A 57,671-nucleotide genomic window follows, 5' to 3' on the forward strand; every position below is an offset into this window, starting at 1 on the left:
TGCTTCGTGACACCCATAAGTACCGGCGCTCGATGTGTGAGTACCTGGAACGTCAGGCCACCTCACCGCCGCACGACAAGCCCGCCCCGTAGGCGTCGGTCATAGCCGTGATGTCGTCGTTGGAGACGTAGGCGGCCCGGACCCGGTCCGGGGCCGGTGAGCCCTCCACACGGACGTAGCCCACGCCGGGCAAGGCCGGGTCGATCAGGTGGGCGTTCGCGCCCCGGTCCCGGGCGCCTTCCCCGAGGATCATGTCGACCTGGGACGCCTCGTCCAGCCGAAGCGCGACCTTGTCCGGGAAGAGGTTGGGCAGGTTCACGTCCTCCTTGCGCGGGTCCTGCGACGCGGCCAGCACAGCGAAGCCGACCGAGCGGCCCCGTGAGGCCAGGGTGGCGATGTTCGTGTCCCTCGGGGCCGAGCGCCGCGCCGCCTCCCCGAACCTCTGCCCCCGGCGATCGTGTACACCGGCAGCGTCGGCAGCGGGTTGTCCGAGGGAGCAGGAGGGCGGGTCGAAGCGTCCGCGCCCGCGTCCCGCGGGAGCCACCCCGGCCAGGACGGCGACGTGCCGCCGAGGCATCGGCCTCGACGGCACGTACGCGGTGCGTTACGCCCAACGCCGTGAATCCTGTTCGCACGCCGTGGGAAACGCCGCGATCGTCCTGTTGGCGCACCCGGGGCCCAGGGCCCCTCCCAGCCCGGGTGCGGGGGCCGGGGCCGGGGCCGGGACCGGGACGTTCCTAGCGGATGTTGACGTCCACGCAGGAGTAGAAGGCGTTGCTGGTGTCGGCGACGTTCCACCTGGCCAGGATCGTGTGCCTACCGTTGTAGCCGGACAGGTCCACCGTGTGCTGCACGGTCGACGGCGGGCGGGCGCCGTTGTCGTTGAAGTTGGCGACGCGCTGACCGCCGATGAAGTACTCCCAGTTGGCGGTGGAGTGCATGGCGGTGAGAGTCCAGGTGAAGGTCAGGGAGGTACCGACCTGGGTGACGTGCCAGCCGTGGTCGTCATCGTCGAGCTCGGAGAAGCGGGAGTTGCCGCCGGAGCAGCTCATCAGGCCCTTGGGGCCCTCGACGCTCTGCGGCTCCCACTGAATGCCGCCGCACTGGACCATGACCGCGGCGCACTGCGCCTGGCGGCTCATGGGCGCGGAGACGTAGCCGTGGGCACTGGCGACGCCCGCGGGCATCAGGGTGAACGTCAGCGCGGTGGCGGCGGCGACGGCCGCGAGGGAGCGGATTCTGCTGCGGATCTTCATGGGGGAAGCCCTTCTTTCGGGTCACGATCCCGGATGGGGGTCGTAGCGGGGTGACCCGGACCGTTTCCGGTCCAGGCGGGCGGAGGCCGTCCACCAGGGTTCGGATATTCCTCCTGCGGACGTCGGACGGCATTGTCCGGAAACTCCGGGCGTCCCCGGATTTTCCTTCCACCTGTTGCCGAAGACGGTAAGGACACCATCACTACACGTCAAGACTCCTGTTACGCAGGGGGACCGGGTGCCACCCATACCAGGTGGAGCGCCCAGTCACCCGCCTCTGGAAACTGGTACTGCCGCCACTCCGGCGCCCTTTGGGCCGCGAACTGGAAAGATACCTTACAGAAGAGGTCGCGGTCTATCCGTAAAACCTTGTAGACCAATTCCGCCGACCGAAGGCGAACGGACCGTACCTGCCCCGGAGATATATTTTTCTTCCCCGACGCTCCGGAGGGCTCCGCACCGGAGGAACCGTGGCCGCGGTACTAGGCTCGCGGGCATGTCCCCTGCCTTCCTCCCCGGACTGGAGCTGTCCCGGACCCTGTACACGGACGCGGTCGCACCGCTGCTCGCCTCGGGTCCCCGACCGGTTCCGCACACGGCCGCGCTGCTCGGCCCGGGCTCCGAGGTACTCGGCTTCGACACCGAGCGCTCCACCGACCACGGGTGGGGACCCCGCCTGCAACTCTTCGTGGCCGACCCCGGCAGGCGTGAGCGGGTACTGGACGTACTCGCCGACGGGCTGCCCGACCAGGTACTCGGATGGCCGACCCGGTTCGCGCCCGGAGACGGGCCTCCCGGGACGTGGCTGCCCGACGCCGAGGCGCCCGACGGCCGCCACCGGGTGGAGGTCCTCGACCCCGGCGACTGGTTCCGGGGTCAGCTTGGCTTCGATCCGCGCGCCGGTGTGGCCACCGCCGACTGGCTCGCCACCCCCGCCCAGCGGATCGCCGAGGTGGTCGGCGGCGACGTCTTCCACGACGGAGACGGCGAACTCACCCGGGTCCGGGAACGCCTGGCCTGGTACCCGGACGACGTGTGGCGGTACGTGCTGGCCTGCCAGTGGCAGCGCGTGTCCCAGGAGGAGCCCTTCCCTGGACGCTGCGCGGAGGTCGGCGACCTCCTGGGCGCCCGGGTGGTCGCCGCCCGGCTGGTGCGCGACCTCATGCGCCTGGCCCTGCTGCTGGCCCGCCGCTATCCGCCCTACTCCAAGTGGCTGGGCAGCGCGTTCTCCCGCCTTCCCGAGGCGGCGGCACTCACCCCGCCGCTGTCCCGCGGACTGGAGGCGGACGCCGGGGCCCTCGCCGAGGCGTGTTCCCTGCTCGCCGCGTGGCAGAACCGGACCGGCCTCGCCGCTCCCCTGGACACCGGTCTCCGTCCGTTCCACGACCGCCCCTGGCCGGTGCTGGACGCGGCCAGGTTCACCCGCGCCCTGCTGAACCGGATCGGGGACCCCGAGTTGGCGGGACGGCCCCCGGTGGGCGCGGTCGACCAGTTCGTCGACAACACCGACGCCCTGACCCGGCCAGAGGTGTTCCGTTCCCTGGGCCCGTGAACCACGCACGCGGAGCACGCGGCGGACCGCCGGCCCGGGGCGGAGGTTCCCGAGGCGCTCCCCGGTGCCCCCGGCGCCGGCCCCTCGAACGAGCGTGCCCCCGGACGCGGGCTGAGCGGGTGCCGTACGATCCCAGGCATGGACCGATCGTCCGACGACTCACCGCTGCGGCGGATCAACGCGGAGTCCTGCGTCCTCGGCGGTGCCGGATACGCCGTCCTGCTCCAGATCGCCCACCCCAGCGTCGCTCGGGGGGTGCACGACCACAGTGACTTCTCCGCCCGGCCGTTCAACCGCCTGCTCGGCACGCTCTACTTCGTGTACGGAACGGTTTACGGCACCGAGGAGGAGCGGGAGCGCCTGCACGCCGTCATGCGCGCGATACACCGCAAGGTGACCGGCCCGGGGTACCGCGCGCTCGACCACGACCTGCTGCTGTGGGTGGCCGCCACCCTGTACGAGACCAGCTCGCGCCTGTACACGATGGTGTTCGGCGAACTCGGCGAGGAGGAGCGCGCCCGGTACCTGCGTGAGGCCTCGGCGTTCGCCACCGCCCTGGGCCTGCCCGAGGAGGAGTGGCCCGCGACCCCGGCGGAGTTCGACGCCTACTGGGACACGGCCGTGGGCGGCCTGCGCGTGAACGAGGAGGCGCGCGGTATCACCGAGCAGCTGTTCCACCCGAAGTCCCCGCCCCTGCGGCCGCTGATGAAGGTGCAGCTGGTCCTCACCGGCGGCCTCCTCCCGCCGGACCTGCGCGAGCGGTTCGGCATCCCCTGGTCCGACGCCCGACAGCGCAGGTTCGACCGGATCGTGCGGGTGGCCCGGGCGGTGTACCCGCACCTCCCCCGGCCCGTTCGCGTGCTTCCCGCCACCCTGTGCCTGTGGTCCATGCGGCGCGGACGGCTGGGACCGCGCTGGCTGGGGCCGCCCCGGTCGAGGTCGCGCGGTCCGGGGAGATCCGTCAGCTGAGGCCCGTTGACGCGGGCATGTCCTGTAGGGCCTTCCTGGCCCGTTCCGCCTCGGCCAGCCCCAGATCGGTGAAGACCTCCTCCGCCTCCCGCAGGAGTTCCCGGGACCGGTCCGCCGTCATGGTCGGAGCGGGAAGCCGGCCGAGGGCGAGCGCGGCGCGGGCGAGCATGTAGCGCTCGCTGCGCTCGGACGCGATGGCGTGGGCCCTCGCCAGCTCGGCCGCGGCATCCTCGTAGTGGCCCGCGGCGGCGTGGGTGATCCCCAGGTCGGTGCGGATCTCGGCGTCGCCGCTGCGTTGTCCCGACCTCTCCGCCAGTGCCAGGGCCTTGGTGTGGGACTCGACCGCCTCTTCCCAGCATCCTGCGGCCCGATAGGCGATGCCCAGGGTGTTGTGCACGTAGACCTGGTTGCCCACCAGGCGGAGGCGAAGGGACAGTTCCAACGCCTCGTTCAGGTCCCGGAAGGCGAGCTCCAGTTCGCCCAGCCCTGCACGGGCCTCGCCCATAACGCGTTTGGCCTGGGCCCTCGCCTCGTCCTGGTCCTCCTCCGTGGCCTTCGCCACGGCCTGTTCGGCGCAGTGCAACGCCTCGGTGTTCTCCCCGAGCGCCTGTTTCACCACGGCGAGGCCGCCCCACTGCAGCGCCTCCAGACGGATATCCCCCAGTTGGACCGCGTAGTCGAGCACGCCCTGAATGGCCTCCGCCGCGTCCACGAGGCGTCCGACGCGTTCGTAGACCATGCCCAGATTCGCCAGCACCCGCACCAATCCCCTACTGTCACCGATCGAGTCCAGCAGGTCACGCGCCTCAAGGAGCAGGTCCAGCGACTCGTCGAACCGTCCCGAAAGGCAGTGGGCGATACCCAGGCCGATGAGGGTCACCGCGCGTCCGCGCCGGTTCCCCTGCTTGTCACTGATCTGCAGCGCACGCTGATGGGAGCTGATCAGCAGGCCCATCTGTCCGTGGAGGGCGTAGAAGCGCCACACCGCGTCGGCCATGCGCCAGGCGTACTCGCCGTTGTCATGCGAGGCGAAGTACTCGATCGTCTCCGCAAGGTTCTCCTGGTGCAGGCCGAACCAGTTCTCCGCGTCCTCCCGGCTGGACAACTCCGTACGGTAACCAGGACGCACCTCGACGTCCTCGTGTCCTCGTGGCCCCAGGAGATCGGCGGCGTGCTGGGCTGTCGCCATGTACTGCTCAGCCAGGCGAAGCCTGGCCGCATCCGCCTCCTCCGCGGACAGGACCATGGCCGCGCGGTCCCGGGAGAAGGCGCCGATCAGGTCGTGCAGGCGGTACACGTCGCCCTGGGGCTCCTCCAGCAGGCAGACCCCGACCAACTCCTGGAGGAGGTCATCGGCGTCCTCCACCGTCATGTCCAGGAGGGCGGCCGCTCCACCGAGGTCGATGGTGCTGCCGATCATCAGGCCCAGAAGGAGGAAGGCTCGGCGCTGGTCCCGCTTGAGGCTCTGAAAGGACAGGTCGATGGCGGACTCGACGCTCTGCCCCTCGACCTGGAGTTCGCGGAACTTGCGGTTCTGCTCGCCGAGCCGCCGGGCTACGTGCACGAATGACCACTTGGGGCGGCTGAGCATGCGCCCCGCGACCACACGTAGCGCCAAGGGGAGGCCACCACAGATCCGGACGATCTCCCGCGCCTGGTCGGGTTCGCGTCGTACGCGCTCCTCACCCAGGACCCGGCTGAGGAGTTCCAGGGAGGACCGCTCGTCGAAGACCCCGAGGGAGAGGAAGCGGGCACCGCTGAGTCCGGAGAGCTCGTTGCGCGTGGTGATCAGGGTCATCGACCCCGGGGAGGACAGCAGGAGCGGGCTGACCTGGGCGTAGCTGGCCGCGTTGTCGAGGACGAGCAGTGCCCTGCGTCCCATGAGGGTGGCGCGCCACAGCGCCGACCGCTCGTCCAACGACTCAGGCACGGCCTCGGGCTCGATCCCGACCGCGCGCAGCAGGGCGCCGAGCGCCGACGCGGCGTCGAGCGGTTCCCTGTCCGTGGTGTAGCCGTACAGGTCGATGAACAGCTGGCCGTCGGGGTAGCACTTGGCCGACTCGTAGCCGAAACGGACCGCGGTGGTCGTCTTGCCCTCACCACCACTACCCGTGATGACGCAGACCTGGGCGCGCTCCTCGCCGGAGCGGGCCACCTCGTCCAACTGCCGCAGGGACTCCTCTCGGCCGGTGAAGTCGGGAAGGTCCCTGGGCAGGTCGTTGCGCACCACGAAACGCGTGCCCGGCTCTCCTTCGGGCGGGTCCTCCGCCACCTCCTCGGAAGGATCCTCCTGGAGGATACGGGTGTGCAGGGCGACCAGTTCCGGTCCTGGATCGACGCCCAACTCGTCCGCGAGCCTGGTCCGCAGTTCCTCGTAGACGGAGAGGGCCCTGGCGCGCTCGTTGTCGCGCCACAGGGCCGTGATGAGCAGATGGTGCAGGCGTTCCCGGAACAGCTCCTCGCTGACCATGGGGGTCAGCCGGGAGACGACGGCGGAGTACCTCCCCAGCTCCAGGGCGCAGGTGGCCCAGGCGATGACCGAGGACCAGTACTCCTCCTTCAGGGGGACGACCACGGAGTGGTCCAGGTACTCCGAACCGACACCGGAGAAGGGGACACCGCGCCAGCACTCCAGTGCTCTGTCCAGCAGATCGACCGACGCTTCGGGCTCGGCTGAGGCGGCTCTGTCCCTGAGCTTCCGGAAGCGGTGCAGGTCGACGGAGCCGGGATCGACGTCGAGGGTGTAGCCACCGGAGGTCGTGGTGATCGTGTCGGGGAGGGTGCGGCGCAGGTGGGAGATCTGGACCTGGATGACGGACCGCGCGGTGCGTGGCGGGTCGTCGTTCCACAGATAGCCGATGATCTGGTCGATGGTGACTTCGCGGCCCAGGTGCACCAGCAGCGCTCCCAGCACGCAGCACTGGCGCGGACCGCCGACCGGGACGGGTCGACCGTCGGACCAGACGGTGATGGGGCCAAGCACGCCGAATTCCACAAACAGCAACCCTAGCAAGGGTCATTGGCATGAAAAGGGAATACGAACATGCCAACGACTCCGAGTACCCTCCTCCACTCAGGCACTCGGAGTGACCGTTGGACTACCCCAAAAAGGAATTACTCCTCCTGGGCGGGCTTCTCCTCGGCGGGAGCGCCCTCCTCGGGCTTCTCCTCGGCGGGAGCGCTCTTGCTCGGGTCGGGCTCTTGGAAGGGACTGATCTTCGCCTCGGGGGCCACGTCCGCGACGATCGCCTCGAACTCCTCGTCCACGGTCAGCATCTTCGGCACTCGAACTCCTCGTCTCACAGCACTCGCGTAGAGCCGCAACGTCGCCCTACGTCGTCTACGAAGCATCAACGGAACCCGCCCTCCGGCGGACTGGCCACCCGTGGCGGGTTCCGCCTCAAAGCACACCACGGGTGGCGTGTGTCCAACGAACGTCGCACTGGTCGGCGCCGCGAGCCGTCCTCTCGCGGCACTGGTCGCGTCGAACGTGTTCCACACTAGAGAGATCCTCTTCCACTCCGCTTTCAGTCTTCTTTCAGCGCTGAAACCGGCGTAGCGGCAGTGGTTCCGGGAGTCGTGCCATCATTGCCCCTCCAGGAAAGCGATGGCCAGTGATTGGCCGGTTGCGGACAGTGAGAGGCATTCCGCACCCGCCGTGACACCACCCGAGCAGGTGGCGGGGACGCTTATCCGCGAAGGCCCCGACGAGGAGGGACATCCCGGTTACGGCCAAAACGTGCACGTTTCTCCTCACTTCCGTGAAATGGGCTGCGCGCACCGTGTCCATTCGCCTGTATGCCCGCGGCGCACTTTTGGGAACCGCGGTCCACAGGTGGCATTCCCGACTCTTTCGGGAAGCATTTCCGAACAGGACGCCAGGGAAGTGCGCGCACAGACTGCACAGTGGTCAGATCGCCGAGGTCCGGGGCGACGCGATCACGGTGGGGGCGCCGACCCGCGCCTTGGAGAAGGCGGGCGGCGTCGTGCCGCCGGTGCGGCCGCACGGCGAGGGCCGGTGGCGCCGTGCGAGGACGAGCACGTACACCGGAAGGAGGGCTGCGGAAGTGCGCGGGCGGGCCGTAGGTTCTAGGGAGTAGCCGGGCGGACGACGCCGGCGGTCTCGGAGGGCGCGGAGTTGGAGGACGTGATGCTGGACGGCGACGGAAACGGCTGGGTGAGCCTGCCGGACGGGTCCCGCAGGTGGGGGCTCTACGGCGCGGCCGGTCTGCTGCTGTACGCCACCGACATGACCGGCACCGGACACGTGCTGCTCCAGCACCGGGCCGGGTGGACCCACATGGGCGGTACCTGGGGCATCCCCGGTGGTGCCCGGAACCGGGACGAGACACCCCTGGAGGCCGCGGTGCGCGAGTTCCGGGAGGAGGTCTCGGGGGACCTGGCCGAGTACACGCTGCTGGGCGTACACGAGCAGGACCTGACCGTGTGGCGCTACGACACGTTCCTCGCGCGGCTGCCGGAGCTGGCGCCGTTCCGGCCGGGCAACTCCGAGAGCCGGGAGGTGCGCTGGGTTCCGGTGGACTCGGCCGAGTCGCTTCCGCTGCTGCCCGCGTTCCGTAGGGCCTGGCCGCACCTGTGCGCGGACCTGGCCGCCGCCACCGCGGAGAGGACGGGCGGTACGGGCGCCTCCGGTTGAACGCGGGGGCCTTCCCGAACGCCCCACGCGACCGGCGGGCGGCACCGGCGGGGCACCTTCGGGCAAGCCCCCGCGAGGGGGCTGCGGGCGCGTGTGCGGCGCGAATGCCCGAACCGGGTCCCCGGAGGGGAACCCGGTGGCCCCTCCCGAACGTTACCCGGGTACTGAGCGCAAATAGGGGGAATGTCAGGGGTGGGCCCTGATGTACTCGGAGCCCCGGCCTTGCATGCTTGAGAAGACGGCCCGGCGAAGAGCGGTCGTCACGCTATTCGACTGGAGCAGTGGACATGACGCTGGAGCGCGGTAACGCATTCACTCCCGTCGCCTCGGCGACGATGATCTGGCCCTGGGCCACCTCGGTGCTGGGCGGTGCGGCAGGCGGGGCCCTCTTCTTCCTCCTCAACCTTGGCTCCGGCCTCGGTGCCATCGTCTCCGGACTGACCGCCGCGGTGATCTTCTTCTCCCTGGTCGGTGGCGTGGGCGGCGTGATGGGCAAGAAATCCGACCGCCGGGGCAGGCGCTACGCGGCCGCCTATCCGTTCCGCTACGCGGCCGTACCCGCAGGAATCGGCGGTGCGGGCTACGCACTCGTCAGCATCTTCACGGGCTCGATCATCGGTGGCATCTTCGGTGGACTGTTCGTCGCGGCGGCGATCTGGATCACCGTGGGGCTCATCGCGATGGTAGTCGGGGACAAGAACGCCTAGGCTCGGTGTTTTCCGCATGAGGCGGGAGCCAGACACTCACCTACGGGAGACAACCGGGCGCCGATGACTGAATCTGCTCGTCAGAAGATGGTCGAGCGGGTCCGCGGGCTCCTCCGCATGGCGGAGGACCCCGCGGTTACTGATGCCGAGAGCCAGGCGTTCACCGCCAAGGCCGCCGAGCTGATGACCCGCCACGCGATCGCGGAGGCCGAGGCCCGCGCCGAGAGGGGCGAGGAGCCGGATGCGATCAGCCGTATGGACTACACCGTGCCGGGACTGGGTGGACACGGCAAGGCCCGGGTGCGGGCCCTGGCCGACATCGCCGCCGCCTACGGCTGCCAGTCCGCGGTACGGGGCAACACCTCGGAGAACACCGAGCGCGTCATCATCCTGGTGGGAACGGTGAACGCGCTGGAGGCGCTGCGGATACTGCTGCCGTCGATCGCCATGCAGATGGAGGCGTCGGCGAAGTTCATGAGCTCGTCGCACGTGTCCGATATCCGGGAGCTGCGCAACTACACGCGTTCGGAACTGGAGACCGAGCGCAAGCGCTACTACCGGTCGTTCGTGCGTGCCTACGGACGTGCGGTGGCCGAGCGCATCCGCGATTTCCGGGCGCGGTTGCAGGAGATGGCCTCACCCGAGGGATCCGGGGACTCGGCGGAGGACGCGGATTCCGCGCGCGGCGCGGACCTGGTGTTGCAGGACGACGTGCACCGGGTGAACGAGGAGTTCCAGAAACAGTTTCCGCAGCTGCGCAAGCACCGCCCCGAGCGCACACACAGCGCGGCGGGGTACCGGGCGGGCTACCGCCGGGGGCGCCAGGCCGAACTGGGCCTGGAGACCCCTGTGGGCAGCGGTGGTTCGTCCGCGCTGGCCGATAACGAGTAGGCCCTTTCCGCGTTCCACGGGAAAGTTGTCCACAGGCTGTGCACAGAACCGCCCCCACTGATGTTTCCGCATGTCAGAGCCAGAACGTGAAACTTCAGCGGGGGCGATTCTACTGTTCTGCGGGGGTGGCTACCTGGGGTTATCCACAGGGATTTCGCCTTCCTGTGGATAACTCTGTGGATAACGTGGCGCCCCGGCCAGGAAAGGGACCCGATCCCCAGTTCAGGACACCCGCAAAGGCTGAACCAGATAGCGGAAGGACGGATTCTCGCCCTCCTCGGTCGGCACGTCGGTGAACACCGCGGGTTTGGTCGGTTCGGTGAAGTTGAGGTAGGCGGTGTCGCTCGCTATGCCGGACAGCCCGTCCATGAGGTAGTCGGAGCGAAAGGCCAGCCGTATCGGGTCACCCTCGTAGCCGACCCCGATCGCCTCCATCGCCTGGGCGTCCTCGCCTGAGCCCGCCTCCAGTACGACCTCGCCGCCGGAGAAGGCCAGCCGCAGCGGGGTGTGGCGGTCGGCGACCAGCGCCACGCGCTTGACCGCCTCCACCAGCGGCGCCACGGCCACCTCGGCGCGCGCGGAGAACTCCTTGGGGAACCATGCGGCGTACTTGACGAACTCGCTGTCGATCAGCCGGGTGGTGGTGCGGCGCTCGCCGTTCTCGAAGCCGATCATGCCCTCGCCCGGGGAAAGGCTGACGCCCTCGCCCACGCTGCTCGTGGACAGGGCGATGTCCACGTTGGTCTGGGTGAGCAGGCCGCGCGCGGTGTCGCTGAGCGTGCGCGCGGGCACCAGGGCGGCCACGTCCAGGTTCTGGTCGGCGGGGCTCCACCACAGTTCGCGAACGGCGATGCGGTAGCGGTCGGTGGCGACGACCTTCAGGGTGTCGCCGGTGAAGTCGAGGTAGGCGCCGGTGAGCATGGGCAGGGTGTCGTCGCGGCTGGCCGCCGGGGCCACCTGGCGCACGGCGGCGGCGAAGGCGTCGGTGGAGACCGAGCCGATGCGTCCGGGCATGCCGGGCAGGGTGGGGTAGTCCTCCAGCGGCATGGTGATGAGGGTGAAGCGCGCCGCGCCGCCGGAGATCCGCAGCCTGGAGCCGTCGGTGTCGATGTGCACAGATCCGGGTGGCAGGTTGCGCACGATCTCGGCCAGGAGCCGACCGGGTACGAGGGCGGATCCGGGCTCTTCGGAGAGGACCTCCACCGAGGCGCGGGTGGAGATCTCGTAGTCGAACCCGGACAGGTGCAGGGAGGAGCCGTCGGCGGAGAGTTCCATGCGGATCCCCGCGAGCACCGGGACAGCGGGACGGGTGGGCAGGGCCCGCGCCGTCCAGGCGACCGCCCCGGCGAACGCGTCGCGGTCCACTCGAAGTTTCACGGTGGGGCCTCCTCGTAGCCGTCGTTTCCGACAACGTACCCAGGTGCGACGACAATCGCCCGCGACCGGACCGGCTGGAACGTGGACCGGCCAGGGGCGATGGGGCCGTGGGACCCGTGAGGCCCTACTTGCGGTTGGGGCGCAGTGTCCAGACGATGCTCATGCGACCGGTGACGGTGCCGTCGTCGGTGCGCATCTCGATCTCGACCGGGAACTCGGGACGCTTGCCCTCGTCCAACTCGGCGATGACCTCCTCGCGCGGGCGGCCCAGCGTGGCCTCGGCGGTCAGGTCGCCTATCGCAGGTTTGAGGAAGTGGATCTCGGACGTGGTGGGGAGGGGGACGGACCGGTCCAGCTGGTCGCCGAAGGTGGCGATGACGACCGCGCCGGAGGCGGACTCCGCCACGGTGAACATGGCACCCGCGTGGGGACCGCCGATGTGGTTGTGGTGGTCGGCGTTGTCGGGCAGGCGCATGACGGCGCGCCCGTGGTCCAGCTCGGTGAAGGTGAGCCCGAGGGTTCGGACGAAGGGCACCGCGGCCAGGAAGCCGGATTTGACCTGCTCCGCCGTCTCAGCGTTCATGTTTGCCATGCCCCTTATGTTACTCCCGAGTAACCTATCGGCGCCACTCGGAGAGGCCTTCGGAAACGGCTCGCCGGGCGGGCATCGCACACATGGGACTGTGGGCTACCATGACTGGCGGAGAGTTCCTCTCCACCTGGAGGGTTCGCATAGCGGCCGAGTGCAGTGCTCTTGAAAAGCACCAAGTCCTTGACGGGGCTTCGTGGGTTCAAATCCCACACCCTCCGCAGAAACCGGGGCCGGTGGGCCCGGTCCGAGACACCTGGAGTGCCCACGGGCCGGGACGCCGGCCCTTGGCGCGTCCGGCTCTCCCCGGGGCCGAGGAGCACGCCGCGAGCCCACGGAGGCGCGCTGCGGCCGTAGAGCCGCCGAGCGGCGCTCAGTCCCTCCGCAGGCTCAGGACCGCCGCCTCGATACGGACGCCCACCGCGCACACTGCCAGGACCAGCACGGCCAGCCCGGTCCAGTGCGCCGGAACGAAGATGTGGAACATGAACATCAGGCCGCACAGACCAGTCAAGAAGATTGCTGTCGCCTCGGCTCTCGCCACCGGGCGAGAGAAGGCCGAAGAACGCTCTGCCATACGCTCAGTCTCTCGCAAGCCGTGCCACGCGTCTGCCACGCGGGCTGGAGAGCGGCGGTCAGCAGCGGGACGGGAGGAGCTGCCCCGAATCAGACAACCGCAGGACACAAGGCGATCAGTCGCTTTGTCGACAGATGGTTAAGGCCCTCGGCACGACTGGGTTTCGTGGGTTCGAGTCCCACAGGCGAACCAGGGGCCGTGGCTTCCTCGCGGGCACGCGCGCAGACGTGTGGGAGAAGGCCCGCGTGCCCTGGCCGCCGTGGTCTCGAAGAGACGTCAGGGCACACGGGGGTCTTGGGAGGGCCGCCGGTAGGCGTCATGAACAGGACGCCTCGTCCGCCGAGGACGGCGCCGGGCACGACCCGGCGAATATGGTTGCACACCATTCACCCGCCCTGTGACCCAGGTCCGGGCCGCGGTGGCCCGGATCGGGCGGCCCTTCCCCGTGTTGGGCTCCTACCTGTCGCGGCCGGAGCTGATGGACCGCCACGGCTCGGGCAGCGGTCCTCCCGTGCGCAGGCGGGCGTCCAGCAGTGACAGCAGCCGGTCGGCCTCGCGCAGTGCCGTGTAGGCCTCACCGATGTGGCGGGGGCGGCACCGGAGCGCCTCGGACAGGGAGTCGTACAGCCCCGTAGGGGCGTCCGGTTCGAGGGTGTTCCACGGGGTCAGCGCGCTCATGAGGCCGCCCCCAGCCCAGCCAGGAGGTCCCCCGCCGGCTGGTGAGCGAGGGTTCGGCGCTGACGCGCCTCGTGGGCCAGGTAGTACCCGCGCACGAAGGCCTCCGGAGGGTTCGACCACGAGCATGGACTCCCGCGAGGTGTCCTCGGGAGACGGGCGCGGAGCGGGGATCGGGGGAACCGGCGTGCTCGCGACGGTTCCGGGGGTGGCCGCGTAGCGACGCACCCGGGAGGCACGGCGCCTGCGTGCCTCGGCGCGCAGTTCACGGTTGAGGACGAGCGGTGCGGCGTGGAGGCCACGTACTGGGCGGATCACCCGCAGGAATAGGGACAACAGAGCCATAAGGTGGTGCATGTCAGCGCTCCCGAAAGCGTTGACCACGGCCCCGGACGCGTTGACGCGCGTCGCGGGGTCCCGCTGTGCGCGGGGGTTCCATAGTACCTCCTTGTATCTTCTTGTATCTATACGTCGACAGACGTATCTCTTGAAGTCCCTTTGACTCGACACGGATAACTTCGTGTCTATGGAGTTCGACCCTGACGCCGAGATCGATCCGGGAGCGCCCCTCACGGAGTACAAGCAGCTCGCGGGCATCCTTCGTGCGCGAATAGCGCGAGGAGACTGGGAAGCCGGTCGGCGCATCGCCAGTGAGACGGACCTGACCCAGCAGTACGGCCTTGCCCGCTCCACGGTGCGACGTGCCATCGCAGTGCTCGTGGAGGAAGAGCTGGTGTTCACGGTGCCCCAGCGCGGCACGTTCCGGAAGTAGCTTCGCGAACCACCCGGGTGTCCCGTTTCGGCCGCCCCGTGATCCGGGCTTGTGCCGGGTGCCCAGGCCGGGGCGTCCCACTGGGAAGGCCGGGGAGGCCGACCGCGTGCCGCCTCCGGCTGCCGGATGAGGGATCCGGCGCATCGTCGCGGCGTATCGGGGAATGCTGCGTGACATGATCGGACGACTGCACACCGTGGCCATCGACTGCCCCGACCCCGACGCGCTCGCCGACTTCTACGCCGAGCTGCTCGGGCTGCCCGTGACCCGCGAGGAGGGGCAGTGGCCGGTGGTCGGAGAGAAGCCGCCGCGGCTGGCGTTCCAGTACGCGCCGGACCACCAGCCGCCCGCGTGGCCGGACCCCGATCGGCCGCAGCAGGTGCACCTCGACATCTGGGTGGAGGACATCGGGGCGGCCGAGGCGCGGGTGCTGGGGCTCGGTGCCCGTCGGCTAGCGGTCGTCGAGGACGACCCCGACGACCTGTTCCGCGTCTACGCCGATCCCGCGGGGCACCCGTTCTGCCTGGAGCACCCGGCGAAGGGGGCCTGAGCCGCCCGGCTACTCCTCGTCGGCGCTGTGGGGAAGAACCACCACGGGGATCTCGGAGCGGTGCAGCACGCCCTGGCCGACCGAGCCCAGGAGCAGGCCGCGCACCGTTCCCCTCCCACGGGAGCCCACGACGATGGCGTCGGCCCCCTCCGCGGCCCGGAGCAGCGCGTTGACCGGGTTGTCCTGGGTACGCACCACGCTGACCTCCACGTCGAGGCCGTCGCGGTGCTCGTCGGTGACGTCGGCCAGCATCTCGGCCACGAGCTCCTCGGATTTGCGGTCGAACAGCTTCTCCTGGGGCTCGTAGCCCATGGCGGTCATCGCGACCGGATCATAGGGGTAGGGCACCTCCCAGCTGTTGACCACGACGACCTCGCCCTCGCTCTCGCGCGCCAGGTCCACGGCCGTGCGCAGCGCCCGGTACGCGTTCGTGGAACCGTCCACGCCGACCACGATCCGCTTCAGGGAGGTCCTCTCGGGCCTGCCCTCCTTCGAGGGCACCACCACGACGGGGCAGGGCGCCTGAGCCGCGAGCCGGATGCTGACCGAGCCCACGATCACCGACGCGAACGCACCCAGGCCCCGGGTGCCGGCCACGAGCAGGTCGTGGGGATGGCAGTGCCGCAGCAGTGCCAGCGGTGCCTCTTCCAGGGCGGTGTCTGTCTCCACGGTCACCGACGGCTGGAGTTCACGGACGCGCTCGGTCACCCGGGTCAGCACTTCGGCGGCCTGTTCCGAGATCTCCTCGGTGGGATCGAAACGGGCGTACCCGGCGCTGGACGACACGATCAGCGGCATTCCCAGCGCGTAGACGGCCAGGATCGGCGTACCCCTGCGGGCGGCCTCGGCGGCCGCCCAGACCAGTGCCGCCTCGGAGTGGTCGGAACCGTCGATCCCCACGACGACCCTGGACGAACGCTCCTCGTTGCTTGCCATAGTTCCCCCTTAGCGCTGCGGTCCATCATTGCCGGGCGGGGCGCCCCGCCGTGGGAACGGCACGGGTCACTCGTCCCCGGCTTGCGGAGGCAGGACGGCGACGGGCACCAGGGAGTGTTGCAGGACCCCCTGGCTGACGGAGCCCATCACCAGGCCCCGGACTCCCCCGTGGCCGCGTGAGCCCACGACGAGGAGGTCCGACTCCTGGGCCGCTTCCAGCAGGGCGTCCACGGGGTTGGCCTGTGTCCGCACCGCGTTGATCTCCAGGTGCTCGGTCCGGTCGTCGACCACGTCCGCGAGCAGCCCCGCGACCACTTCCTCCGACTGGCGGTCGAACGTCTCCTCGTGCAGGGCCCGGTCCTCGGCGACCAACGACTCGGCGTTCGCGGGCAGCGGTACCCGCCAGCTGTTGACCACCATGACCTCCGCCCCGCTCACCAGGGCCTCGTTCAGGGCGAAGCGCAACGCGCGGCGGGAGGATTCGGACCCGTCCACACCCACCGCGACGCGGCCCCGGCTCGGCGGCGGCTTCTCCATGTTGGGTACGACCACCACCGGGCAGGGTGCGTGCGAGGAGGCGCGCACACTGACCGATCCCAGCATGACCGCCCGGATCCCGCCCAGGCCGCGCGTCCCCATCACGACGACGTCCTCGTGCCGGGCTTCGTTGAGCAGGGCGGCGGGTGCGGCCTCGGGCACCAGAACGGTCTCCACGTCCACCTCGGGCCGGGCCCGGTGCGCGTACGCGGCGCCCGCGGTGAGCAGGTCGTGCCCCGCCTGCCGCAGGTCCTCGACGGCGGAGCGTCCCGGAGGACCGGAGGAGTCGATCACCATCGGCATGCCCAGGCCGTGCACGATGCGCAGCTGGCTCCCGCGTCTGGCCGCCTCCTCGGTGGCCCAGACCAGGGCGGCGTGGGAGGCGGGTGTACCGTCCACACCGATCACGACCGCGGGCGGGCGTTCCTGTGAGTTCATCCCCAATCCCTTCCTTGTTCCTCCCCTGTCCGAAACCGGACCCCGGAAACCAGGAAGGGGCCCGCGCACGCCGTGTCCGCTCCACGTCCGGGGTCGCGTTCGCCCCGGAGTCCGCCGCCTCGGCGCGCCCGCCCCGGGGCCTCCCGGGCTCCGGCCCGGGAGGCCCCCGTCACCTCTGCCGGGCGAACGCCTCCCCGACGGTCGCGGCCAGTTGGAGGTAGGAGTCCCGCGTGGCGGGCGCGAGCTGTTCGAGGTCCACCTCCGCGCCCTCCTCCAGGTGTCCGTCCCACGGCACCCGCACCACGTCGCGGCACCGCCCGGCGAAGTGCTCCTCCAGCCGGTTCAGGTCCACGCTGCTCTTGCTGTCGGAGCGCACCATCGACAGCACCACCACCGCGCTGCTGACGAGGGCGCCGTGGCCGTGCGCCTCCAGCCAGTCCAGGGTGGCGCTGGCGCTGCGTGCCCCGTCCACCGAAGCCGAGCTGACCAGGACCACCTGGTCGGCCAGCCCCAGTACCCCTCGCATCGCCGAATGCAGCAGGCCGGTACCGCAGTCGGTGATGCAGATGGAGTAGAAGTGCTCGACGATCCGGGCGACCTCCCGGTAGTCAGCGTCGCTGAACGCCTCGGAGACCGACGGGTCGCGGTCGGAGGCCAGGATCTCCAGGCGGCTGGGCGCCTGGGAGGTGAACCCGCGGATATCGGCGTAGCGCGACACCAGGTGGCGCTCGTTGAGCAGGTCGCGGATGGTCGCCGCGGTCTCCAGCCGCACCTTGTCCGAGAGCGTGCCCCGGTCGGGGTTGGCGTCCACGGCGAGTACCCGGTCGCCGCGCAGGGAGGCCAGGGTGGCGCCGAGGGCGACCGTGGTGGTGGTCTTGCCGACACCGCCCTTGAGGCTGAGCACGGCCACCCTGTGGTGCCCGGTCGCCACGGGTGTGCAGGCTCGGGCCGTCAGCTCACGCTGGCGCAGCACCTTGGCGGACTCCCCCGGGTTGACCAGGCCGAGGGTGGCGGTGTGCACGGCCCGCCGCCACCCGCCGCTGGGTCCCTGGCGCCGGTTGCGCACGAGGGTGGCGGCGTTGAGGGAGTCGGAGGTCTCCCGGTTCTGTTCGGCACGCTGCCGGACCGGTGGACCCGGCGGTGAGTCCGTGCCCGGCCGGGTGCCCGTGCCCTCCGGCGCCGGTGGCTCCGTGGGCCGTGCGAGAGCGGCACGAGGGCCGGTGAGTGTGGGCGGCGGCTCGGGGCGACCCCTCGGCGTGCCCGCAGGAGCAGAGCGGAAGGGGCCCTCCGGTTCGGGACGGTCACCGTCCGGCCGCGTGCCCGGGCCCGTTCCGGTGCCGTTCCGTTCTCCCGGGTCGAGGGCCTCCTCACGTTCGGTCTCCAGCGGCGGCAGCTGCTCGGGCTCGGGCACGTCGGGGTCGCGGCGCGTCCTGCGGGGCGCCAGGGGATCCGGTTCCCCGCCCGGCCTCGTGGGGCGCTGGAGCCGCTGCCGCTGCGGGCGCTCGGGGCGCTGCGGGCGCCCGCGCGAGGATCCCGGCAACAGCCGGACCGTGCTGCCGCGCACCTCGTCCTCGGCGTCGTCGGAGCCATTGGACTCCTCAGAGGCCCCAGAAGTCTTGGACGTCGCAGAAGCCTCGGGCGTCTCGGATGCCTTGGGCGTCTCGGATGCCTCAAACACCTCCGGTCCCTCAGAGGCCTCGGCCGGACCAGGCGCCCCGGGCAGCACCGAGGGCTCCGGGAGTTCTGAGGACTCCAAGGGCTCCGAGGAGCCCGGCGCCCCGGACGGCCGGGACGTCCCCGGCCCCGGTTCCCCGTCCCAGCCGGCTTCCCCGTCGTCCGCGTCGCCGTCCGTGGGCGTCGGTTCCCGGTATCCGGCACCCGGCACGGGGGACGGCGTGTCCTCGGGCAGCCGGGCATAGGGCGGTGGGGGCGGAGCCGCTCCCTCGAACCCGCCGAACCACTGCTCGCGGGGGGAGGGCGCGGGCGCCGCCGGACCGGGCGTGGTCTCGGTGGCCGCCTCGCCGAACTCCTCGAGGTCGTCGTCCGGTCGGCCCGAACCGGCCCGATGCTCGGCCTCCGGTACGGGGCCCGCCTCGGAGCTTCGATCCGACCCGTTCTGTTCCTGGTGTGCCACCGGGTTCTCCTGCTTCAAGGGGGTGTGCTGTGGAGGGAGGAATACCGCAGCGGGGAAGGGACGGGATCCGCTCCCTGGGATCACTCCTACCCTCCCGACCCCACCGGAGTACCTCTCGGGGCAGTGAACAGAGAGTTCCATTGCCTGCCGAGGAACCTCCCCGGGTACTGTCTGGCTCATGCACGCGATCCGTATCACCGAACCGGGCGGTCCCGAGGTCCTGGCCTGGTCCGAGGTTTCCGATCCTGTCCCCGGCGAAGGGGAGGTCCTGGTCGATGTGGCCGCCAGCGCGGCCAACCGAGCCGACGTCGCCCAGCGCCAGGGCAACTATCAGCCGCCGCCCGGCGCATCCGAGTACCCGGGTCTGGAGTGCTCGGGCACCATCGCGGCGCTCGGCCCCGGCACGGAGGAGGCCGGCTGGTCCGTCGGCGACCCCGTGTGCGCCCTGCTGTCCGGGGGCGGCTACGCCGAGAAGGTCGCCGTACCGGTGGGCCAGCTGCTGCCGATACCCGCGGGCGTGGACCTGGTGGAGGCGGCCGCGCTGCCGGAGGTGGCCTCCACCGTGTGGTCCAATCTGGTGATGGCCGGAAACCTGCGCCCCGGAGAGACCGTCCTGGTCCACGGCGGCGGCAGCGGTATCGGCACCTTCGCCATCCAGTTCGCCCGCGCCCTGGGCGCCCGGGTGGCCGTCACGGCGGGTAGCGAGGAGAAGCTGGAGCGCTGCCGCGAGCTGGGCGCCGAGATCACGATCAACTACAAGACCGAGGACTTCACCGAGCGCATGCGCGAGGCGGGCGGCGCCGACCTCGTCCTCGACATCATGGGCGGCTCCTACCTGGACGCCAACCTGCGCTCCCTGGCCACAAACGGCCGTTTGGTGATCATCGCGCTGATGGGCGGCCGCCGCGCCGAGGTCGATCTGGGGCGCATGCTCGTGAAAAGGCTCTCCGTGCAGGCGACGACCCTCCGTTCCCGTCCCCTGGACGAGAAGGCGGCCATCGTCTCGGGAGTACTCGAGGAGGTGTGGCCGTTGGTAGAACAAGGAGTCGTCCGCCCCGTCGTCGACCGCTCGGTCCCGATGCGGAACGCGGCGGAGGCGCACCGTGTCATGGAAACGAGCGCGCACACCGGAAAGATCCTTCTCACCCGTTGACGGCGTGCCGGTGATATCCACGTAAGGGGACTGATGAGCAGCGCAGACAACCCGAACGAGCAGCCTCAGGTGCTGGTCATGGGGACCGACCAGAACGGCGGTCAGGAGGAGGGCGGTACGGAGGAGCCCCGTTCCCTCGCGGACATGGTGGAGCAGCCCGCCAAGGTGATGCGGATCGGCAGCATGATCCGCCAGCTCCTGGACGAGGTGAAGGCCGCTCCCCTGGACGACGCGAGCCGGGCCCGGCTCAAGGAGATCCACACCTCCTCCATCAAGGAGTTGGAGGACGGTCTGGCCCCTGAGCTCATAGAGGAGCTGGAGCGGCTGACCCTGCCGTTCGCGGAGGAATCCGCGCCCAGCGACGCCGAACTGCGTATCGCGCAGGCGCAGCTGGTGGGCTGGCTGGAGGGCCTGTTCCACGGTATCCAGACGACCCTGTTCGCCCAGCAGATGGCGGCCCGCGCCCAGCTGGAGAACATGCGCAAGGCCCTGCCGCCCGGCCTCGCGGACCTACAGGCCCAGGGCCCCGGCGGCCCGGGCGGTCCCGGCGAGGAGGGGCACGGCTCCGGCCCGTACCTGTAGCTGGCACGGCGAACGGAGTCCGCCCCGTCGACGGGGCGGACTCCGTTGCACGTCAGCGGCTGTCGGCTCGGCGGACGGAGGCGGCGGGGACCCGGCTCCGCCGTCACACCCGCCACGAACGCGGACACGCGGAGCGCGGGTGCCCGTCGGCCCCGCGGGCCCCGGCGGGAGCCCTCGGGTCCCGGCCTACTTCTTCCTGCTGAGCGGCTCCAGGACGTCGCGGCCCAGGTAGGGGCGCAGCGCCTCGGGGACCTCCACGGAGCCGTCCTCGCGCTGGTGGTTCTCCAGGATGGCGACGATCCAGCGGGTGGTGGCCAGAGTGCCGTTCAGGGTGGCGGCGAAGCGGGGCTTGCCGTCCTCGTCCCGGAACCGCGTGTTGAGGCGGCGGGCCTGGAACTCGGTGCAGTTGGAGGTGGAGGTCAGCTCCCGGTAGGTCTCCTGGCTGGGGACCCAGGCCTCGCAGTCGTACTTGCGGGCGGCGCTGGTGCCCAGGTCGCCGGCGGCGATGTCCACCACGCGGTAGGGCAGCTCCAGCTTGTCCAGCATCTCCCGCTCCCAGGCGAGCAGCCGCTCGTGCTCCTCGTGCGCCTGGTCCGGGTGGGTGTAGACGAACATCTCCACCTTGTGGAACTGGTGCACCCGGATGACGCCCCGCGTGTCCTTGCCGTAGGAGCCCGCCTCGCGGCGGAAGCAGGGCGACCAGCCGATATAGCGGTTGGGCAGCGCGTCGGCGGGCAGGATCTCCCCGGCGTGGTACCCGGCCAGCGGCACCTCCGAGGTGCCCACCAGGTAGAGGTCGTCGGCGGGCAGGTGGTAGACCTCGTCGGCGTGTGCGCCGAGGAACCCGGTGCCCTCCATGGTCTCGGGCTTGACCAGCACCGGCGGGATCATCGGTGTGAAGCCCGTCTGGACGGCCTGGTTCATCGCCATGTTGAGCAGTGCCAGCTCCAGCTGGGCGCCCACGCCGGTGAGGAAGTAGAACCGGGCGCCGGAGACCTTGGCGCCGCGCTCCATGTCGATGGCGCCGAGCATCTCGCCCAGTTCCAGGTGGTCGCGCGGGGTGAAGTCGAACGAGCGCGGCGTACCGACGGTCTCCATGACCCTGAAGTCGTCCACGCCGCCCTCGGGTGCGCCCTCCTCCACGAGGTTGGGCACGCCGGACAGGGCGGTGTTCAGCTCGTCGGCGATGCGACCGGCCTCGGCCTCGGCCTCCTTGACCTCTGCGGCCAGCGCCTTGGCCCGGACCAGGAGCTCCTCACGCTCCTCCGGGGAGGCCTTGGAGACGGACTTGCCCACACTCTTCTGCTCGGCACGCAGGGTCTCGAACCGGGACAGCGCGGAACGGCGGCTGGCGTCGAGTTCGAGCAGCCGGTCGGCGACGGCGGGGTCCTCCCCACGGGCTCGCTGCGATGCACGGAGTCGTTCGGGGTCTTCTCGAAGAGCGCGAAGGTCGATCACGCCTTGCAGGTTACCGCCCGGGCCCGAGCTCCCCGACATCTTTTCCACAACCGGCTCACGGGCGCGGGGAGGAGGCGTCCGAGCGCGGCCGCCCGCCGGGGCCCGGATGCCCGCTGGAGACCCGGGGGCCGGGCGGCCCTCAGTCGACCCGGCCGGCACGGACGCGTGCCAGCCACCGCTCGGCCTCGACGAAGTCGGCGTCGGTGGCCGGCCGGGGCCGCAGCGGAGGATTGGTCACGGCGGCCCGTCCGCTGCGCGGATAGCTGCCCAGGAAGCGCACGTCCCGGCACACCCGTCGGATGCCCATGAGGGCCTCACCGACCCGGGCTTCCGACACGTGGCCCTCGGCGTCGATACAGAAGCAGTAGCTGCCGAGCCCGTCGCCGGTGGGGCGCGACTCCAGACGGGTGAGGTTGACCCCGCGTACGGCGAACTGGTTGAGCACCTCGATCAGGGCGCCGGGGTGGTCGTCGGCGATGAAGGCGACCAGCGACGTCAGGTCGGCCCCGGTGGGCCCGGGCAGCACGCCGGGCCGGGACAGGTGGATGAACCGGGTGGCCGCGTCCGACCGGTCGCCGATCCGGGAGGCCAGGGCGCGCAGGCCGTACCTTTCACCGGCGATCACCGCGCAGATCGCGGCGTCGTAGGGAGCTCCGGGCTCGGACACGCTGCGCGCCGCGGCGGCCGTGGAGGAGACGGTGTGCGTGTCGGCGTCGGGCAGGTGCTGGGCGAGCCATCCCCGGCACTGGGCGAGGGCGTGGGGATGGGTGGCCACCCGCTTGACGTCGTCCAGGGCCGCCCCGTCGCGCGCGAACAGCGCGAACTCCACGGGCACGGCCGTCTCCCCGGTGATGAGCAGCGGATCGCCGTTGACCAGTTCGGCGATGGTGGCGGTGACGCCGCCCTCGACCGAGTTCTCCAGCGGAACGACCCCGCCGTCCACCGCCCCGGAGCGGACCGCGTCGAAGACCTCCGCGATCCCCTCACAGGGGACGCGGGCCCCGTCGGGCGCGTCCGGACGCAGGTCGCGCAGCGCGGCTTCGGTGAAGGTGCCCTCGGGGCCGAGGTAGGCGTAGCGGTTGGGCATGCAGCCAGGCTATACGGACCCGCGGCCCGAGCGGGGCTGCTCGCCGCGTCCCGCGGGACGGAACGCGGTGACCAGTGACCTGGTGCCTCCGCCCTCCCTGACGGCCCCGGCGTCCGGAGCGGTCCCGGGCGTCGCGGCGTCCGAAGCGCCCCCGGGAGGCGTGGTGTCCGTGCGCACGGACCGCTCGCCGAAGCCCGCACCGGTCCCCGCGGTCGGCTGGGTGGGGCGGGCCGAGGTGCTCCCCGCCGTCATGGAGGCGCCGATCCCCTCGCCCAGGCGGGCCGAGCGCACGACCCGGTACTCCTCGGGGCTGAGCGGGATGTCGGAGTCGCCGCTCACCACCGGTTTGGCGTAGGTGCGCGTCTCGGTACGCCCGTTGATGGATGTGACGACCACGCCGTCGCCCTCCCTGTTGAGCAGTGCCAGGGAGAAGGAGCGGGCGCCCGACATCTCCTCCAGGGCGTCGTAGTGAAGGACCGCCACGTCGCGGACCGCGAGCGGGTCCACGCCCGATGCGCTGGTCTCAGCCGCACGGTGGGCGATCATCTGGGATTCGCTGTCGACCACCCGGGTCCTGGACAACGCGTACCCGCCGAGGGCGAGCGCGCCCAGTCCCGAGAGCATTCCGGTCAAAGCCAGGATCGTAGTGAACACAGGGCGAGCGTATAGCTACGCACTGCGCCCATGGGGTTACTTCGGGCGATTTCTCCAACTCATGTGCCCGACTTTGCCCGCCAGTTGCCGTCCTGCCGTAAGCGCGCGTTCCCGGGTCCGGTCCCACTGGCGCCGAGCCGTGGGCCGAAGCTCGCGCACCGCCAGCGCCCGCGCCACGTCTGCGAACTGGTGGGCGCGGTGCAGTTGCGCGCGCAGGTCCGCGCCGGTGGCCCGGTGCGCCAGCGGCACCTCGACCTCCACCACACGGAAGCCCGCGCGCAGTACGTCGATGGTCAGGCCGGTCTCCACGCCGAAGCCCGCGGCCAGCGGCTTGGCCGCCTCGAAGGCGGCGCGCGTGATGCAGCGCTGACCGTTGAGGGGCTGCTCGGGCTCCCATCCAGTGGCCTTGCGGACCCCGCCGCGCGCGAGCCGCACCACGAACCCGTGCCCGCCCAGACGCATGCGCGTGGCGGGGAAGAGCGCGATGGTCATGTCGGCCTTGCCGCCGGTGACCGGTTCGATGAGCGGGGAGGCGTCCGCGGCGGTGGCCTCCAGGTCGGCGTCCAGGAACAGCAGGTGCCTGGGCTGACGGACCGCTCCGTCACCGTGCGCCTCGATGAGCCGGACGCCCTCCGCGCCCGTCTCCATCGCCGCGCCCTTGCCGCGGTTGCGGCTGTGCTTGAACACGCGGGCCCCGGCGTCGAGGGCGACGTCGGCCGTACGGTCCGCGGAGCCGTCGTCGACCACGACGACCAGGTCCACCCCGGGCAGGGCGCGGACGGCCCTCACGGTGCTGCCGATCCGCAGCGCCTCGTCCTTGGCCGCGATCACCGCGGCGACCCCGGCCTCCCCCGGGCCACCGTCCTCCCCCCGAAGCACGTGCACCCCGCCTATCGGGCCGTGCCGGATCCCGCGGCCACCGGCAGCGCGTCGAGGTCGGGGTGAATGACGAACACCTCGTTCAGTCCGGTCACCTCCAGGACCTTCGTGACCGCGGTCTTGGGCGCCACGAGTTCCAGGTCTCCGCCCTTGTCGCGGGAGCGCTTCATGGCGAAGAGCAGCACGCTGATGCCCGTCGAATCGCAGAACTCCACCCGCGACATGTCGACGAGCAGCCGCTGTGCCCCGTCCTCCAGGGCTCCGGCGAGCTCGTTGCGCAACTGGGGTGCCGTGTACAGGTCGATCTCACCGCCCACGGCCACTACCGCGACGTCTTCCTGAGACCGGCTTGATATCTTCAACTCCACAGTCGTGACTGTAGCGGCCGCGTCACCCAGGGGCCACCTCGGTGACGGTGTTTCGCGACATCGGCGGCGTTCCTCCGGGCGGTGCCGCGCGGCGCCCGGCGGGGTGGGCCCCGTCCCGTGGAAGCGGGCCCGTCCGGCGGGTCCGCTCAGATCAGCACGCTCCAGGCCCTCTCGCCCGCCTGGGCGTTCAGCCGCAGTTCGACGACGTCGCCCGGGCCGGGGCCGGCGCCGAACCTCTCGGGCAGGCCCTCGGCCGTGCCCTCCTCCTCGTCGGCGGCCTCCTCGGCGGGGATCTCCAGGACCGCCCACACCGTGGTGGTGGTCGCGTCCATCTCGGTGCCCCATCGGCCCGACAGGGTCTGGACGATGCCCAGGCCCCGGCCGCCCAGGCCGGAGACGGAGGGCCGCGCCACACGGGGCATGGTGCTGGATCCGCCGTCGCGTACCGCGATCTCCACCCAGCCGCCCGACGGCGACCTACGGTCCACCTCGGCGCGCCAGGACACACCGACGCTGTCCTCCGGGTTGTCGGGGGCGGGTAAGGGACTGGCGTGGCGCAAGGCGTTGCTGACGAGCTCGCTGAGGACGAGGGCCGCGTCGTCCACGCGGTCCTCCCCGATGATCTCCATGGAGCGCAGGTCGCGGCACAGCCGCTGCCTGGCTTCGGTCACGCTGGCGGGGGTGTAGGGGAGCGTGGCGTTCCGCTCGACCTTGCGCGGGCGGTCCCCGACGTCGAGTGGGGTGTGGTCTCCTGACACATTGAATCCCTGCGCGTTCGTGCTTTCTCGGGTGGTCCGGAACCCGCCCGATGTGTGCCAGCGAATTCCACCAGGGGTGGAAATGCCCCGATCACCTCGGGAGGAAACCCACCGCGAGGTGAATCACCGGGTAGGACTCGCGCGTCGGTGCGTGGATCGCTGCCGTGACAGGGCTTCTGGGGTTGACGAGGTTTTTGATGTTTCCTGGGACTCAGGTTGCTCGCGGGACGTCTCGGACCGTGTAGGGGGCTGCTCGGCGGACGGCGGGCCGTCCCCGCGGTACAGGGGCACCGTGAACCGCATGCGTGCCCCGCGCTCCAGGCGCTGGGCGGTGACGTCGCCGCCCTGGTCGCGGGCCAGCTGGCGCACGATGTACAGGCCGAGCCCGAGCCCGCCGAAACCGGAGTCGTCGCCGCGCAGCCCCGACTGGACGAAGCGTTCGAAGATCCGCTCCTCATCTCCCGACCGCAGCCCCACTCCCTCGTCGTCGACCACGACCGCGACGGCGTCGTCCTCCTCGCTGGCGCTGACGTGCACGCGCCCGCCCTCGGGGGAGAACTTCAGGGCGTTGTCCAGGAGTTGGTCCATGATCATGCTCGTGGCCAGGGGGTCGCCCGCCGTGGGCGGGAGCGGGGGCAGGTCCTCCATGGTGACGTCGTGCCGGTCGGACAGGGGCCGGAAGGCGCTGACCGCCTGCCGCAGAACCTCGGGGAGGTCGAACCGGTCACGGCCGACCCGCATCTCGCCGCGCGAGACGTCCGAGCCCAGCTGGAGCCGGTCCACCAGCGTGGCCAGGGCGGAGGAGCGCTCGGCGATGGTGTCGACCGCCTGGTACTGCGAGTCCGGACTGAGCCGGGCCCACTTGCGCAGCAGCGTGGTGGCGTAGCCGTGGATGACGGTGATGGGGGTGCGCAGCTCGTGCCCGCTCGTGGCCAGGAAGGCCTCGCGCTCGTCCTCCATGGCCTTCTGCGCGGTGATGTCGCGAAAGTCCACCACCCATTCGTGGGTGCGCGGGATCTGCGCCATGAGGATCTCCAACCAGCGGCCGTCCTTGAGCTGGTGCTTGACCGGCTGGCCGTGGCAGGCGGGCAGCGGGAAGGGCGGGTGGCGCCCCTCCACCACGTCGGTCCCGTAACCGGTGAGCTCCACCGCCGAGCGGTTCCACTTGCGCACCCGGCCGCCGAAGTCGAGCACGGCGATCCCGTCGGCGCTGGAGTCGGCCACCGCCTGTTCGTGGACGCGCTGCCGGTTGAGCTCCTCATAGGCCAGCGCGTTGCCGATCGCCACGCCGGCGTGCGCCGCGAGCAGTTCGAGCAGCTCCAGCTCCACGTGCCCCACCTTGCGCTGACTGTAGAGCGCGTACAGGGCGCCGTAGGGGCGGCCGTGCACGTTGGACACGCCCAGCGCGATGGTGTGCAGCCCGGGCAGGTCGGCCCAGACCAGGTCCTGAAGGCCACGGGTGTCCTCGTTGGCCAGCAGTACCGACTTGCCGCTGCGCAGCAGCTCACCGAACAGGCTGTCGTCCAGCGCGGCGCTGAACCCCTGGAGCTCCTCAGAGAGCTCGGAGATGCTCACCAGCTCCACGCGGTCCTCGTTGAGCAGGACGAAGCCGCCCGCGTCCGCACCGGTGAGCTCGGTGATGCCGCGGGAGATGCGGTCGAGCACGGTCTTGCGGCTGAGGTCCGCGTTGATGTCGACGACCACGTCGGTGAGCCGCCGCACCAGCCGGGCCCTCTCCATCGCCGAGGAGCGGGCCTGTACGTCGGTGTCGGAGGGGTAGAGGCTGAGCACCCACCCGGCGACCCCGCCGTCGGCACCGGGCACGCGGTTGGTGTTGATCCGCACGTCGACGACCGTGCCGTCCTTGCGCACCCGGCGCGTGTGGATGGACAGCGGCGTTCCGGAGCGCACGTGTTCGAGCACCGCACCGTGCTCGGCCTTCAGCTCGGCGGGGACGATCGGCAGCTCGCCGCCGAGCACCTCCTCCGCGTACCAGCCGAACAGGCGCTCGGCGGCCGGATTCCAGAAGGTGACCCGGAGCTCGCTGTCGACACAGACCACCGCGTCCGCTGACGCGGCCAGCACGGCTTCGGCGCTGAGGGGCGCGCGCTCGGAACTCACGAACGTCATAGTGCCACCCGGAAGCGGCCCAGGGGCAGTGCTTTGCGCAATCGGAGCCAAATCGGCGGGGTCGGGCCCCTGGGGCTGTGACCGGAAAGGTTCACCGATCCGGCCCCCGCGCGGACGATCTCGTACTCACAGCCGAGTTCGGCGCGCTCGATACTCGCCACAAGTACAAAGCCAGCGGGAGGAAGGCCCCCACCCATCACACCGGAAACATTTGCGGCCAGCACACTAGATGACGCGGTGTTCCACGCCGTCCTCAGATGACGCGGGGCTCCACGCCGTCCTCCGCCGCCAGGCCGCGCCCGGCGTGCTGCCAGGCCTGCATGCCGCCGGAGATGTTGACCGAGTCCCACCCGGCCTGGTTGAGCGCCGCGACGGCCTGCGCTGAGCGGCCGCCCGCACGGCAGACGACGTAGACCCTCCGGTCCTGCGGCACCTCGGCCGCGCGCTCGCCCAGCTCGCCCAGCGGGATGTGCGTGGCGTCGGGCGCGTGGCCCGCGTTCCACTCGTCGTCCTCGCGGACGTCGAGCAGGTAGGCGTCCTCGGGTACCTCGGTGACGTTGGTCTCCGGAACCTCGTTGCCGAACATGTGACCCCCTGTATCCGTGTGCTTCGTAAAATGTGAGAATCCGGGGAACCCGGGAGAATCCCCCCGCGTCCGAACCGTATGGCTCAGTACACCTTCGCGACGGCCCTGCCGACCCGCCTCGCCGCTCTCGCAGCCCTTGGCCTGCTTATCACGGCCTGCGGCAACGAGCCCGCCGAAGTGAACGCGCCGGCACCCGAATCCGACGAGACCACCGTTCCCTCCGACCCCGCCGAAGACTCCTCCGAGGAGGGTTCCTCCGAAGAGGACGCCTCCGACGGGGAGAACGGCGACGCCGAAGTCCGGCTGACGATCGAGCGCTCCCTGAGCGACGACGAGGCCCTGTCCCCCGAAGAAGGCTATGAGGAGGGGGTGTGGACCCTGACCTGTGACCCCGAGGGCGGCGACCACCCCGGCTCCGAGGCGGCGTGCGCCACGATCGAGGAGGTCGGCGCTGAGCCGTTCGTCCTCGACACCTCCGACATGATGTGCACCATGCAGGTGGGCGGCCCCGAGGTCGTCCATGTGACCGGGCACGTCAACGGAACCGACGTCGACACCGAGTTCAACAAGCGCAACGGTTGCGAGATCGAGCGCTTCGAGACCGTGGAGACGGTACTCAACCCCTGACCGGGGGCACCTGGACCGACACGCTGACCGGGGCCTCCCCCGCCAGCGGCGGACGGGGAGCCGGGCCGCACGGCCCGGCTCCCCGTTCCCATGCGCGAGGTCGTCCACAGGCGACGGGGCCGGGATTGTCCCGAGCGAGCGGATGGGCGACTCTGGAACTCGGGGGCACCTCAGGTGCCCACAGGCTGCTCCGGGTCCCCCATATCCAGGCTAAACGCCTTCCACGAGGCAGAACCAGCCCCGCCCCCACCCTGTGGACGGCTCGAAGGAGCGGAACCCTCCTGCGCGCGGGGTCAGGCGGTACGCGCGGTGTAGGGCGTGTCCCAGAAGGCGACCTCGTGTCGCATGCCCTCCAGGAAGAGGCGCTCCGTGCGCTCGGGCTCCGGGTCGGCCTCCTCCAGCATCCTCCCGTAGTGCTCGGTGAGGGTGCTGAACTCCGGGTCGGCGTAGGTGTCGACCCATCGGCGGTAGCGCGGCTCCTCCGGACGGTTCTCCGCCAGGGCGAGCCCGAGCTGGTTGTAGCCCCACATGCAGGGATAGACCGCGGCGAGCCCGTCCCGGTAGTCGGCGGCGGCGTCGAGCAGCCATGCGGTGTAGGCCGCGCATGAGGGCCCCTTGTCACGGGTGGCCAGGTCCGCGCCGAACTCCCCGGACAGGGAGCGGTGCAGTTCCAGCTCCTCGGTGAGGGTGCTGTGCGCGATGCCCACCAGGTCGGTGAGGTGCTCGTCGGGCGCCTGCCAAGCCAGCCGGGAGAAGGCCCGCGCGTAGTCGAGCAGGTAGAGGTGGTCCTGCTCCAGCCAGTACCGGAAGGCGCGTTCGTCGAGGTCGCCCCGGGCGATCCCGGCGACCGTCGGGTGCGCCAGCTGTTCGGCGACCAGCGGCCGCCCGATCTCATGGAGTCGTTCTGTGATTCCCACGCCCGAAGTGTCCCATCCGCCCGTTCGGAGACTTCCACACGGGTCACCCCGGCCCGCCAAAGGACTCTCGAAAGTTTCGGTTGGCAAGCGCTTCCCCAAGTTCGACTTGATGAAACCTTTCCCTTCTCACCAGCCGAAACCTCTCCTCCTTCCCAGCTCACAGTACGCATGTGACTTATCTCTCTCTCAGGGGTTGACCAGGTCACCGCGAATACGTACATTCTCCGTCAGTAAGTTTCGATACTAAATTCGAAAGTTTCGGATGTCCAGCGCGCGCGGCCCACCACCCGGACGGCTCTCCCTCGCACCCTCACCGAGCACAGAAAGGCACCCCTACATGACCGGACCCTCTGACCACGTCGCCGAACGGAAGGACACCGCCGAAAGCTGGCGGGACTCCTCCCTCCCGGCCGCGACGCGCGTCGAGCGACTGCTGGGGTCGATGACCCTGGAGGAGAAGGTCGCCCAGCTGCACGGTGTGTGGGTGAGCGCGGACGCCTCCGGCGAGGCGGTCGCACCGCACCAGCACGACCTCACCCAGGAGCCGCCGGAGTGGGAGCGGGTGATCGCCGACGGCCTCGGACAGCTCACCCGGCCCTTCGGCACCGTCCCGGTGGACCCCGTGGCCGGACGCGCGTCTCTGGTCCGCAGCCAGCACGAGATCATGAGCGCCAACCGCTTCGGCATCCCCGCCGTGGCCCACGAGGAGTGCCTGGCCGGGTTCGCCGCCTGGACCGCGACCATCTACCCGGTCCCCCTCGCCTGGGGCGCCAGCTTCGACCCCGACCTGGTAGAGCGGATGGCCGCCCAGATCGGGGAGAGCATGCGCCTGGTCGGCGTCCACCAGGGTCTGGCCCCCGTACTGGACGTGACCCGCGACCCCCGCTGGGGGCGCACCGAGGAAACCATCGGCGAGGACCCCCACCTGGTGGCGACCGTCGGCACCGCCTACGTGCGCGGCCTGCAATCCGCCGGGATCGTGGCCACCCTCAAGCACTTCGTCGGGTACTCGGCCTCGAGGAGCGGACGCAACCTCGCGCCGGTCTCGATCGGCCCGCGCGAGTTCGCCGACGTGCTGCTCCCACCCTTCGAGATGGCCGTGCGCGACGGCGGTGCCGGATCGGTCATGTCCGCCTACAACGACAACGACGGGCTGCCCGCCGCCGCCGACAGCGGCCTGTTGACCGGCCTGCTGCGAGACCGGTGGGGGTTCGAGGGGACCGTGGTCGCCGACTACTTCGGCATCGCCTTCCTCCAGACCCTGCACCGTCTCGCCGACACAGCGGACCGGGCCGGAGCCCTGGCCCTGACCGCGGGTGTGGACGTCGAGCTGCCCACCGTGCACTGCTACGGCGACCAGCTCACCGCCCTGGTCCGCTCGGGCGAGGTGCCCGAGGACCTGGTCGAACGGGCCACCCGGCGCGTACTGCTGCAAAAATGCGAGCTGGGCCTGCTCGACGCCGGATGGGTTCCAGAACCCGAGGACCCCGACGCCCCCGTGGACCTGGACCCCGACGAACACCGCTCCCTGGCACGCGACCTCGCCGAGCGCTCGGTGGTGCTCCTGTCCAACTCCGACGACGCGCTCCCCTTGACCGGTACCGGGGGCCTGGCCCTGGTCGGGCCGCTCGCCGACACCGCTGACGCCGTGCTCGGCTGCTACTCCTTCCCCGCCCACGTCGGCAGGCGCCACCCCGGCACCGCCGTCGGCGTGGAGATCCCCACCCTGCTGACGTCCCTGCGCGCCGAACTGCCCGGCACGAGCGTCGAGCACCGGGCCGGATGCTCGGTGGACGGCGACTCCACCGACGGATTCGACGAGGCCGTGCTGGCCGCCTCCCATGCCCGGGTGTGCGTGGCCGTGGTCGGCGACCGCTCCGACCTGTTCGGCCGGGGGACCTCCGGTGAGGGCTGCGACGTGGAGGAGCTCCGCCTGCCCGGGGTACAGCAGGAGTTCCTGGAGGCCCTGGCCGACACCGGAACCCCCGTCGTCGCGGTGGTGGTGTCCGGGCGCCCCTACGCGCTGGGGCCGGTCGCCGACCGGCTCGCCGCCGTGGTCCAGGCCTTCATGCCGGGGGAGGAGGGCATGCCCGCCCTGGCCGGGGTGCTCTCCGGCCGGGTCAACCCCAGCGGGCGCCTGCCGGTGTCCGTGCCGCGCTCGTTCGGCGGCCAACCCACCACCTACCTCGGCGCCGACCTGGCCCACCACAGTGACGTCAGCTCAGTGGACCCGACCCCGCTCCACCCGTTCGGACACGGCCTGTCCTACACCCGGTTCTCCTGGGAGGACCCGCGCGTGGACGGCCGCCCGGCCCGCCCGGACGAGGTCCCCGTGGCCCGCACTGACGGAGAGGTCACCGTCGGCTGCACCGTCCGCAACGTCGGCGGCACCGCCGGGACCGAGGTCGTCCAGCTCTACATGCACGACCCCGTCGCCCTGGTGACCCGGCCCCGCAGGCGGCTGGTGGGCTACGCGCGGGTGCACCTGGAGGCGGGCGAGGCGCGGGCGGTGGACTTCACCGTCCACGCGGACCTGTCCTCCTACACCGGTCCGGACGGGCAGCGCGTGGTCGAGCCCGGCCGCCTGGAGCTGCTGCTGTCCGCGTCCAGCCAGGACGTACGGCACACCGTCCCGGTCCTGCTCGAGGGCCCGGCGCGCGTGGTGGACCACACCCGCCGCCTGGCGTGCGGCGTCCAGCTCGACCCCGTCGGCCAGGGACAGGAGGTGCCGGTGCGCGGCTGAACCCCCGCGGCTGAGTACTCCTCGAACCTCGCCCCCCGTACCCCCCCCTTTGGCAGAGGAGCCACTAACACATGAGCACGCACTCCCCGGCGACCGGTCCGCCCACGGGTCCGGTCCGCGTCGCGATCGTGGGCACCGGGAACATCGCCCGCTTCCACGCAGAGGCGCTGAGAACCCTGCGGGAGCAGGCCGAGATCGTCGCCGCCGTCGATGTCGACGCCGAGACCCTGGCCGCGTTCCGCTCCCGTTTCGACATCCCGGCGGGATACGCCGACCTGGCCGAGATGCTGGACCGGGAGCGGCCGGATCTGGTGCACGTGTGCACGCCGCCCGGCCTGCACCGCCCCCAGGTGGAGGCATGCCTGGGGGCGGGCGCGTCCGTGCTGGTGGAAAAGCCCCCGGCGCTGAGCCTGGCCGAGGCGGAGAAGATGGCGGCGGCGGAGGGCGGGGAGCGGGGGCCGTGGCTGGCCACGGTGTTCCAGCACCGGTTCGGTTCGGGCGCCCGCCGGGTGCGGGCGCTGGCCGGAGCCGGTGTGCTGGGGCGTCCGCTGGTGGCGGCCTGCCACACCACGTGGTTTCGGCCCCAGGAGTACTTCGACGTGCCGTGGCGGGGCAGGTGGGAGACCGAGGGTGGCGGGCCGACCATGGGGCACGGCATCCACCAGATGGACCTGTTGCTCTCCCTGCTGGGCGAGTGGACGGAGGTGTCCGCGGTCGCCCGCCGCCAGGCCCGCGACGTCGAGACCGAGGACGTGTCGGTGGCCCGGGTGGACTTCACCAGCGGGGCGGTGGCCAGTGTGGTCAACAGCCTGGTCTCCCCGCAGGAGGAGAGCCGGATCCGGATCGACTTCGAGCGGGCCACGGTCGAACTGGTCCACCTGTACGGCTACGGCGACTCCGACTGGCGTGTCACCCCGGCGCCCGGGTTCGAGGAGGAGGTCACGGCCGCCTGGGAGGACGGCGAGCAGGGGACCGACAGCGGTCACCACGCCCAGATCGCACAAGTACTGGCCGCGCTGCGCGACGGCACCGCCCCGCCGGTGACCTCCGCCGAGTCGCTGCGCACGCTGCGCCTGGTCGCGGGGGTCTACGCCTCCGCCTTCCAGGGGCGGCCCGTGGCCCCCGCCGACCTGGGACCGGAGTCGCCGTTCCACTCCCGCATGGACGGCGGGGGCGTCCGATGGTGACACCGCGCCCCGGGGCGCACCGCCGCCGAGCCGGGGGCCGCCCGCCGGCGGCCCCCGCGAGGGGGACACCGTGCGCCGCTACGTGATCCGCCGCCTGCTGTACATGGCCCCGACCCTGTTCGCCATCTCACTCGTGGCGTTCCTGATCATCCAGCTTCCCCCGGGCAACTTCCTGAGCGCCTACATCGCCCAGCTGTCCGCGCAGGGACAAGGGGTGGACAGCGCCCAGATCCGCGCCCTGGAGGAGAGGTACGGGCTCAACGACCCCTTCTTCGTCCAGTACTGGCGCTGGATCTCCGGGATCGTCCTGCACGGCGACTTCGGCCAGTCCTTCCAGTACCGGCGCGAAGTGGCCGACCTGATGTGGGACCGGATCGGCCTCACCCTGGTCCTGGCCGTGTCCACGCTCCTGCTGAGCTGGGCGATCGCCTTCCCCGTCGGGGTGTACTCGGCGGTCCGCCAGTACTCGGTGGGCGACTACGCCGTGACCTTCGTCGGATTCGTCGGACTGGCCACCCCGAACTTCATGCTCGCCCTGATCTTCGCCTGGGTGTCCTTCCGCTACTTCGGCCAGAGCGTGGGCGGCGTCGTCTCGCGCGAGTACGCCGACGCCGCCTGGAACCTGGGCAAGGTCATGGACGTGGTGTCCAACCTGTGGATACCGGTGCTGATCATCGGCACCGCGGGCACGGCCGCGCTCATCCGCGTGCTGCGCGCCAACCTCCTGGACGAGTTGCGCAAGCCCTACGTCACCACCGCCCGGGCCAAGGGCCTGCCCGAGTGGCGGCTCATCCTCAAGTACCCCGTGCGCATGTCGCTCAGCCCCTTCATCAGCACCATCGGCTGGATCCTGCCCACCCTCGTGGGCGGCGAGGTGATGGTCTCCATCGTGCTGAGCCTGGAGACGACCGGCCCGCTCCTGGTCGAGTCCCTGCGCAACCAGGACATGTACCTGGCCGGGAGCTTCATCCTCGTCCTCGGCGCGCTGACGGTCGTCGGCACCCTGCTGTCCGACCTGCTCCTGGCCTGGTGGGACCCCCGCATCCGCCACCAACACGTCGAGAGGGTGTGACCCGTGGGACCCCTGCCCGACCGCCCCTCGCCCCCGGAGCCGTCCCGCGGCCCCGGATCCTCCCCCGCCGCGCCCGACACGGCCGTGGAGCCCGACACCAGCGCGGCCCCGCCCGGGGACGTGCCCCAGCGGGTACTCATCCGACGGCGCTTCCGCCGTAACAGGCTGGCCGTCGCAGGCGCGCTCATGCTGTGCGTGTTCGCCCTGGTCTCGGTGTTCTCCGAGTTCCTCGCGCCCAGCACACCGGGCGCCTACGACGCCGAGCGCACCTACGCCCCGCCGCAACGGCTCCACTTCGTGGACACCACCGACGGCTTCGACCTGGGCATGTACGTGTACAGCTACCAGGTGGACCGCGACCCGGAGACGCTCGCCAACACCTACACCGTCGACGAGTCGACGAAGATCCCCGTCGGCCTGTTCGTGCGCGGCGAGCCCTACGAGATGTGGGGGCTGCTTCCCACCGACCGCCACCTGATCGGCGCCAGCGACCCGGACCAGAGCGTGTACCTGCTGGGCGCCGACCGCAACGGCCGCGACATGGCCTCCCGGATCATCTACGGCACCCGGGTGTCGATGTCCATCGGCCTGGCCGGGGTGGCGCTGTCCTTCGTGCTCGGGGTCGTGCTCGGCGGGCTCTCCGGCTACCTGGGCGGACGCGTGGACAACGCCATCCAGCGCGTCATCGAGTTCCTGATGTCCATTCCCACGATCCCGCTGTGGATGGGCCTGTCCGCCGCCGTCCCCCGCGACTGGGGCCCGGTGCAGACCTACCTCGCCATCACCGTGATCCTCTCCCTCATCGGCTGGACCGATCTGGCGCGCGTGGTGCGCGGCCGGTTCCTGTCGCTGAGGCAGGAGGACTTCGTGACGGCCGCCCGGCTGGACGGCTGCGGCACCAGCCGGATCATCGGCCGCCACATGCTGCCGTCCTTCACCAGCCACATCATCGCCTCGCTGACCCTGGCCGTGCCGTTCATGATCCTGGCCGAGACCTCGCTGTCCTTCCTCGGGCTGGGGCTGCAACCGCCGGTCGTGAGCTGGGGCGTGCTCCTACAGGAGGCGCAGAACATCCACTCGATCGCCAACGCCCCCTGGCTCCTGCTGCCCGGTGCCGCGGTGACGGTGGCGGTACTGGTGCTCAACTTCGTCGGCGACGGCGTCCGCGACGCCGCCGACCCCTACAGGTAGGGAGGTGGTGACCATGACGGCCGACAACCGCGACGACGTCGTCCTGGACATCCAGGGCCTGCGAACACACTTCGCCACCGACGACACCGTGGTGCGCGCCGTGGACGGGGTGGACCTCGCGGTCCGCCGGGGCGGCACTCTGTGCGTGGTCGGCGAGAGCGGCTGCGGCAAGAGCGCCATGGCCCGCTCGGTGCTGCAACTGGTGGAGCCGCCCGGCCGGGTGGTGGACGGCAGGGTCCTGCTGCACCCGGCGGGCGGCACCGGCGAACCCGTGGACCTGGCCGCCCTGCGCCCCACCGGCAGGAGGATCCGCTCGGTACGCGGACGCGAGGTGGCCATGGTCTTCCAGGAGCCCATGTCCTCGCTGTCCCTGGTGCACACCGTCGGCAACCAGATCGGCGAGTCCCTGCGTGTGCACCACCGGGTGCCGCGCCGCGAGGCTCTCCGGCGCGCCGTCGGACTCCTCGAACGCGTACGCGTCCCCGGCGCCGCGCGCGTCGTGGACTCCTATCCCTTCCAGCTCTCCGGCGGTATGCGCCAGAGGGTCATGATCGCGATGGCGTTGGCGTGCGAACCGCGCGTGCTCATCGCCGACGAGCCCACCACCGCCCTGGACGTGACGACCCAGGCCCAGATCCTCGACCTGTTCGACGGCCTCCGCAGCGACACCGGCATGGGCCTGCTGTTCATCACCCATGACATGGGTGTGGTCGCCGAGATCGCCGACGAGGTCGCCGTCATGTACCTGGGCACGGTCGTCGAGCAGGGACCGGTGGACGAGATCTTCCACGATCCCCGCCATCCCTACACCCGCGCCCTGCTGGAGGCCGTCCCCCGGATGGGCGCGTCCCGAGCCCGCCGCCTGCCCACCATCAGGGGCGCCGTCCCCGATCCCGGGAGCCAGCCCGCCGGCTGCGTGTTCCGCACCCGCTGCCCCGAGGCCGTGGAAGGGCTGTGCGACACCACCGACCCACCGGTCACCGTGCCCGTTCCCGGGCGCCGGGTGCGCTGCCTCCTGGAGCCGGGGCCCGCTCCGGCGGACTCCCCCGGCGGGGAGGCCGCCGCCCCGACCGGCAAGGAGACCATCGATGCCGAGTGAGACACCGGCCAGCGCGTCGGCCCGCACACCGGCCGTCCCCTCGGCGGGAGGCTCCGCCGAGCCGGCGGCCGAACCCGTCCTGAGCGTCCGCGGCCTGGAGGTGGACTACCCCGTGCGCGGGCGCGCCCGGCGCGGGCACCGCCGCGTGCGGGCCGTCGCCGGGGTGGACCTGGACGTGTACCCGGGTGAGACCCTCGGCCTGGTCGGGGAGTCCGGGTGCGGCAAGACCACCCTGGGGTCGAGCATCATGCGGGCCCGCCCGGAGGCCACCGGGCACATCCGCTACCGCACCGCCGACGGCCGCCTCCTGGAGGCACTGGAACTGCCCGCCGCCGAAGCCCCCGCCTACCAGCGCGAGGTGCGGATGGTCTTCCAGGACCCCCAGTCCTCCCTCAACCCGCGGATGACCCTGCGCGACATCGTCGGCGAACCCCTGCGCATGCTGCTTGGCCTTCGGGGAGAGGAGTTGGAGGCGCGTGTCCGCCAGGTCATGGAACGTGTGGGGCTGCACCCCGACCACCTGCGCCGCTACCCGCACACGTTCTCCGGCGGCCAGCGCCAGCGTGTGAGTATCGCCCGCGCCCTGGTCCCCGGCCCGCGCCTGGTCGTGGCCGACGAGGCGGTCAGCGCCCTGGACACCTCCGTGCGCTCGCAGATCCTCAACCTCCTTCAGGACCTCCAGGACGACCTGGGCCTGACCTACCTGTTCGTCTCGCACGACCTGTCAGTGGTCGACCACGTGTGCGACCGGGTCGCGGTCATGTACCTGGGCAGGATCGTGGAGGTGGCGCCCACCGAAGACCTGTTCGCCGCGCCGCTGCACCCCTACACCGAGGCACTGATCTCCGCGGTGCCCATACCGGATCCCCGGCTGCGCGGCACCCGCGAGCGCGTGCGGCTCGCCGGCGAGGTCCCCGACCCCTCCCGGCCGCCGTCCGGCTGTCCCTTCCACCCCCGGTGCCGGTACGCCACCGGCCTGTGCGCCGCGGAGGAGCCCGAGCAGCGCGAGACCGTGCCGGGCCGCACGGTCGCCTGCCACCACGCCGAGGAACTCGGGCTGGCCGGGATCACCGCGAGCCCCGCGCCCGGCACCGCAAGCACCAATCCCCCGGCCCGCGCGACGCGGGAACCCCCCACGAGGCAGGAGAAGGACACATGAGGCGAAAGACGACAGGCGGTAAGGGGCGGTGGCTGGGCGCCACCGCGGGAGCGGCGGCGGTCGTGACGGCCGCCGGATGCTCCTTCTTCTCCTTCGACCCCGACGTCGATGACGGAGAACAGGTGGAGGGCACCGGCGAGGCACCGATGCTCGCCACCCTCGTGGAGGCGGGCGACCTGCCCCCGTTGGAGGAACGGCTGCCCGAGGAGCCGCTGGTCGTGGAACCGCACGAGCGCGTCGGCGAGTACGGCGGCGAGTGGAACACCGCCATCCTGGGCGTGGGCGACTGGCCCTGGCTCGGCCGGACCGTGGGCTACGAGAACCTGACCCGCTGGGACACGGAGTGGGAGGAGGCGATTCCCAACCTCGCCGAGTCCTGGGAGTACAGCGAGGACGCCACCGAGCTGACCTTCACCCTGCGCCCGGGCCTGCGCTGGTCCGACGGTGAGCCGTTCACCTCCGACGACCTCGTGTTCGCCTTCAACGACATCTTCAACAACGAGGACCTGACCCCGGTCGCGGCGGCCTCTCCCGGTACCGCCGAGAAGGTCGACGAGCAGACCTTCACCATCGTCTTCGAGGAACCCGACGCCCTGTGGGCCGGGTACGACCTCCTCCAGTACCAGGTGGTGACGAAACCCAAGCACTACCTGGAGCAGTTCCACATCGACCACAACCCCGACGCCGACGAGCTGGCCGAGGAGGAGGGCTACACCGACTGGGTCGAGATGTTCGAGGACAAGGCCGGGGTGATCAACAGCGCCCAGTACTGGCAGAACCCCGACATCCCCACCATGTACCCCTGGAAGGTCGTCGAGCCGCTGGCCGACTCCGGGCGGATGGTGCTGGAGCGCAACCCCTACTACTGGAAGGTCGACACCGAGGGCAACCAGTTGCCCTACATCGACCGGGTCGTCTTCGACATCCTCCCGGACGAGGAGGTCATGCTGGTCCGGGCGCTCAACGGCGAGATCGACATGCACTCGCGGCACTTCAACACCCTGGCGAACCGGCCCACCCTGTCCGAGGGGCGCGAGTCGGGAGGCTACGGCTTCTTCGAGCTCCAGCCCGCCGAGATGAACACGGCGATGGTCTCCCTCAACCTCACCCATGAGGACGAGGAGCTGCGGGAGACCTTCAACGACCGCGACTTCCGGGTGGCGCTCTCCCACGCCATCAACCGCCAGGACATCATCGACGTCGTCTACCGGGGCCAGGGGGAGCCCTGGCAGGGCGCGCCCCGCGAGGGCAGCCCGTTCTTCGACGAGGAGCTGGCCACCCAGTACACCGAGTACGACGTCGACCTGGCCAACGAGCTCCTCGACGAGGCGGGCTACGACGAACGCGACTCCGACGGCGTCCGGTTGAGCCCCCGCGGCGAGGCGGTGAGCTTCACCCTGTCGGTGCCCACGGACTTTCGCACGGACATCGTGGACTCGATGGAGATGGTCGTCGGCTTCTGGCAGGACCTGGACATCGACGTGGAGCTCAACTCCGAGGACCGCTCGCTGTGGCAGACCCGCCGGGAGAACAACGAGCACGACGCCAACGTGTGGTCGGGCGACAACGGGATGATGGACGCGATGTACGACCCGCGCTGGTACGCGCCCACCCAGAGCGGCGAGTCCAACTTCGGCATCCCGTGGGCCCAGTGGTACGCCTCCGGCGGCGATGACTCCCGCTCCCAGGAACCGCCCGCCGAGGTGAGGGAGCACCTGGAGATCTACGACGCCGTCAAGGCCGAGCCCGACCCCGAGGTCCGCGAGGAGCTGATGGGCGAGTTCCTGTCGTTCTCCCAGGAGCAGTTCTACGCCATCGGGATCAGCCTGAGCCCTCCTGGCTACGGGATCGTCGCGGACGACTTCCACAACGTGCCCGACTCGATGCCCTCCTCCGGCAACTACAACGACCCCGGCCCGACCAACCCGGAACAGTACTTCATCGAGGAGTGAGCACGAGCACGCCCGCTCCCGCCCGGCCACAGAAGGGTTAAGGACATGCCCGCGAACACCACGGCGACCACGGCCAACGGCGGCGAACCCGCCGCGAGGGGCCTTGGACTGATCCACGAGCAGGGGCGCTCGCTGCGCCTGACCCACGACGGCGGTGACCTCTTCCGCTACGTGTACCAGCCCTGGGACGTACGGCTGGAGGCCCCTCGCCCCTACCTCCACCCGATCCGCACCCTGGGCGGGGACACCGTCAGCCTGTACCGGCCGCACGACCACGTGTGGCACAAGGGGATCGCATGGTCCCTGCCCAACGTGGGACCGGCCAACTTCTGGGGCGGCCCCACCTACCTCCGGGACGCGGGGTACCAGCAGCTCGCCAACGACGGCTCCACAGAACACCGCTCCTTCGACCGGATCGAGGCCTCACCGGAACGGGTCTCGATCGGTGAACGGCTGGAGTGGGTGACGGAGCAGGGCGAGACCTGGTTCTCCGAGCGGCGGGGGCTGCGGGTGACCGCGGCCCCCGACCGGGGGGCGTGGACCCTGGTGTTCACGACCGCGTTCACCAACCTGACCGGCGAGGCGGTCCCCTTCGGCAGCCCCACCACGGAGGGGCGGCCCAACGCCGGATACGGAGGGCTGTTCTGGCGCGGACCCCGCTCCTTCAGCGGGGGACGGGCCTACTCCGAGGGCAAGGAGGGCGACGACGACCTCATGGGGACGCGCTCACCCTGGCTGGGCTTCGTCGGCCGCCACGACGGCACGGACGGGGCGTCCACGCTGGTGTTCGTGGACGCCCCGGACAACCCCGGCCACCCAGTGAAGTGGTTCGTGCGCAGCGGGATCTTCGCCTGCGTGTGCCCGGCGCCGTTCTTCGACGAGGTGGTGACCGTCAACGCGGGGGACACCCTCGCCTACCGGTACGCGGTCGTCGTCGCCGACGGCGACCGCGGCGGGGAGGGCGCCAAAGCCCTCGCCGGCCTGGGCCTGGGCGAACTGGAGCGGAACGCGGACGAGAGCGCCGCCGCGAGCACCGCGGAGGACGCACGGTGAGGGGCCCACACGTCCCCGGGTTCCCCGGCGGAACCGCCGTCTCCCACCTGCGGGTCTACGACTGGCCCGCCGCCGACGGGCGCGCGGGCGGCTCACCGCACCTGCACACCGCCTCCGCGGAGGGTTACGTGGTACTGCGGGGCGAGGGCTCCCTGGAGAGCCTCAGCGGCGCCGGGTTCCAGCGGACCCGGCTGCGTCCCGGCAGCCTGCTGTGGTTCACGCCGGGGACCGTGCACCGGCTGGTCAACGACAGCGGGGACCTGGAGATCCTGGTCGTCATGCAGAACGCGGGCCTGCCGGAGTCGGGCGACGCCGTACTCACCTACCCCGGAGAGGTCCTGGCCGATCCGGACGCCTACCACCAGGCCACCGTGCTGCCCCGGGCCGTCACCTCGGCGGAGCGGGCGGCCCGGAAACGCCGCGACCTCGCCGTGGAGGGCTACCTGGAACTGCGCGCACGGGTGGAGGAAGAGGGCCCGGAGGCGCTGGAAGGGCTGTACGGGGCCGCGGCGGAACTGGTCCGCGAGCGAGCCGCCGGGTGGCACCACCACGTCGAGCGGGGGGCGGTCCACCAGGCGCGGACCACCGTTCGGCACCTGGACGCGCTGGCCGGGGGTGACGGGAAACACCTTGCGGAGTCCGCCGTCTACACCGCCGATCCTCCTCCCGGGCCGCTCCACAGCGGTATGTGCGGGCATCTGAGGGTGTGGGACCTCGACGGCGCCAGGAGGGCCGACTGAGCGGACCGGGATGAGAAGGGGCCGGGACACGGGGCCGCCGGAGCCGGAGGGCGCCGTCACAGGGCGCCGTCCGGTTCCGGCCCTTCCGGGTGGCGCGGCGGTGCCGCGTGCACGGCCTCCGCGACCTCCGAAAACGCGAGAGCCCGGCGGGGCCGCCTGGCCGTCTCCACCGGGTATCCTGGCTCTGTCGGGACCGCTCCCGAAAAAACTGCGGGCTGCCGCTCACCGACCCCTGGTCGGTTCACCGCAACCCGCATCAAGTGGGCGAGGAGGGATTTGAACCCTCACATCCTTTCGGACACACGGACCTGAACCGTGCGCGTCTACCGTTCCGCCACCCGCCCGAGTGACTCGTATGCAATTGTGTTGCCAGGTGATCCGGGCTTTTCGTCCGGTTCCCCCTGGCGACATGCATAAGATTAGCACGGCCTGGGGGTGGGTCGCACACGCATTCCGGTCCACCGGCGACGGGGCCCGCACTGGGCTCTCCCAGGGGTGCGCATGAAACCAGGGACGCCCCGACCCGGTTACGATCGTCTACACATACGAAGTGGAGTACAAAGGGAGGTACCTCGTGGGAGTGCTCCAACGCTTCGAGCGCAGGCTTGAGGGCATGATCGAAGGCACCTTCGCGATGGCCTTCAAGTCTGAGCTCCAACCGGTCGAGGTGGCGAGCGCCGTCCAGCGTGAGATGGACGAGCGAGCGGCAATCGTCGCCCAGGGCCGCACTCTGGTCCCGAACGACTTCATCGTCGAACTGGCCGCCAGCGACAAGGAGCGCCTGGAAGTCTACGCCGACAGCCTGGGACAGGAGCTGTCCAAGCTGGCACGTGACTACGCGACGGAGCAGGGCTACTCCTTCGTGGGTCCGGTACGTGTCCACTTCAGGCCCGACGACGGCCTCAAGACGGGCCGCTTCCGGATTCGCTCCGGCGTCGTGCGCGGCACCATGGTCGGCAAGGACGGCGAAGTACGCCAACCCGTCGGCGAACCCGGTCAGTCACCGGACCAGCGCCAGGCCGGTCATCCGCGCCTGCTGATCTCCCCCGGTGGGGCCGCCACCGAGGGCAGCATCTCCAGTCACGGCATGCAGCAGTCCTTTGAGATCACCACTCCGGTGACCCTCCTCGGCCGCGGCACCGACTGCGACCTGCGCCTGGTCGACAACGGCGTCTCCCGCCACCATGTGGAGATCCGCATGGACGGCGACGAGGCGGTCCTGATGGACAAGGGGTCGACGAACGGGACCTTCGTCAACGGTCAGCAGGTCAGGCAGGCACGCCTGGTCGACGGCAGCAGGATCAGCCTCGGCCGTACCACGATGACGTTCCGCCGCGACTGAGATCTGACGGAACCGACTGGTCAGGCCCGACAGGATCGCAACTAACGGCGTTCCGTCGGCGTCTGACAGATCGAAAGGTCCGAGGCGGGCCGATACGGGCCTGCTGTCGGATATCCGACCGGGAGGGTAGTCTCCGCGAAGACCTGACCGATCGGGCACGGTGGCCGCGGCTGATGGGCCGCGGCCGGTGACCTCGACACTCACCGACACGAAGGTGGGGAAGAAACGGTGGCGGCGCAGATGACCGCCATCCCGGCCGAAGCACGACAGGGGCTGAAGAGCAGTTCGATGTCCAACTTGACCCTCATATTGATCAAGATCGCGTATCTCGCGGTGCTTTGGCTGTTTGTCCTCACTGCGGTCGGTGTGATCCGCACGGACCTCTTCGGTTCGTCCAAGAAGAAGCCGCGGAAGAAGCCCCGCCCCGCGCCGCGCCCCTCCCCGCGCAGGGACCCCTCGCCGTCGTACTCGTCCCGGCCGTCGCGTCCTCGCCGCAACGAGCCCAAGGCCCTGGTCGTGACCCAGGGCTCGCTCAAGGGGACCACCGTCGACCTGGGCTCCCAGCCCATCCTCATCGGACGCGCCCCGGACTCCACACTCGTGATCACCGATGACTACGCGTCCGGGCGCCACGCGCGCGTCTACTCCGACAGCGGTCGCTGGTTCGTGGAGGACCTCAACTCAACGAACGGCACCTACCTCGGCCAGCAGAAGCTGAACCGCCCCCAGCCCATCACGGTGGGTCAGCCCATCCGTATCGGCAAAACCGTCCTGGAACTGCGCAAATGACAATCGCTCTCCGATACGCGGCGTACTCCGACGTAGGATGCCTCCGCGAAGGCAACGAAGACTCCGGCTACGCCGGCCAGCACCTCCTCGCGGTCGCCGACGGCATGGGCGGTTACGCGGGCGGCGAGGTGGCCAGCTCCGTCGCGATCTCCTCCATCGGCCGCCTCGACACCGAGTCCCCGAAGGCCGACGAGATGGCGGAGGTGCTCCAGCACGCCGTCGAGCAGGCCAACGCCTCCCTCGCACGCAGGATCATGGAGGAGCCCCAGCTGGAGAACATGGGCACCACTCTGACGGCCATGCTCTGGGCCGGTTCCCGAGTGGCGCTCATCCACATCGGCGACTCCCGCGCCTACCTGTTGCGCGGATCCCGCTTCGAGCAGATCACCCACGACCACACCCTGGTGCAGACCCTGGTGGACGAGGGCAAGATCACCGAGGAGGAGGTCGCCACCCATCCCCAGCGCTCCCTCATCCTGCGCGCTCTGGACGGCAAGAGCCCGGTCGACCCCGACATCTCCATCAGCGAGGCCAAGGTCGGCGACCGCTACATGCTCTGCTCCGACGGGCTCTCCGGCGTAGTCAGCAAGAAGACCATCAACGAGACCCTCGCTACCGAGGCCGACCCGCGCTCGGCGGCCAAGAAGCTCATCGACCTGGCCATTCGCGGAGGAGGCCCGGACAACATCACCGCGGTCGTCGCCGACGTCATCGAGACCGAGACCGACCACGAGGGCCCCACACGCTCCGCGCAGATCGTCGGTGCCGCCGACCAGCGCCGCGAGAGCGGCGACCAGGGCAACGACACCCCGGCCAGACGGGCCCAGGAGCTGCGCGGCTCCGGTGACACCGCCGAGATGGATCCCGTGCGGGACGAGGACGACCCGAACACGGCCCCCGCCGGTTACCAGGAGCCCTACGACAACGGCTACGAGGCTCCGCCGACCGCCCGGCGCGGCCGCCGGGACACGGGCGGCGAGTACCCCGCCAGGCGCTGGTGGCCGATGGTGCTGGTGTTCGTGCTCGTGGTCGCCGTCGTCGCGGGTGCCACCTACTACTTCGGCCGCCAGTACGTGGACAGCCAGTACTACGTGGGTCCCTCCTCATCCGGGGACACCGTCAGCATCTACCAGGGCATCAACACCGACATCGCGGGCTTCAGCCTGTCGGAGGAGGTGGAGGACACCCAGGTTCCCCTGACGTCCCTCCCGGACGCCGACCGCGAGGCCGTGGAGAACACCCTCCCCGCGGAGAACATGGAAGACGCCCAGGAGCGCGTCGACCTGCTCAGCGACAACGCGGCGGCTGAGGAAGGGTCCGGGTGATCCGACCTTGAGTAACACCTCCGAAGCCGAGGCGCCGACCGCGCTACCGCCCGTCAAGCGGCGCAACGCCGAACTGGTGCTGATCGTGATCACGATCGTGATCACGATGTCGACGATCGCGATCTCCGGTCTGAACCTCAACGGGCAGGTCCCCGGCGCCATGTGGGGTTACGGCCTGACCTTCGGCGCCATGGCGCTCGCGACCCACCTCGCGCTGCGCTTCATCGCCCCCTACGCCGATCCGCTGATCCTGCCCTGCGCGCTGTTCCTGAACGGGATCGGCGTCGCCATGATCTGGCGCCTCGACGCGGCCGAGTCCGGGGAGATCGAACACGCCGGTGTCGGCATGCAGCTGATCTGGACCGCGGTCGGCATGGTCCTGTGCATCGCGCTGCTGTTCTTCCTGCGCGAACCCCGCGTACTACAGCGGTACACCTACATCTCCGCGGTCGTGGCACTGGTCCTCATCGCCTTGCCGATGGTGCCCGTCCTGGGCATCTCCGAGTTCGGTGCCCGGCGGTGGATCGGCTTCGGCGGTTTCACCGTGCAGCCCTCGGAGTTCGCCAAGATCGCCCTGGTCGTGTTCCTGTCCTCCTACCTGGTGACCAAGCGGCAGGTCCTGTCGCTGGCGGCCAAGCAGGTCAAGATCGGCCGGTTCAAGATCATGGAGCTGCCGCGCGCCCGCGACTTCATGCCCATGGTCGTCGGCTGGGTGGCGGCGATCGGCCTGTTGGTCATCACCAAGGACCTCGGCAGCTCCCTGCTGCTCTTCGGCACCTTCCTGGCGATGCTGTACGTGGCCACCCAGCGCTCTTCCTGGGTGATCATCGGGCTCACCCTGTTCGTCGGGGCCGCGGCCCTGGCCTTCCAGCTGTTCTGGCACTTCCAGCAGCGCGTGAACATCTGGTTCAACGCCTACGACCGTGAGGTCTACGACGCGCTCGGCGGCAGCGCACAGCTGGTCCAGGGACAGATCGGCATGTCCTACGGCGGCATCTTCGGCACGGGCCCTGGCGGCGGACAGGCGCACAACATCTTCGCGGCCGACAGCGACTTCATCCTCGCCTCCCTGGGCGAGGAACTGGGGCTGACCGGCCTGATGGCTATCCTGTTGGTCATGCTCCTGCTCGTCGAACGGGGCATGCGCATCGCACTGGCCTCACGGGAACTGTTCGTCAAGATGCTCGCGAGCGGGCTGGCCTTCGTGATCTGCTTCCAGGTCTTCGTCGTCCTCGGCGGTCTGACCAGGGTCATTCCGCTGACCGGTATGACGACTCCCTTCCTCGCCGCCGGTGGTTCGGCGCTGATGGCGAGTTGGCTGATCGTGGGCCTTCTGCTGCGCATGAGTGACAACGCGCGGCGACCCGCGCCGCACGCGATCCAGGACGAGGGCGCAACCCAGGTGATCCAACGATGAACACACCGATCCGCAGACTCAGCGTCTTCTCCCTGTTCCTGCTCGTGGTCCTGATGCTCAACGTCACCTGGCTACAGGGCTTCCGGGCCGAGGCGATCCGCGAGGACCCGCTCAACACGCGCAAGTTCAGCGAGCGCCTGAGCGAAGCCCGCGGCCCCATCCAGGTCGCGGGGGAGAACGTGGCCTTCTCGCAGGACATCGCCGAGGAGGACGAGCCCTCGCGGTACCAGCGCGAGTACGTCGGCGGGGGCCTGTACACACCGGTCGTCGGCTCCTTCCGCACCTACGGCGCCTCGGGCATCGAGAGCACCGAGAACTCCCTGCTCGACGGCTCCGACGACCGCCTGGCGGTGCGCAACTTCCGCGACATCATCACCGGCCGCGAGCCGGAGGGCGCCCAGGTCCAGCTGACCCTGGACCCGGCGGTGCAGGAGGCCGCCTATGAGGGGTTCCAGGCCCTGGGCGGCAAGAACGGCGCGGCCGTCGCGCTCGATCCCGGGACGGGAGCGATCCTGGGCGCGGTGTCCTACCCGTCCTACGACGCCAACAAGGTCGTCGGCATCGACGACATCCAGGAGTCCGTGGACAACTACACGGAGCTGGAGAACGACCCGCGCCAGCCGCTGCTGAACCGGACCCTCAACGAGCGCTACCCCCCGGGGTCGACGTTCAAGGTGGTGACCGCGGCGACGGCCATGGAGTACCTGGACGCGGGGCCGGAGAGCACCATGGACGCGCCGGACATCCTGTCGCTGGGCCGCGACCTGCCCAACTCCACCCCGGGCAATACCTGCAACGGCGGTGAACCGGACACCCTGGCGCACTCGATCCAGATCTCCTGCAACACCTCGATGGCCAACTGGGCGATCGAGGCCGGCGGCGAGAACCTGTCGGAGCAGGCCAGCGCGTTCGGGTTCAACCCCGACGAGGAGCTCACCGTCCCGATGTCGGTGACCCCGAGCCTCGCCCCGCCGGAGGACGACCACAACATCCTCGGCCGCGCGGGCATCGGTCAGTCCAACGTGGAGGCGACCCCGTTGCAGATGGCGATGGTCGCCTCGGGTGTGGCCAACTCGGGCGAGGTCATGCGACCCTACGCAGTGGACTCCGTGCGCGACTCGGACCTGTCGGTGATCACCCAGACCACCCCGGAGAGCTACTCCCAGGCGGTCAGCGCCAGCACGGCCGAGGAACTCACCGAGATGATGGTCCGGGTGCCCCAGGAGGGCGGTTCGGGCACCAACGCCAACATCCCCGGTGTGGAGGTCGCGGGTAAGACCGGTACCGCGGAGACCGGTACCGACGACACCCACAACTGGTTCATCGGTTTCGCCCCGGCCGACGACCCGCAGATCGCGGTCGCGGTCGTGGTCGAGTTCGGCGGTGGCAGCGGCAACGAGCTGGCGGCCCCCATCGCCCGGAAAATGATGGAGGCAGTGGTTCTGTAGTGAACGCCTACGAGCCATCTTCCCAGAACGGTCCCGGTGGGCTCACCGGGACCGTTCTGAGCGACCGTTACCGCCTGGAGGAACAGGTGGGCTCCGGTGGCATGGGCACGGTCTGGAAGGCCACCGACACCCTGCTCAACCGTCCCGTCGCGGTGAAGCTGCTGCACCTCGCACAGATGGCCGAGCCCACGGCGAGGGAGCGGTTCCGCACCGAGGGCCGGATCACCGCCGGACTCTCCCACCCCGGAATCGCCCAGGTCTACGACTACGGCGAGGAGAAGGGCCGCGCGTTCCTGATCATGGAGCTCGTGGTCGGCGAACCGCTCTCCCAGATCCTCCGCGAGAAGGACCACCTCAGCCCTGACCAGACCCTGGACTTCGTCTGCCAGGCGGCCCAGGCCCTGGCCGCCGCGCACGCGCGCGGCGTGGTGCACCGCGACATCAAGCCGGGCAACCTGCTGGTCACCGCGGACAACCAGCTCAAGCTCACCGACTTCGGTATCGCCAGAGGCGACATGTCGGTCACCCTCACCCAGACCGGCATGGTCATGGGCACCGCCCAGTACATCTCGCCCGAGCAGGCTTCGGGCAGGCCCGCGACGTCCTCCTCCGACCTGTACGCGCTCGGGGTGGTGGCCTACGAGTGCCTGGCCGGAACGCCGCCGTTCACCGGTGACACCCCGGTGGCGCTGGCCCTGGCGCACACCCGCGAGGACCCGCCCGAACTGCCCGACCGCATTCCGGCGGACGTCGAACACCTGGTCTCCTCCCTGCTGCTGAAGGAGCCGGGGGACCGGCCCGCGTCGGCCAGCGAGGTCGCGCACATGGCCGCGGTGATCCGCTCCAACTCCGGCACCGGGCCGCCGACGCCCTCCACGGGGTTCGAGGGCATGGCCCAGACCGCGGTGGTGGGCGTGGTCGACGACGTCGGACAGGGCGCGGCGCCGCACCGGACCGGCGGACAGCCGGCCACCCCTCCTGACCGGGGGGAAGGCTCCGTTAGTCTGGCCGGGGCACGGGGGGCTCGGATCAGTCTCCCCGTGATCCTGGCGGCGGTTGCCGCGACGCTCATCATCGCGGCCGCCGCGGTGGCCGGGTTCCTCCTGTCCGGCGAAAGCCAGGAAGCCGGGAACGTACGCGACGCCGACTCCTTCGAGTCCCCTTCCACGTCCTCCTCTCCGTCCACGGAGGAGACGGAGGAATCCGCGAACACCGCCCCGGCGAACCCCCCTCCGGCCGTCGAGGAGGAGACCGACTGGTCCACGGGGCAGGAAGAGCCCCTGGACGAGGGGAGCCCCCTCCCCGATGAGGAGGAGGGAGATGCCAGTCCCCCCGCCGAGGACGAGGGCGGCGGTTCGGAGGAGAGCCCGGATCAGGTGGACCCCGAGCCTGGCGGCCCGTCGGACGAGGAGGGCGGGGGAGAAGGAGATACCCCCGGCGGGGACGGCGACGGGAACGGTGACGGGAACGACGGCGAGGACGGCGGCGAGAGCGACGGCGGGGGCAGCGGGGGCGGGTCCGGTGCCGACAGCACATAGACGCAATGAACGAGAGACGTTCAGGGTAGGCGGCGGCCCGCGGGCGGCCTCCGGAAGACACGAGGATCAGTAAACGACATGTCCCAGCCCCGGCTCCTTGGCGGACGCTACGAACTCGACACCATTGTCGGGCGCGGCGGCATGGCCGAGGTCTACCGCGCACGCGACCTGCGCCTCGACCGACTCGTCGCGATCAAAACCCTCAGGCACGACATGGCTCGTGACCACGTGTTCCAGGCGAGGTTCCGGAGGGAGGCCCAGTCAGCGGCCTCCCTGAACCACCCCGCCATCATCGCGGTGTACGACACCGGCGAGGACATGGTCGACGACCTTCCCATCCCGTACATCGTCATGGAGTACGTGGAGGGGCGGACGCTCAGGGAACTGCTGGACGACGACCGCCGCCTGCTGCCGGAACGCTCGGCGGAGCTGGTCGACGGCATCCTCAAGGCGCTGGAGTACAGCCACGACAACGGGATCGTCCACCGCGACATCAAGCCCGCCAACGTGATGCTGACCCGCAACGCCGAGGTCAAGGTGATGGACTTCGGCATCGCCCGGTCGATGGGTGACGACCAGGCGACCATGACGCAGGCCTCGCAGGTCATCGGCACCGCCCAGTACCTGTCCCCGGAGCAGGCGCGCGGTGAGCGGGTGGACCCGCGCAGCGACATCTACTCCACGGGCTGCGTGCTCTACGAACTGCTCACCGGCAGTCCGCCGTTCACCGGTGACTCGCCCGTCTCGATCGCCTACCAGCACGTGCGTGAGGAACCGGTCCCGCCGAGCGAGGTGGACCCGCAGGTCCCCGACTGGCTGGAGGACATCGCCCTGCGTGCGATGACCAAGAGCCGCGAGGAGCGCTACCAGAACGCCGCCGAGATGCGCGCGGACATCCAGCGCGGCCTGGCCGGGATGCCCACCCAGGCGGGCAACATGGCCATGGCGGCTGCCGGAGCCACGACGGCGATGCCGCCCGCCGCCGGCAGCCGGTACGACGGCTATGACGACTACGACGACGAGTACGACGGCTACGACGACCGCAGGAAGGGCGGCGCCGGGAAGGCCGCTCTGTGGGTCCTGCTCGCCGTCGGCGTGATCGCCTCCCTGGCACTGGTGTTCTTTCTCGTCAACAGCGGGTCACCCCCGGATCCGGAGACCGGTACCGTGCCGGACGTGGCCGGGGCCACCGCCGAGGAGGCGGAGTCCACCCTCAACGAGGCGGGCTTCGACGACGTCAACCGTGAGAGCCAGGCGGACGCGGAGGCCGAGGAGGGCACGGTCATCGAGACCGATCCGCCCAGCGGCGAGGAGGTGCCGCTGACCGAGGAGATCGTCCTGCACGTCTCCAGCGGCCCGGACGCCGTCGAGGTCCCGTCGGTGGAGAGGCAGAGCGAGGCCGACGCCCTCAGCACCCTGGGTGATGCGGGCTTCGAGAACGTCACCACCGAGTCCAGGGCCGACGACAACGTGCCCGAGGGCAACGCGATCGGCACTGATCCGTCCGCGGGGGAGGCGGTCGCCCCGGACACCGAGATCACGCTGCACGTCTCCTCCGGCCCCGACCAGGTGGAGGTCCCCGACCTGGTCGGGATGACCCAGTCGGGTGCGCAGTCCGCTCTGGAGCAGAGGGGGCTGACAGCCTCCTTCACGGAGGAGGAGAGCACGGAAGGTCCGGCGGGCACGGTCATCAGGCATGATCCGGCTCCCGGAGAGACGATGGCGCCGGGAAGCACGGTGAACGTGGTCCTCGCGACCGAACCGGCGACGGAGGAGCCCCCGCCGGGCGGGGACGAACCGCCGGGGGGCGGCGACGAGCCGCCGGGAGGTGGCGACGGCAACGGCAACGGCAACGGAGACGGCAACGGTGGCGGCAACGGAGACGGCAACGGCGGGGGTGACGACGGGGGCATCGACATCCCCTAGTCACCGGAACCGGGGAATCGCGTGAAGCGACGGGCCATGGCCGAAGGACGGCCATGGCCCGTCGGCGTGCCGGGTGTGCGGGACGGTGATACGGAACGGCCCTCCGGTGACGGAGGACTCCCCCGGGGCGTAGACTGTGTTTTCGTTTACGAACCGCCCCACGTACTGGAGCAGCGACCGTGCCCAAGTCCCGCAACGATCGCAAGAAGAAGGCCGTCTACACGCCGCCTCCTTCAAAGGAGAAGCCCAAGGTAAGCCCGCGCTGGCTAGTCCCGACGATGCTGGGCTTCTTCGCCTTGGGCATTCTCTGGATCGCGGTCTACTACATCGCGGGTGCCCAGATCCCGTACATGCAGGACTGGCACAACTGGAACCTGCTGATCGGCTTCAGCGGGATCATCATGGCTGTCATCCTGTCCACGCGCTGGCACTGACCCCCACGGCGGTTCGGCGAGCGCGCCCCCCCAGGACCAGCTCGGATGTCCCTCCAGTAGGCGACCGCATCCGCACCGAACAGCACCGACACACGTTTTCCACAGAGTTATCCACAGGCTGTGGGTAGCTCTGTTCGGTGTGTCCGCCGACCGTGTCCCAGCGGCGTCGGAGAGCGGAAGGCGGTGGCAGGCGGAAGGCGGACGCCAGGGGCCGTGGTCGTGCCCTCCAAGCACTGACGGGCCCCGAAGATCCTCCCCGGGGCCCGTCAGCCAGTCCGGTGCGCCGTCAGCCGAGGACGATCAGCGGCGCCGCGGACACCAGGGCCACGAGCAGTGCGGCGAACGCCGACGCCAACAGGGCGTGCGTGACCGTTCGGGCCGTGTTCCCCGCCGACCTGGCGGGCAGGTAGGCGAACACGGCGCCGAGGAGGAACCCGGCGACCAGACCGCCGATGTGCGCGGTCCAGGAGATCTGCGGGACCACGAAGGTCAGTACGAGGTTGACCGCCAGCAGGACCCCGACCATCCGCAGGTCCAGGCCGAGTCGCCTGCCGATCACGAACACCGCTCCGAAGAGGGCGAAGATCGCGCCGGAGGCGCCGACCGAGAACTGGTTGGGCGCCACCAGGAGGCTGAGCACCGACCCCGAGAGTGCGCCGAGCGCCCACAGGGCGAGGAAGCGGCCGTGTCCCAGCCAGCGCTCCAGCTGCGTTCCCAGGAGGTACATGGCGTACCCGTTGAACAGCAGATGGAAGATGCTGCCGTGCAGGAACGCGGCCGTGATCAGCCGGTACCACTCGCCGGCGACCACCCCGAGGAAGGTGCCGTCCTCCACCCGGCCGAAGCCGAGCATGGCGAAATCCCAGATCAGCGGTGAGGCGCCCGCGCTCCCAACCGGTTCGGACGTGCCCAGCTGGGCGATGAACCCCGACACCATCATGCCCAGGATCGTCCACGTCACGTAGGGCTTGGTCACAGCCCTGCCCCCGAACGTGGTCCGGGCCCGACGCATCCCACGGTTCCCCTCCGAGACGCAGCCGGGGCACTGGAAGCCCACGGACGCCTCGACCATGCAGTCCGGGCAGATGGGCCGCTCACACCTGGCACAGCTGACTCCGGTCTCCCGGTCGGAGTGGCGGTAGCAGGTGCGCGAGGCCGGGAGCCCCGGTTCCGGTGAGGCTCCAGACGGCGGCGGGGGCGCGCTCATTGGCGGGTTCCTTCTCCTCGGGATCGGGGCACCGTCGCCGCTATCGGCTGATCTCGATGCTGTTGATCACCACGTCCTCGCGCGGGCGGTCCTGGGAGTCAGTGGGGACCTGGGAGATCGTGGAGACCACGTCGTCGCCCTCGACGACCTCGCCGAAGATGGTGTGGCGACCGTCGAGCCAGTACGGCTTTTCCACGGTGATGAAGAACTGCGAACCGTTGGTGCCCGGGCCCGCGTTGGCCATGGCCAACAGGAACGGGCGGTCGAAGCGCAGGTTGGGGTGGATCTCGTCCTTGAAGGTGTAGCCCGGGCCGCCGCGGCCGGTACCGAGCGGGTCGCCGCCCTGGACCATGAAGCCGTCGATGACGCGGTGGAAGATCGTGCCCTCGTACAAGCTGTTGTTGGACGGCTTACCCGTGGTGGGGTCCATCCACTGCTTCGACCCCTCGGCCAGACCGATGAAGTTGGCTACCGTCTCCGGCGCCTCCTCCTCGAACAGCTTGACGACGATGGTTCCTTTGGAGGTGTTCAGCCGCGCGGTGGGCTGACCCGTGGAGTCCGACACCTACGTGCCTTTCGGTCGACTTCGCTTACGTGCTCACGTTACCCGTCCGCGCCCCGGGATCGGCCTGGACCGGAAGCCGGGACGGCGGTGTACGGCCAGCTCGACCGAGTCGGACGCCTCCGGGGAAGCTTCGAGGGAACTTCGAGGAGAAAACCCTCCGGGCAGTGTCGAAACGTAGATCACACACGGAGAGGACGTATGTTGAGATAACACCCGCATAACAGGGAAGGACGACGAGGAAACCGCCCGTGCGGCATCGATCGTCGGCCGCTCGGGCGGGGACCGCAGAACCGGTGAACGATCGAAGGAGCTGACGACGTGCCTATCACTTCCAAGCGACGCAAGGCACGCAAGGAGGCAGAGGTCACCCTCGCCCGCCTACAGGACCTTGCCAGGGAGCAGGCCGACAGGATCGGCCCGTACACCGACCAGGCACGCGACCAGGCCGCTCTGAAGCTCCTCCAGGCCCGTGGATGGACCGCTCCCCGGCTGGAGAGCGCCGCGCTGCGTGTGGAGGACACCGTGGCGCCGCGCGTGGTCGGGATGCTCAACGCCGCCGCCCACCGCGTCGACCCGGCCCCGAGCCGTCGCGGGCTGCGCCTGATGCGGCGGGGAAACCGCAGTATCCCCCGCGGAGTCCTGATCGGGAGTGCCGCCGTGGTCGGCGGTCTGGTCGTGTACTCGCTCATCCGCCTGCGCCAGGCGTCCCAGGACGCCGAGTGGCAGGACCATCTGGACCAGGCGCGCGACCAGGTCCGCGAGACGCGGGAAAGCCTGGAGAAGAAGGCCGCCAAGACGTCTGACGCCAAGGCCGCGGAGACCACCAGGGCGGCCAGTGGCAAGAGCAGGGAGACCGCTCGTACGGCCGCTGGCGACAACCGGGCCAAGGAGAACGGCCAGCCCGGACACTAGGAACGACGAGAGACGGACCGCCGTGCCGGGTCGAGGGTGGGGAGCCCCGCCCGCGGGCGGGTTCTCTTCCCTCGCCGGGGCGGGTCCTTCCGTCCCGGCTTCGTCGTGTCCGGGGCGGAGCGAAGTCCGGGGCCGACCGAATCTGACGGCCGACGGACCGGCGCGTCGGCCGTACCGGTGCGGTCCCCAGCGCTGCGGTGGTTCCCGGCAGGCCCCGCTCAGTCGTCCTTGAGCGCGCGGAAGAACATCGGGTAGCGCCAGTTCCTACCCGTGAGGCTGGCGATGGTGGCGATGGCTGGAAGCACCGCCCACCCCAGGACGACGGCGACCGTCACCAGGAGGGGCACGGCGAGCCAGAACAGGAGCAGGCTCGCGATCCCGGTGACGATGCAGAAGATCTGGAAGTTCAGCGACTCCATTGCCTGGCGGCGCACGTAGGGCGAGACCCTGTCGCTGACGAGGAAGAGCACCAGGGGCGCGATGACGGGGAAGAAGTAGTTCCCGCCGTGTCCGACGGCGGCTACGACCCGCTCGGCCGGGGTGCTCGGCAGGGGTTCCTTGGGATCGGCCTTCGCCTGGCCGCTCTGGCCGCCCCGAGCGCCGAAGACACCGAACGGAGCCGCGGGCCCCGGCCGGGGCGCTCCCGCGGGATGGACGCCCAGATCCTCCGTGAGAGGAACGAGGTCGGCCCCGAACTTGGCCCGCATGGCCTTCCCGGTGCGTTCGTCGAACTCCTCCTCGTCGAGCTGGCCGCGGCCGAAAGCCTCCTGGAGGACTTTGATGACGTCGTCACGCTCGGCGTCGGTGAGGCGGATCTGCGGCCTGGCCTGCGGTTCCCAGGGGCGCCTCGCCGGGTACTGAGGATCCTGCACAGCCACTCCCACTCCCAACGGCGAAGGGAGTACGGCACCGATCGGCCGTACTCCCACCATGATGCGCCCTCAAGCCAGGTATGGGTATGGGGGCCGTCCCTGATACTCCCCTGATCCGCCCCTCCCCTTGTGGCGGAGGACGACCCCGACTTTCGTCTGTGTCCTCCGCGAGGGCGGTGCCAGGCCACTTCCCCTTACCCGGCGGCCGACTAGCGCCGTGCGGCGGCCACGACCTCCTGCCCGGCCTGCTCACGCTCGTAGCGGCGCTCGGCGCTGGTGAGCAGCTCATACCAGTTGGTGACGTCCCTGCGGCGACGCAGCAGGGCGCGGCGCTCGCGTTCGGTCATGCCTCCCCAGACACCGAACTCGATACGGCTGTCGAGCGCCTCAGCCAGGCACTGGGTGCGAACCGGGCAGCCCCGGCAGATCAGCTTGGCACGATTCTGGGCCGCACCCTGCACGAACAGCGCGTCAGGGTCGATCTCCCGGCATTTGGCACGGGTGGCCATCTTCTCATTCCACATGTTGCCCCACTCCCAAGATCAGCATGTGTGGTGATCGGAAAATCCGCCGACTGGCGCGACCGCCGGCGGTTGAGGAGACGCGGACCGATCCGAGGACGGTGTCATATGGCCGGGCGGGGGGCCGCACAGCCCGTCTTCGGGGGTTGATCGTTTCGGCGCGCTGCCTTCCTCGTTGTCGTTGGTGTCGAAACTACGGTTCGTCCCAGTTCACCAACAGACCCCAAGAGGCCTATTTCTCATATGGCCCAGTAGGACCATTGCACTTAGAGGAAGTGTCATCATACACGCACACAGAGTAACCGCATGTGGTAGAAGCGGACCCGGGTCACCGGAATGAGGACTCCCGCCCCAACCTTTCCCTGGCAGCCCGGGTGACCTGCGGATTCAATCCTCGTTCGCGGCGTCGGCACCCGCCCGGGCGCGTCCGGGCGAAGTGGACCCTGCGTCATCCATCTCATCCGAACGGGCTATACGGACCCCCGGGACGTACGTGCAGCACGACCCCGCACGCCCCACATTTCCCACCCGTACGGACGAACCGGAACTACTGATTAGTAACCAAGTGGAACCGGCAGGCTCCGTCCCACAGAGGTCCATATGCGAGCCGGACACAGTCTCCGTAGTGCGGATTACCGGACGGTTTACGCGACGCACTTCAGGACAACCCTGGCCGGATGCGGCCTTCGTTCTGGAAAGAACCGTCATTCAAGGCGTAAGGGATATACAAGGGCATTCAATGTCGGCATGCGCAAACCATCCGGAAGCGGAAACCGGCCCACCCGGCCGCCCCGGCCCCGGTGGCGGCGGGCCTGCCCCGGACTACCTGCCCTGGACGTCCTGTCCGTCCTGTGCGGGACCAGCTGTCCAGAACAAATTGTGGGTGCGCCGCCGACCTCGTCGACTTGGCTCGTTCTGGCCTGTCTTGCTGGCCTGGCCCGTCCTTCGTGTCCGGCGCCCTGGAGGAATCGGCTTGGTGCGGCTTCACCTGGCCGCTGCTCCAGCGGGAGGCCAGCTGACTGTGGAGGAGTCTGGCGGCGGGGTTCGTGAAGCCATCGTGTATGGCTCGTGGGGTCCGTGTGTGGCTCGCGTGGACCGTCTTGGCGCCTGTCGCCCTCTGATGCCCAGGAGGGTCGCCTCGTGGCCGTCACGGCCTTCCGCGGGCGGAAGGCAGGGGCAGGGGCAGGGGCAGCTGAGGCTCCCCGTAGGTGGCCGGTGGCCGGGACCGTCCGAAGCGTGGTGAGGGCGGTGGCAGGGGAGGGCGATGTGGCGAAGGGGGGCGGATGTGGGGGGTTGGTGTGGTCGGCCCTGGAGAAACGACGAAGGCGGCCTCACCAGCAGGAAGAACCCGCGGGCGAGGCCG

General features: G+C 70.3%; 52 protein-coding genes, 2 tRNA genes and 1 pseudogene (1 of these 55 only partly in view). 30 read left to right on the forward strand and 25 right to left on the reverse strand.

What is annotated here, in order from left to right; genetic code table 11:
- A protein-coding gene (locus AC0T5L_RS21315; protein ID WP_476167229.1) for a hypothetical protein crosses the window boundary here: on the forward strand, positions 1-92 show its end. The gene continues 148 nt to the left of window position 1, outside the view; the window shows 92 of its 240 coding nt (coding positions 149-240); the start codon falls outside the window, past its left edge; it ends in the stop codon at positions 90-92.
- Here the strand turns inward: AC0T5L_RS21315 and AC0T5L_RS21320 are convergent.
- Together AC0T5L_RS21320 and AC0T5L_RS21325 are read right to left on the reverse strand one after the other, a co-directional pair.
- Positions 53-397, reverse strand: a pseudogene (locus AC0T5L_RS21320) (cell division protein FtsK); the annotation flags it as partial. The gene AC0T5L_RS21315 and the pseudogene AC0T5L_RS21320 overlap by 40 nt on opposite strands.
- A 340-nt stretch (positions 398-737) precedes the next feature.
- A complete protein-coding gene (locus AC0T5L_RS21325) occupies positions 738-1,256 on the reverse strand; it encodes a lytic polysaccharide monooxygenase auxiliary activity family 9 protein (RefSeq protein ID WP_476167230.1) in 519 nt (172 codons plus the stop codon).
- 496 nt (positions 1,257-1,752) lie between these two features.
- Between AC0T5L_RS21325 and AC0T5L_RS21330 the strand changes: the two genes are divergently transcribed.
- Both AC0T5L_RS21330 and AC0T5L_RS21335 read left to right on the forward strand, forming a co-directional pair.
- The gene (locus tag AC0T5L_RS21330) at positions 1,753-2,808 is read left to right on the forward strand and encodes a DUF4037 domain-containing protein (RefSeq protein ID WP_476167231.1); all 1,056 of its coding nucleotides are present in this window, start codon (positions 1,753-1,755) and stop codon (positions 2,806-2,808) included.
- A 138-nt stretch (positions 2,809-2,946) separates the two neighbouring features.
- Positions 2,947-3,777, forward strand: coding sequence for an oxygenase MpaB family protein (locus AC0T5L_RS21335; protein WP_476167232.1), 831 nt, complete (start codon positions 2,947-2,949; stop codon positions 3,775-3,777).
- Here AC0T5L_RS21335 and AC0T5L_RS21340 read toward each other — a convergent pair.
- Entirely contained in the window at positions 3,770-6,760 is a 2,991-nt protein-coding gene (locus AC0T5L_RS21340) for an AfsR/SARP family transcriptional regulator (RefSeq protein WP_476167233.1), read from the reverse strand. The genes AC0T5L_RS21335 and AC0T5L_RS21340 overlap by 8 nt on opposite strands.
- A 131-nt stretch (positions 6,761-6,891) precedes the next feature.
- Positions 6,892-7,062, reverse strand: coding sequence for a hypothetical protein (locus tag AC0T5L_RS21345; protein WP_476167234.1), 171 nt, complete (start codon positions 7,060-7,062; stop codon positions 6,892-6,894).
- 865 nt (positions 7,063-7,927) lie between these two features.
- Between AC0T5L_RS21345 and AC0T5L_RS21350 the strand changes: the two genes are divergently transcribed.
- The 3 genes from AC0T5L_RS21350 to AC0T5L_RS21360 all read left to right on the forward strand — a co-directional run bounded on the left by AC0T5L_RS21350 (position 7,928) and on the right by AC0T5L_RS21360 (position 10,032).
- Complete coding sequence (locus AC0T5L_RS21350; protein ID WP_476167235.1) at positions 7,928-8,434, forward strand: NUDIX hydrolase; 507 nt, start codon at positions 7,928-7,930, stop codon at positions 8,432-8,434.
- 287 nt (positions 8,435-8,721) lie between these two features.
- Positions 8,722-9,141, forward strand: a complete 420-nt coding sequence (locus tag AC0T5L_RS21355) for a hypothetical protein (RefSeq protein ID WP_476167236.1) — start codon at positions 8,722-8,724, stop codon at positions 9,139-9,141.
- 87 nt (positions 9,142-9,228) lie between these two features.
- Positions 9,229-10,032 (forward strand): DUF2786 domain-containing protein, encoded by an 804-nt coding sequence (locus tag AC0T5L_RS21360; protein WP_476167281.1) that lies wholly within the window; start codon positions 9,229-9,231, stop codon positions 10,030-10,032.
- Positions 10,033-10,254: 222 nt separating this feature from the next.
- Here the strand turns inward: AC0T5L_RS21360 and dnaN are convergent, their stop codons facing one another.
- Complete coding sequence (dnaN, locus tag AC0T5L_RS21365; RefSeq protein ID WP_476167282.1) at positions 10,255-11,397, reverse strand: DNA polymerase III subunit beta; 1,143 nt, start codon at positions 11,395-11,397, stop codon at positions 10,255-10,257.
- A gap of 136 nt (positions 11,398-11,533) precedes the next feature.
- Positions 11,534-11,992, reverse strand: a complete 459-nt coding sequence (locus AC0T5L_RS21370) for a DUF4442 domain-containing protein (RefSeq protein WP_476167283.1) — start codon at positions 11,990-11,992, stop codon at positions 11,534-11,536.
- 138 nt (positions 11,993-12,130) lie between these two features.
- On the opposite strand from AC0T5L_RS21370, the gene AC0T5L_RS21375 reads away from it, so the two are divergent.
- Positions 12,131-12,219 (forward strand) — tRNA-Ser (locus AC0T5L_RS21375).
- A gap of 152 nt (positions 12,220-12,371) precedes the next feature.
- Here AC0T5L_RS21375 and AC0T5L_RS21380 read toward each other — a convergent pair.
- Positions 12,372-12,512, reverse strand: coding sequence for a hypothetical protein (locus AC0T5L_RS21380; protein WP_476167237.1), 141 nt, complete (start codon positions 12,510-12,512; stop codon positions 12,372-12,374).
- A 519-nt stretch (positions 12,513-13,031) separates the two neighbouring features.
- Positions 13,032-13,253, reverse strand: coding sequence for a hypothetical protein (locus AC0T5L_RS21385; RefSeq protein ID WP_476167238.1), 222 nt, complete (start codon positions 13,251-13,253; stop codon positions 13,032-13,034).
- A 523-nt stretch (positions 13,254-13,776) separates the two neighbouring features.
- Here AC0T5L_RS21385 and AC0T5L_RS21390 point away from each other — a divergent pair.
- The gene (locus AC0T5L_RS21390; protein WP_476167239.1) at positions 13,777-14,022 is read left to right on the forward strand and encodes a GntR family transcriptional regulator; all 246 of its coding nucleotides are present in this window, start codon (positions 13,777-13,779) and stop codon (positions 14,020-14,022) included.
- A 175-nt stretch (positions 14,023-14,197) separates the two neighbouring features.
- Entirely contained in the window at positions 14,198-14,572 is a 375-nt protein-coding gene (locus AC0T5L_RS21395) for a VOC family protein (RefSeq protein ID WP_476167240.1), read from the forward strand.
- A gap of 9 nt (positions 14,573-14,581) precedes the next feature.
- Here AC0T5L_RS21395 and AC0T5L_RS21400 read toward each other — a convergent pair whose 3' ends face one another.
- From AC0T5L_RS21400 to AC0T5L_RS21410, 3 genes are all read right to left on the reverse strand, one after another.
- Positions 14,582-15,508, reverse strand: coding sequence for a universal stress protein (locus AC0T5L_RS21400; protein ID WP_476167241.1), 927 nt, complete (start codon positions 15,506-15,508; stop codon positions 14,582-14,584).
- Positions 15,509-15,574: 66 nt separating this feature from the next.
- Positions 15,575-16,483, reverse strand: a complete 909-nt coding sequence (locus tag AC0T5L_RS21405; protein ID WP_476167242.1) for a universal stress protein — start codon at positions 16,481-16,483, stop codon at positions 15,575-15,577.
- A 169-nt stretch (positions 16,484-16,652) separates the two neighbouring features.
- Positions 16,653-18,617 carry a MinD/ParA family ATP-binding protein gene (locus tag AC0T5L_RS21410; RefSeq protein WP_476167243.1) on the reverse strand — a complete coding sequence of 655 codons (1,965 nt, stop codon included), beginning with the start codon at positions 18,615-18,617 and terminating at the stop codon, positions 16,653-16,655.
- Between the two features lie 178 nt (positions 18,618-18,795).
- Between AC0T5L_RS21410 and AC0T5L_RS21415 the strand changes: the two genes are divergently transcribed.
- Complete coding sequence (locus AC0T5L_RS21415; RefSeq protein WP_476167244.1) at positions 18,796-19,770, forward strand: NAD(P)H-quinone oxidoreductase; 975 nt, start codon at positions 18,796-18,798, stop codon at positions 19,768-19,770.
- Positions 19,771-19,803: 33 nt separating this feature from the next.
- Complete coding sequence (locus tag AC0T5L_RS21420) at positions 19,804-20,352, forward strand: bacterial proteasome activator family protein (protein WP_476167245.1); 549 nt, start codon at positions 19,804-19,806, stop codon at positions 20,350-20,352.
- Positions 20,353-20,538: 186 nt separating this feature from the next.
- Here the strand turns inward: AC0T5L_RS21420 and serS are convergent, their stop codons facing one another.
- The 8 genes from serS to AC0T5L_RS21460 form a co-directional block, all read right to left on the reverse strand.
- Complete coding sequence (gene serS / locus AC0T5L_RS21425; protein WP_476167246.1) at positions 20,539-21,810, reverse strand: serine--tRNA ligase; 1,272 nt, start codon at positions 21,808-21,810, stop codon at positions 20,539-20,541.
- Between the two features lie 139 nt (positions 21,811-21,949).
- Positions 21,950-22,897, reverse strand: coding sequence for a prephenate dehydratase (pheA, locus tag AC0T5L_RS21430; protein ID WP_476167247.1), 948 nt, complete (start codon positions 22,895-22,897; stop codon positions 21,950-21,952).
- 9 nt (positions 22,898-22,906) lie between these two features.
- Positions 22,907-23,551, reverse strand: coding sequence for a DUF4446 family protein (locus AC0T5L_RS21435; RefSeq protein ID WP_476167248.1), 645 nt, complete (start codon positions 23,549-23,551; stop codon positions 22,907-22,909).
- A gap of 36 nt (positions 23,552-23,587) precedes the next feature.
- Entirely contained in the window at positions 23,588-24,430 is an 843-nt protein-coding gene (locus AC0T5L_RS21440) for a glycosyltransferase (RefSeq protein ID WP_476167284.1), read from the reverse strand.
- Positions 24,431-24,441: 11 nt separating this feature from the next.
- Positions 24,442-24,798, reverse strand: coding sequence for an STAS domain-containing protein (locus tag AC0T5L_RS21445; RefSeq protein WP_476167249.1), 357 nt, complete (start codon positions 24,796-24,798; stop codon positions 24,442-24,444).
- Between the two features lie 146 nt (positions 24,799-24,944).
- Positions 24,945-25,556, reverse strand: coding sequence for an ATP-binding protein (locus AC0T5L_RS21450; protein ID WP_476167250.1), 612 nt, complete (start codon positions 25,554-25,556; stop codon positions 24,945-24,947).
- Between the two features lie 123 nt (positions 25,557-25,679).
- The gene (locus AC0T5L_RS21455; protein WP_476167251.1) at positions 25,680-27,677 is read right to left on the reverse strand and encodes a PAS domain S-box protein; all 1,998 of its coding nucleotides are present in this window, start codon (positions 27,675-27,677) and stop codon (positions 25,680-25,682) included.
- Between the two features lie 262 nt (positions 27,678-27,939).
- On the reverse strand, positions 27,940-28,272 hold the full coding sequence (locus tag AC0T5L_RS21460) for a rhodanese-like domain-containing protein (protein WP_476167252.1): 333 nt from the start codon (positions 28,270-28,272) through the stop codon (positions 27,940-27,942).
- 78 nt (positions 28,273-28,350) lie between these two features.
- Here AC0T5L_RS21460 and AC0T5L_RS21465 point away from each other — a divergent pair, with 78 nt between their 5' ends.
- Entirely contained in the window at positions 28,351-28,899 is a 549-nt protein-coding gene (locus AC0T5L_RS21465) for an SSI family serine proteinase inhibitor (RefSeq protein ID WP_476167253.1), read from the forward strand.
- Between the two features lie 293 nt (positions 28,900-29,192).
- Here the strand turns inward: AC0T5L_RS21465 and AC0T5L_RS21470 are convergent, their stop codons facing one another.
- Positions 29,193-29,816, reverse strand: coding sequence for a TenA family protein (locus AC0T5L_RS21470; protein WP_476167254.1), 624 nt, complete (start codon positions 29,814-29,816; stop codon positions 29,193-29,195).
- 337 nt (positions 29,817-30,153) lie between these two features.
- Between AC0T5L_RS21470 and AC0T5L_RS21475 the strand changes: the two genes are divergently transcribed.
- The 9 genes from AC0T5L_RS21475 (at position 30,154) to AC0T5L_RS21515 (ending at position 42,012) form a co-directional block, all read left to right on the forward strand.
- Positions 30,154-32,559, forward strand: coding sequence for a beta-xylosidase/alpha-l-arabinosidase (locus AC0T5L_RS21475; RefSeq protein ID WP_476167255.1), 2,406 nt, complete (start codon positions 30,154-30,156; stop codon positions 32,557-32,559).
- 71 nt (positions 32,560-32,630) lie between these two features.
- The gene (locus AC0T5L_RS21480; RefSeq protein WP_476167256.1) at positions 32,631-33,746 is read left to right on the forward strand and encodes a Gfo/Idh/MocA family protein; all 1,116 of its coding nucleotides are present in this window, start codon (positions 32,631-32,633) and stop codon (positions 33,744-33,746) included.
- Positions 33,747-33,816: 70 nt separating this feature from the next.
- The gene (locus AC0T5L_RS21485; protein ID WP_476167257.1) at positions 33,817-34,818 is read left to right on the forward strand and encodes an ABC transporter permease; all 1,002 of its coding nucleotides are present in this window, start codon (positions 33,817-33,819) and stop codon (positions 34,816-34,818) included.
- Between the two features lie 3 nt (positions 34,819-34,821).
- The gene (locus tag AC0T5L_RS21490; protein WP_476167258.1) at positions 34,822-36,009 is read left to right on the forward strand and encodes an ABC transporter permease; all 1,188 of its coding nucleotides are present in this window, start codon (positions 34,822-34,824) and stop codon (positions 36,007-36,009) included.
- A 13-nt stretch (positions 36,010-36,022) separates the two neighbouring features.
- The gene (locus tag AC0T5L_RS21495) at positions 36,023-37,108 is read left to right on the forward strand and encodes an ABC transporter ATP-binding protein (protein WP_476167259.1); all 1,086 of its coding nucleotides are present in this window, start codon (positions 36,023-36,025) and stop codon (positions 37,106-37,108) included.
- Positions 37,098-38,267 carry an ABC transporter ATP-binding protein gene (locus AC0T5L_RS21500; RefSeq protein WP_476167260.1) on the forward strand — a complete coding sequence of 390 codons (1,170 nt, stop codon included), beginning with the start codon at positions 37,098-37,100 and terminating at the stop codon, positions 38,265-38,267. Before AC0T5L_RS21495 ends, AC0T5L_RS21500 begins: the two co-directional genes overlap by 11 nt.
- Positions 38,264-40,219, forward strand: a complete 1,956-nt coding sequence (locus AC0T5L_RS21505; protein ID WP_476167261.1) for an ABC transporter substrate-binding protein — start codon at positions 38,264-38,266, stop codon at positions 40,217-40,219. The genes AC0T5L_RS21500 and AC0T5L_RS21505 overlap by 4 nt, the downstream gene beginning before the upstream one ends.
- A 45-nt stretch (positions 40,220-40,264) precedes the next feature.
- Positions 40,265-41,272, forward strand: a complete 1,008-nt coding sequence (locus AC0T5L_RS21510) for a DUF6807 domain-containing protein (protein ID WP_476167262.1) — start codon at positions 40,265-40,267, stop codon at positions 41,270-41,272.
- Positions 41,269-42,012, forward strand: a complete 744-nt coding sequence (locus AC0T5L_RS21515) for a cupin domain-containing protein (protein WP_476167263.1) — start codon at positions 41,269-41,271, stop codon at positions 42,010-42,012. The genes AC0T5L_RS21510 and AC0T5L_RS21515 overlap by 4 nt, the downstream gene beginning before the upstream one ends.
- Before the next feature lie 261 nt (positions 42,013-42,273).
- Here AC0T5L_RS21515 and AC0T5L_RS21520 read toward each other — a convergent pair.
- Positions 42,274-42,356, reverse strand: a tRNA-Leu gene (locus AC0T5L_RS21520).
- Positions 42,357-42,586: 230 nt separating this feature from the next.
- Here AC0T5L_RS21520 and AC0T5L_RS21525 point away from each other — a divergent pair.
- The 8 genes from AC0T5L_RS21525 (at position 42,587) to AC0T5L_RS21560 (ending at position 52,231) form a co-directional block, all read left to right on the forward strand.
- A complete protein-coding gene (locus tag AC0T5L_RS21525) occupies positions 42,587-43,354 on the forward strand; it encodes an FhaA domain-containing protein (RefSeq protein ID WP_476167264.1) in 768 nt (255 codons plus the stop codon).
- Positions 43,355-43,642: 288 nt separating this feature from the next.
- A complete protein-coding gene (locus tag AC0T5L_RS21530) occupies positions 43,643-44,143 on the forward strand; it encodes an FHA domain-containing protein FhaB/FipA (RefSeq protein ID WP_476167265.1) in 501 nt (166 codons plus the stop codon).
- Positions 44,140-45,468, forward strand: a complete 1,329-nt coding sequence (locus AC0T5L_RS21535) for a Stp1/IreP family PP2C-type Ser/Thr phosphatase (RefSeq protein WP_476167266.1) — start codon at positions 44,140-44,142, stop codon at positions 45,466-45,468. The genes AC0T5L_RS21530 and AC0T5L_RS21535 overlap by 4 nt, the downstream gene beginning before the upstream one ends.
- 7 nt (positions 45,469-45,475) lie before the next feature.
- A complete protein-coding gene (locus tag AC0T5L_RS21540; protein WP_476167267.1) occupies positions 45,476-46,885 on the forward strand; it encodes an FtsW/RodA/SpoVE family cell cycle protein in 1,410 nt (469 codons plus the stop codon).
- Positions 46,882-48,333 carry a peptidoglycan D,D-transpeptidase FtsI family protein gene (locus tag AC0T5L_RS21545; protein WP_476167268.1) on the forward strand — a complete coding sequence of 484 codons (1,452 nt, stop codon included), beginning with the start codon at positions 46,882-46,884 and terminating at the stop codon, positions 48,331-48,333. The genes AC0T5L_RS21540 and AC0T5L_RS21545 overlap by 4 nt, the downstream gene beginning before the upstream one ends.
- Positions 48,333-49,871, forward strand: a complete 1,539-nt coding sequence (locus AC0T5L_RS21550) for a serine/threonine-protein kinase (protein WP_476167269.1) — start codon at positions 48,333-48,335, stop codon at positions 49,869-49,871. The genes AC0T5L_RS21545 and AC0T5L_RS21550 overlap by 1 nt, the downstream gene beginning before the upstream one ends.
- Positions 49,872-49,949: 78 nt before the next feature.
- Positions 49,950-51,797: a Stk1 family PASTA domain-containing Ser/Thr kinase gene (gene pknB, locus AC0T5L_RS21555; protein WP_476167270.1), complete on the forward strand. Its 1,848-nt coding sequence runs from the start codon at positions 49,950-49,952 to the stop codon at positions 51,795-51,797.
- 179 nt (positions 51,798-51,976) lie between these two features.
- Positions 51,977-52,231, forward strand: a complete 255-nt coding sequence (locus AC0T5L_RS21560) for a cell division protein CrgA (protein ID WP_476167271.1) — start codon at positions 51,977-51,979, stop codon at positions 52,229-52,231.
- 286 nt (positions 52,232-52,517) lie between these two features.
- Here AC0T5L_RS21560 and AC0T5L_RS21565 read toward each other — a convergent pair whose 3' ends face one another.
- The gene (locus AC0T5L_RS21565) at positions 52,518-53,207 is read right to left on the reverse strand and encodes a rhomboid family intramembrane serine protease (RefSeq protein WP_476167272.1); all 690 of its coding nucleotides are present in this window, start codon (positions 53,205-53,207) and stop codon (positions 52,518-52,520) included.
- Between the two features lie 271 nt (positions 53,208-53,478).
- Positions 53,479-54,003 carry a peptidylprolyl isomerase gene (locus AC0T5L_RS21570; protein ID WP_476167273.1) on the reverse strand — a complete coding sequence of 175 codons (525 nt, stop codon included), beginning with the start codon at positions 54,001-54,003 and terminating at the stop codon, positions 53,479-53,481.
- Positions 54,004-54,321: 318 nt separating this feature from the next.
- Between AC0T5L_RS21570 and AC0T5L_RS21575 the strand changes: the two genes are divergently transcribed.
- Positions 54,322-54,915 (forward strand): hypothetical protein, encoded by a 594-nt coding sequence (locus AC0T5L_RS21575; RefSeq protein WP_476167274.1) that lies wholly within the window; start codon positions 54,322-54,324, stop codon positions 54,913-54,915.
- A gap of 218 nt (positions 54,916-55,133) precedes the next feature.
- On the opposite strand, the gene AC0T5L_RS21580 is transcribed toward AC0T5L_RS21575, so the two are convergent.
- Both AC0T5L_RS21580 and AC0T5L_RS21585 read right to left on the reverse strand, forming a co-directional pair.
- Positions 55,134-55,787 (reverse strand): DUF1707 and DUF4870 domain-containing protein, encoded by a 654-nt coding sequence (locus tag AC0T5L_RS21580; protein WP_476167275.1) that lies wholly within the window; start codon positions 55,785-55,787, stop codon positions 55,134-55,136.
- A 209-nt stretch (positions 55,788-55,996) separates the two neighbouring features.
- A complete protein-coding gene (locus AC0T5L_RS21585; protein ID WP_476167276.1) occupies positions 55,997-56,311 on the reverse strand; it encodes a WhiB family transcriptional regulator in 315 nt (104 codons plus the stop codon).
- Between the last annotated feature and the right edge of the window lie 1,360 nt (positions 56,312-57,671).

It is taken from the genome of Nocardiopsis sp. TRM 82005 (assembly GCF_056312425.1).

Bases quoted from the DNA above. Each gene is read 5' to 3' on its own strand.
- AC0T5L_RS21325 (WP_476167230.1), bottom strand. From the start codon at position 1,256: ATGAAGATCCGCAGCAGAATCCGCTCCCTCGCGGCCGTCGCCGCCGCC.
- AC0T5L_RS21330 (WP_476167231.1), top strand. From the start codon at position 1,753: ATGTCCCCTGCCTTCCTCCCCGGACTGGAGCTGTCCCGGACCCTGTAC.
- AC0T5L_RS21335 (WP_476167232.1), top strand. From the start codon at position 2,947: ATGGACCGATCGTCCGACGACTCACCGCTGCGGCGGATCAACGCGGAG.
- AC0T5L_RS21350 (WP_476167235.1), top strand. From the start codon at position 7,928: ATGCTGGACGGCGACGGAAACGGCTGGGTGAGCCTGCCGGACGGGTCC.
- AC0T5L_RS21355 (WP_476167236.1), top strand. From the start codon at position 8,722: ATGACGCTGGAGCGCGGTAACGCATTCACTCCCGTCGCCTCGGCGACG.
- AC0T5L_RS21360 (WP_476167281.1), top strand. From the start codon at position 9,229: ATGGTCGAGCGGGTCCGCGGGCTCCTCCGCATGGCGGAGGACCCCGCG.
- AC0T5L_RS21370 (WP_476167283.1), bottom strand. From the start codon at position 11,992: ATGAACGCTGAGACGGCGGAGCAGGTCAAATCCGGCTTCCTGGCCGCG.
- AC0T5L_RS21385 (WP_476167238.1), bottom strand. From the start codon at position 13,253: ATGAGCGCGCTGACCCCGTGGAACACCCTCGAACCGGACGCCCCTACG.
- AC0T5L_RS21390 (WP_476167239.1), top strand. From the start codon at position 13,777: ATGGAGTTCGACCCTGACGCCGAGATCGATCCGGGAGCGCCCCTCACG.
- AC0T5L_RS21395 (WP_476167240.1), top strand. From the start codon at position 14,198: ATGATCGGACGACTGCACACCGTGGCCATCGACTGCCCCGACCCCGAC.
- AC0T5L_RS21400 (WP_476167241.1), bottom strand. From the start codon at position 15,508: ATGGCAAGCAACGAGGAGCGTTCGTCCAGGGTCGTCGTGGGGATCGAC.
- AC0T5L_RS21405 (WP_476167242.1), bottom strand. From the start codon at position 16,483: ATGAACTCACAGGAACGCCCGCCCGCGGTCGTGATCGGTGTGGACGGT.
- AC0T5L_RS21415 (WP_476167244.1), top strand. From the start codon at position 18,796: ATGCACGCGATCCGTATCACCGAACCGGGCGGTCCCGAGGTCCTGGCC.
- AC0T5L_RS21420 (WP_476167245.1), top strand. From the start codon at position 19,804: ATGAGCAGCGCAGACAACCCGAACGAGCAGCCTCAGGTGCTGGTCATG.
- pheA (WP_476167247.1), bottom strand. From the start codon at position 22,897: ATGCCCAACCGCTACGCCTACCTCGGCCCCGAGGGCACCTTCACCGAA.
- AC0T5L_RS21460 (WP_476167252.1), bottom strand. From the start codon at position 28,272: ATGTTCGGCAACGAGGTTCCGGAGACCAACGTCACCGAGGTACCCGAG.
- AC0T5L_RS21465 (WP_476167253.1), top strand. From the start codon at position 28,351: ATGGCTCAGTACACCTTCGCGACGGCCCTGCCGACCCGCCTCGCCGCT.
- AC0T5L_RS21475 (WP_476167255.1), top strand. From the start codon at position 30,154: ATGACCGGACCCTCTGACCACGTCGCCGAACGGAAGGACACCGCCGAA.
- AC0T5L_RS21480 (WP_476167256.1), top strand. From the start codon at position 32,631: ATGAGCACGCACTCCCCGGCGACCGGTCCGCCCACGGGTCCGGTCCGC.
- AC0T5L_RS21495 (WP_476167259.1), top strand. From the start codon at position 36,023: ATGACGGCCGACAACCGCGACGACGTCGTCCTGGACATCCAGGGCCTG.
- AC0T5L_RS21500 (WP_476167260.1), top strand. From the start codon at position 37,098: ATGCCGAGTGAGACACCGGCCAGCGCGTCGGCCCGCACACCGGCCGTC.
- AC0T5L_RS21505 (WP_476167261.1), top strand. From the start codon at position 38,264: ATGAGGCGAAAGACGACAGGCGGTAAGGGGCGGTGGCTGGGCGCCACC.
- AC0T5L_RS21510 (WP_476167262.1), top strand. From the start codon at position 40,265: ATGCCCGCGAACACCACGGCGACCACGGCCAACGGCGGCGAACCCGCC.
- AC0T5L_RS21530 (WP_476167265.1), top strand. From the start codon at position 43,643: ATGTCCAACTTGACCCTCATATTGATCAAGATCGCGTATCTCGCGGTG.
- AC0T5L_RS21535 (WP_476167266.1), top strand. From the start codon at position 44,140: ATGACAATCGCTCTCCGATACGCGGCGTACTCCGACGTAGGATGCCTC.
- AC0T5L_RS21545 (WP_476167268.1), top strand. From the start codon at position 46,882: ATGAACACACCGATCCGCAGACTCAGCGTCTTCTCCCTGTTCCTGCTC.
- pknB (WP_476167270.1), top strand. From the start codon at position 49,950: ATGTCCCAGCCCCGGCTCCTTGGCGGACGCTACGAACTCGACACCATT.
- AC0T5L_RS21585 (WP_476167276.1), bottom strand. From the start codon at position 56,311: ATGTGGAATGAGAAGATGGCCACCCGTGCCAAATGCCGGGAGATCGAC.